This is a genomic window from Oceaniglobus sp. K40-3, assembly GCF_055808395.1.
In genome coordinates this window covers 55,732-104,148 of sequence record NZ_JBVVRW010000006.1, presented here as the reverse complement: position 1 = coordinate 104,148, position 48,417 = coordinate 55,732, and the positions used below count along the sequence as shown (strand labels likewise).

Here is a 48,417-nt window from a genome sequence, read left to right as displayed (position 1 = left end):
AGGTGACGCAGGCTATATCCAGGAAATCTGGGGGGTGAACATCATCCCCTTCATGTATCTCGGCGCCAAACACATGGTCACGGGATACGATCACATCCTGTTCCTGCTCGGCGTCGTCTTCTTCCTCTACAAGATGAAGGATGTAGGCATCTATGTCAGCCTCTTCGCCCTCGGGCACTCGACCACGATGCTGGCCGGTGTCTGGTTCGGCTGGGGCATCAACGCCTACATCATCGACGCGATCATCGGCCTTTCGGTCGTCTACAAGGCGCTCGACAATCTCGGGGCTTATCAGCGCTGGTTTGGGTTCCAGCCGAACACCAAGGCCGCAACGCTGATCTTCGGCTTCTTCCACGGCACGGGCCTGGCCACGAAGATCCTAGACTACGAGATCGCGTCAGAGGGCCTACTGGCCAATCTTCTGGCGTTCAACGTGGGCGTCGAGCTTGGCCAGATCATGGCGCTTGCCGTGATCCTCATCGTCATGGGCTTCTGGCGGAAATCCCCAAGCTTCTTCCGCCAAGCCTACACCGCCAACGTCGTCATGATGTCCATGGGATTCATCCTCATGGGCCTGCAAATCACCGGCTACTTCGTAGCCACCTGAGAATTTAGGAGACCAAAATGTTTAACGCAAAAAAACCGAGCCTTGATGAGCTTCCCAGCTCCGCGCAGCTTATCCGTTCCACTGCCATTGCGGCGGCCAGCGCCGTTGCGATCCTTGTGACCGTCGTGCTGCCTGCCGAATACAACATCGACCCGACCGGGATCGGCGGGGTTCTCGGGCTGAGCGAGATGGGTGAGATCAAAGCCCAGCTTGCGGAGGAGGCCGAAGCCGACAGGCTGTTGGAGATCGAAGCCGAAGAGCAGTCGAGCCTTATGAACGATATCTTTGGACTTTTTGTCGGCACGGCATATGCACAGGAGGCCGAAATCTGGCGTGACGAAACCACCTTTACGCTTGCACCCGGCGACAGTGCCGAGTGGAAGCTGGTCATGGAAGAGGGCCAGACGGTGGAATACCGAATGCTGGTCGATGGCGGTCGGGTGAATTTTGACATGCACGGCCACGGCGGCGGCAATTCGGTGACCTATGAAAAGGGCCGCGGTTCGACGGGCGACGAGGGCGAGATCATCGCGGCATTCGACGGCGAACACGGATGGTTCTGGCGGAATCGGGACAGCCAGCCCGCAACCGTGACTGTCCAGGTGCGCGGCGAATACACCGAATTCAAAGACGCAAGTTGACACAAGGGCAGCCACCCGCATGAAAAGATGCGGGTGGTTGCCTGGCTCCGAAACAGACCTTGGATGAGTCCGCAGTCTCGCCTCAGATTTTCCCCCGAAACCAACCTCGGGCATCTTTTGGCCAATCAGTGAGTACCCGCGTGGCAATGTCACGCCTATGTTACGGGATACTTCTTGACCTCCCCCTACTGGAAGCTTGCATAAGGATCGCATGATCTGCGTTTTCCGCCTCATTTTGATTCTTGCATTGAGCTTCGGTGCTGTGGTTGCGCCGGATGTATCGGCAGCGAATGCGGCTGAGGCAGCAATGGCTCAGATGGTGGGCGCTGAAAGCGGGGACGACCATTGCGGCGGATGCGATCCGATCGGATTTGCTGACGGGATAACCTGCGAGGGTGGGTGTACAGTCCCTTGTGGCGCGGGAACTACGGCCGGTATCGTAGCTCGTACGTCAGCGATGACGCTTGAGATGGCCTTCGGTGTTGTCATCCCGGTCGCGGGACCTGTGATCCCGATTGGCGCGGTTCCCTCCCTTGATCCATTTCCTCCCAAGCTGCCTGTCTGAACCTGATAGCGGCCTCGCTTGTTGCGGGGCCTGACCGTTGCCTTGGCCGAAGCTGGCTGAGTGCGACCCTTTCAGATCAAGGCAGAAGTAATGACCCTCAACAGACTGATTTCACGACGGCACGTGCTGCGCACCGGTGCCGCTTTCACGGCCATATCCACTCTGTCACCGGCACGAGTAGCGATGGCAGGTCCGACAGAGGACCCATTCTTGCTACGCGCTGCGGCCGGACAAGCCGCCCTGCGACCGGCACCCTACGGCCCTACCGACGTCTGGAGCTACAACGGATCCCTCCCCGGCCCCGAGATCCGGGTGCGGCAGGGAGACCGAATTCGGGTTCTGGCCCGGAACGGGCTAAATGAAGGGACGACGGTCCACTGGCATGGCATTCGCACACCCAATGCGATGGACGGTGTGCCGTTCCTGACACAGGACCCGATCCCGGTCGGTGGCGAGTTTCTCTACGAATTCGATGCGCTGGACGCAGGTACATTCTGGTATCACCCGCACCAGCGCAGTTCGGAACAGGTCGGACGCGGCCTTTACGGGCCGCTGATCGTCGAGGAGGCGGACCCGATCCGCGTGGATCGCGATTTGACCTGGATGCTCGATGACTGGCGGATGACCGGCGACGGACAGATTGCGACAGATTTCGGAAGCCGGCACGACACGATGCACGGCGGTCGTATCGGCAATTCCGTGACGATCAACGGCCAGATCCCTGACCGTATCGCGGTGCGATCCGGGGAACGCATCCGCCTTCGGCTGGTCAATGCAGCGAACGCGCGGATATTCGGGCTGGATTTCGGGGGGCTTGCGCCGGTCGTGGTCGCTCTGGACGGTCAACCCGTGTCACCTCATGTACCAGACGATGACATCGTGGTGGTCGGTCCGGCCATGCGTGTCGATTTGGTGATTGATATGACCGGCAAGCCCGGAGAGAGCCTGACCATCACCGATGTCTTCTACAGGGATCTGGAATACCGTCTGGTCGATCTCGCCTACGGGCCGGATCGGTTACGGGACGCGGTCCCGGACTGGTCGATGGAACTGCCACCCAACCCGCTGGCCGAACCCGATATGCAAGCTGCCACGCGGCATCAGATCATCTTTAATGGCGGCATGATGGGGCAGATGATGATGGGCGGCGGCATGGGGTCCATGATGGAGCAGATGCGCGAAGGCAACATGTGGTTCATCAACGGCAAAGCAGCAACGGGGCACATGATGGATCCATTGCTGGTCCTGCCGCAGGGCACGTCGCATGTGCTGCAGATGGACAATCGCACCGCGTGGCATCACCCGATGCATCTTCATGGACATTCGTTCCGTGTGATCACACGGAGCGGGCAACCGACACGGCATCGCGAATGGCAGGACACCGTCCTGATGGCACCGGAGGAACGGGTCGAGATCGCCTTCGTGGCGGACAATCCGGGAGACTGGATGTTCCATTGTCACATCCTGGAACACCAGGCGGCCGGCATGATGGGCATCATACGTGTCGATCCTGGCACGACCAAAACCTGAAACAATCTCACGTAACGATCACCACGAAAGGAAAGAACTGATGAAGAAACTAATTGGACTTGCCAGTCTTGGCACCGCAGGTGCTGCCGCTGTCCTTGCAATGAGCCTGAATGCCGCGCCTGCAGCAGCGCAAGAGGCCACGCTCTACAAGAACCCGCAATGCGGATGCTGCGAGAGCTATGCGGACTACCTGCGCGAGAATGGCTTCACGGTCGAGGTAAAGCCGACCCATGATCTGGCTCAGATCAGCCGTGATGCAGGTATCCCGGACGATTTCCAGGGCTGCCATACGACCTTTCTGGGTGACTACGTCGTCAGCGGTCATGTGCCAATTGATGTCGTCAACAAGTTGCTTGATGAGCGCCTGGACATTGCCGGTCTGACACTTCCCGGCATGCCGTTGGGATCGCCGGGTATGGGGGGCGCGAAGCAGGAACCGTTCAAGATTTACACCGTCGAAGAAGGTGTGAACCCGACCGTCTATGCGGTCGAATGATTAATTGCGCGGACTGGTGCGATCCCGTGCCTGACCGGTTTCAAGGGAAAACAAAGGATGAAGTGCATGATGATGGATGGTGGAATGATGGGTGGCGGCATGATGATCGCGATGGGACTGGTTTGGTTACTCATCGTGGCGGTGCTGGTGCTCGCGGCAATCGCCTTGGTCAAATACATCCGCTCGGACAGCGGAAAATAGAAATGCGCCAAGATGCGGAATGAGGGCGACAGCAACGGCGACGGCCTGTTGTCGATGGGGATTGGTCTGGGGGCGTGCGTCCTGCTTGTCGTGGCATCGATAGTCGCACTCTCGTTGTATTTGGATAGCCAGAAGAAGGCACAAGCGACATGAAAAACACCATTAGGCTCGCCGCGGTCTTGCTCGCCACAACGGTCTCTCCCGTTTCGGCGGAGAGCGACTTGCGCATGGGCGAGCGTCTCTATCAGGAGAATTGTGCCAGTTGTCATGGCGCAAACCTGGAGGGGCAGCCTGATTGGCGCACCCGATTGCCGAACGGCAGATTGCCTGCCCCGCCGCATGATGCGTCGGGTCATACCTGGCATCATACGGACCGCGTATTGTTCGACATCGTGAAACGCGGACCGGCGGCGATTGTCGGGGCCGGTTATGAAAGCGACATGCCCGGATATGAGGGCGTACTGACAGATGACGAAATCACGTCGATCGCCGACTACATCAAGAGCACCTGGCCCGACAAAGAACGTGCCTTTCAGAGTGAGCGGACCCGCGAGGACCAGCAAGCACAGCCATGACCAGCTATCGTGACAATATGACTGTTCCCACGCCCCGCCGGAGAAATCTCGGCTTTGTGCTGGTGCCCGTCGTGGCTTTGGCCCTTATGGTCCTGTTTGGCTGGGGGCTTTTCAGCGAGGGCGATGATCTGCCGTCCGCGCTTATCGACAAGCCTGTACCGGAGTTTGCACTCGCTCCGGTGCTCGGCCGCGAGGAAGGTCTTTCGACGCAGGACCTGATCGGCCATGTTTCGCTGGTGAACGTCTTTGCCTCGTGGTGTGTGCCCTGCCGCGCCGAACATCCGCTATTCATGGAATTGAGCGCCACGGGCGAAGTGCCGCTCTACGGGATCAACTACAAGGATCCGCCCGAACAGGCGCGCGCCTGGCTAGACGAACTGGGTGATCCCTACACCCGCATCGGGGCCGACATAAACGGACGTGCGGGAATCGAGTGGGGTGTTTACGGCGTGCCTGAAACCTATGTCATCACTTCCGACGGCACCATTGCCTACCGCCATGTCGGCCCCATCACGCGAGCGATTCTGGAGGAAACCCTTTTGCCGATCGTCCGTGATCTGAAAACCCAAGCCGGCAAGGAGCCAACGCCATGAAATATCTCAAAACGGCGCTGCTCGTCTGGGCATTGTCCGTCGGCACGGCGTTTGCCGGGCCGCAAGGCTTCGCACTGCACGACACGCCGCAGCCGGTGATCAATGTGCGCTACGAGACCGAGGACGGCAGCCGTGGGGACATGGAGGATTTTCGTGGCAAGGTGATCCTCGTGAACGTTTGGGCAACCTGGTGCGTCCCCTGCCGGGAAGAGATGCCGACGCTGGATGCACTTCAGGCGGAACTTGGCGGCGACCGTTTCGAGGTTGTCGCCCTGTCCATCGACAGGGCCGGGTCGCCCGTCGTGCGGCGGTTCTACGACGAGATCGGTGTCAACAATCTCAAGATGTATGTCGACAAGACCATGCTGTCGATGACCGCGCTGCGCACCGTCGGTCTGCCGACAACGATCCTGATCGACGCGCAGGGGCGGGAGCTTGGGAGACTGGTCGGCCCGGCCGAATGGGATGATCCCGAGATGGTCTCCTTCTTGCGAGGCTTTATCGAATAAGCGCCCCTGAAAGAGCGCCGCCCGCCCTTGACCGCCCAGTTATCAGAATGACCAGTACTCAAACTTCAGAAGGATTTTCCGGATGACCGACATATCATCTTCCAACGATGCGGGTGCCGCCGACATCGAAAGCGCAGGCAACTGGCCCCGGTGGTTGACGCGCAGACGACTGCTGTTCGTCGGTGCGGCAACCGTTATGGGCGGCGGCATGGCGCTGAACTGGGGATGGCTCACCGCGATCGGTCTCGCGCCTGTCTTGGTTTCGCTGGCACCCTGTGCCGCGATGTGCGGGCTCGGTCTGTGCATGAAGGGCGGGTCCGGCGGGAAATGCGACGATGCGGGTGGTGGCAAGCCCGATCAATCCGAAAGGTGATGCAGTTGATTGTCTATCTGACCCGGCGCGCCGCCTTGGCGACATTTGCGGCCACGATCGCCTTTCCGGCCTCCGCCGATCATCCGGGTGAAAATCTGGATGCCCGGATGTTCGAGATGGAGCCATACTTCCAGGCCATCGACGCGGCACAGGCCCCGGATTTCGAGTTGCTGAATGCGGAGGGCAATCCTGTGCGCTTGGCGGATTTCAGCGAAAGGGTCGTCATCCTGCATTTCATCTACGCCAACTGCCCGGATATCTGCCCGCTCCATGCGGAAAAGATCGCGGCGGTCCAGGCTTCGATCAACGACGGGCCGATGAGGGATCTGGTGCAATTCATCTCGATCACAACCGATCCCGTGAATGACACGCCGGACGTTCTGCGCGACTACGCGGACCGGCATGGGCTCGATCCGAGCAACTGGGTCATTCTGACCAAACGGCCCGATCAGAGCGACGACGCGACGCGCCTTGTGGCGCGGGACTATGGGCTCGAGTTCACCACGACCGCCGACAGCGACATGATGATGCACGGTGCGGTCACCCATGTCGTGGATATCGGCGGGCGGTTCGCCGCAAAGTTCCATGGCATGGATTTCAAGAATGTGAACCTGATCCTCTATGTCAGCGAGTTGATCAACAATGCCCAGCATCGACGCCGGGAACGCAGTTGGTGGGACCGGGTGACAGGGGTGTTTCAATGAGTGTCACCGCGACTGGCGTCATGCCATCTTCGGCGGATGGAATATCCCTGACAGCGCTACGTCGGTATTTTTCGGTAATCATCCCGGCCAATCTGATCTGGGAGTTCGCCCATATGCCGCTCTACACGATCTGGAACGAGGGCACCTGGGGTGAGATCGTCTTCGCCGCGGTTCATTGCACGGGTGGCGACATCCTGATTGCCATGAGCGCGCTGGTGCTTGCCTTGATGCTGACCGGCCGTGGCTGGCCCTTCGTGGCTCCGACGCGACGCTCGGTAACCGTCCTGACGGTGGTGTTCGGGTTGGGATATACGCTGTTCAGCGAATGGCTCAACATCGTGATCCGCGCGGCTTGGGCCTATTCGGACCTGATGCCGATCATTCCGGTCCTCGATGCAGGGCTGTCGCCCGTGCTGCAATGGATCGTAATCCCGCTGATTGCCTTCTGGTGGGCGGCGCGACCCTTCAGCGCCGAGCATAAAGCATGATGGATATTTCCGGCATCGGCATCTTCGCGGCCTTTCTGGCGGGGGCCATTTCCTTCCTGTCACCCTGCGTCCTGCCACTGGTTCCGGGCTATGTTTCCTACATCGCAGGCCAGCCGGATTTGCGCACGACGCGATCGGTCGGCCTGCGGGCACGCGCCGGGGCACTTGGCCTAAGCACCTGCTTCGTTCTGGGGTTCTCCACGGTCTTTGTCGCGTTGGGGGCCGGGGCCAGCGCGCTCGGGTCGTTGCTGCTGACTTGGCGCACTGAGCTCAACTATCTGGGCGGGGCGATCATCATCCTGTTCGGACTGGTCATGCTGGGTGCCTTCCGTCTGGAAGCGTTCTCGCGTGACACCCGCTTCACACTCGACATTCCGGGGGTCGCCCGCTTGGAGCCTACGTCCTGGGCTTGGCCTTCGCCTTTGGATGGACGCCCTGCATCGGGCCGATCCTCGGCGCAATCCTGACGCTCAGTTCGACATCCGGCGGTATGTCGGACGGCATCTGGCTGTTGTCGATCTATTCCGCAGGGCTGGGCGTGCCGTTCCTGCTGGCCGCGCTGTTCACCGACGCCATCGCCGCACGGGTCAGACAGATCGGCAAAGCCGGTCGCTGGCTCTACAAGGGCGCGGGCGTCGCCATGATCATCATGGGCGTTGCCATCATGACCGGCCAATTGTCCCGGTTTGCCTACTGGCTTCTGGGAACCTTCCCATTCTTGGCCTCAATCGGTTAGTCTTCCTCGGCATTCCTGATGTGAAGCCAGATCAGTGCTGACCCGATGACAAGAAAGATCAGGTTGAGGAAGAACGTGTAATCGATGCTGAACCGGACCATTTCCTGAAGCGAAGGCCGCTCGGTCGGGATCATCCCTACGAGAGCGAACAGGTAATGCACCGTAATTCCCGCAGCGACCATGCACAGGTACAGCAAGCCTGAAAGATAGAGCGCATACTGCCAGCCGTAATATTTTGCGTGCACCCATATCACCGTGGCAGCAACAAGATCGGCTCCGAGAAAGGCGATCACGCCTCCGAACGACGCATCACGCGACCAGAGCATCGCAGCCAGGGGGACATTGCCCATCGACCCGATGAAGGTGAAGAAGGCCACGACCGGTGCCACCAGCGCGTTTTCAAGAACGATCAGGAAGCCCGGCGCGTCCTGCGCACCGCCATCTCCGACCAGAAAGATCGCGTTCCAGAAGCTCTGCGGCACAAAGACGGAAATGAAACCCGCGACCGTGAAGCCGAAGAGGATCTCCTTCCAGACCATCTTCCATTCCATGAAGAAAGCGCGGGCGATCCGGTCCCATCCTTCGCGGGACAGCAGTTTGTCGCGGAACGAACCCTTCATGGTCTGGTCCCTGTCCATACCTTCGTCGGACTGGGCCTTCTCCGCATGCTCTTTTGCGCTTTCGACAAACGACCTTGGAAGCCATATCAGGGTGAGGGCATAGGCGTAGATCGTCATCAGGATGCCAAGCATGAAATTTGCCACCATGAATTTCCAGCCCAGCAGGACCAGAAGGACGATTCCAAGCTCGATCACCAGATTTGTCGATGAAATCAGGAAGGCGATCGAATTGACCGGATGCGCACCCTTCACGAGGATCGAACGCGACGCGGCAAGAGCCGCGAAGGAACAGGACGATGACACAAACCCAAAGAAGCCGGCAATGCCTGCCTTCCTGGCACCACGGTCGCCAAGAACACGCGCCATCTGATCCCGTGTCACGAAAATCTGGATGCCTGCGGAGATGATATACCCGAAGATGAGCGCCCAGAGCGCCTTCCAGAGCATGCCCGCCCCGGTCGTGAATGCTTCGATTATCTGGTCCATTCAGCTTGACCCTTTTTCGCAGTGCTGTCCGACTTGCGCATCTATCGGGAGAACGAGTCCGAGGGATATGAAAACGGCACCCGCCTTTCAGCCGATCAGATAGACTCTGATCGGCATCCAGATCCCCATGACCATCATCATCAGGTTCTCTGTGAGCGAGACAAAGCCGAGCGGTACGTTGCTGTCGCCGCCGACGCAGGCGCACTTCAATTCACGCTTGTCGATATAGACCGCCTTGAAAACCGATACTGCGCCAACAGTGCCGATGAACAAGGCCACCGGTGCCGAAAGCCAGGTCAGCGCCCCGGCGACCATGAGGATACCTGCGAAAGCCTCTCCAAACGGATAGATCTTGCCATAACGCACCCACCGACGCGCCAGCAGGTCGTAGTTCAGGAACATGGTCGAGAAGCTCTCGACATCCTGAAGTTTTTGTACCGCCAGAAAGCACATCGAGATCGAAATGAACCATTCCAGCCCGCGCAGGGTGAAAATGTTCTCGAAGCTGTACCACGACAAACCGAGCGCCATCAGGAACGCGACGGCAAAGATCGTGATCACCGGCTGGTAGGACGTGTCCGAGCGTTCGTCTTCCGGCGCATCGATGCCGAAATGGACCCGAAGGTCGTCATATCCGCCTATCCGCTCGTCCCCGATCCAGGTTTGCGGGGTGGTTTCGACGCCGTGCTCTTCCATGAACGCGTCGGTTTCCTCACGCGTGGTCAAAGGGTGATCCTCGACTTCGAAACCCTTGCGCTCCAGCAGGTCCTTGGATTTGAGCCCATAGGGACAGAGGTGGTCGGGCATCACCATCCGGTAAAGCTTGGCTGTCTGGGTTGTGTCTCTTGGCATGTCATATCCTCCGTTTCAGGGTTCAGGCGTCGCAGCCATAATAGCCGCGATAGCCTGCCCGCAGGCCGGCATCGAGTTCGAGCACGAGGTTGGCGTCCTGCACTTCACCACTGTTTTCCAGCGCCGCAGCCCCGTCCGGCGCACTGAGGCTTACGGACATTCCTTCGGTGCTCAGGGTGCCGGTTGCGTCGGTTGAACCAAGACGCACCAGGTCGCCGCTGATCTTTGCCAGCGCCGCCGGGGCACCGTCGATCTGTCCTGTGGCAAGCACAGGTTTGCTGGTCGTCGTATACTTGAAGGTGCAGATGGCCCCATCCGGGAAAAGCTGCGCGATCTCATCGCCAGTCAGGAATTCCAGATCAAGGATGGCGATTTCGGCGGATGAGAGTGCCTCGTTCAGATCGACGATGCGGGCTGAACCATCCAGACCCTCATCAGCCGCGTCACCATTCGTGTCGATGTCATTCACCAGATACCGCATTTCGGCGATTTCTTTGTCTTGGGCAAAGATGATCTCGTCAGCCAGTTTGCGCACCCGAGGGTCAGAAATGTTGGCGCGGCTCGATGTCATGATCGCGATCGAATGGTGCGGGATCATTGCCTTCATGTAGCTGGTATCGCCCACGGTCACCTGGCTCCGGACCAGCCAGAGGGATCCGGCAAACACCACGGCGCCGCCAATAAAGATGGCAGCGTTGATCGCCTTGCTGGAGTACATTGACAGCATGAAGCCCAGCATGATGATCGCCATTATGGCCCCCATCAGCACGGCCATATAGGCGCGTGTTTCGGACCAGAAGATATGGCTCAGCAGATAGGTGTTGAGATACATCAGGATGAACATCACCACCGTGGATGTGGCGATCATCGCGAAAAAGCGTAGGTATGTCATTGGCGACCTCCAGTCTCGAAAAATTGATGTCCTATAGAAGGAACAACATTGCTGCGCTGGAATGTTCCGTAGTTTTCGGGAAAGTTCGGCTTTTGCAGACGTCAGAGCTACCCGGACGCCTTGCTGATACTGCCCGCCTTTTGTTCCATCGCCAGATCGGCCAAGATGGGGCAATCGGGGCGGTGATCACCCGCGCATGCATCCACAAGATGCGACAGCGTCGCGCGCATTTCGGTCAGTTCGGCGATCTTGCTGTCAATCCGATCAAGATGCTCTTCGGCAATCTGCTTTACCTCGGCACTGGCGCGGTCAGTATCGGCATAAAGCTTCAGCAGGCTCCGGCAATCCTCGATGGTGAATCCAAGGGCCCGTGCCCGGCCGAGAAAGGCCAGCTTGTGCACGTCGCTTTGCCGAAAGCTGCGATAGCCATTTGAACTGCGCAGCGGTTCGACAAGACCGATGTCTTCGTAGTAGCGGATCGTTTTGGCGGGAAGGCCGGAAAGGTCGGCCACATCTCCGATGTTCATAATCGTTTCCTCCTTGAGTTCATTCAGCTGGAATCGGGGATGCCGAGGCTTCGGAGACGGGGCGCGCCGTTTCGTCCATCGCCGGGCGCACGCGGCGCAGCCGCAGCGCATTCGTCAGCACGAAGACAGAGCTGAGAGCCATCGCACCTGCTGCCAGAACGGGTGAGAGCAGAAGTCCTGACACCGGATAAAGCACGCCCGCCGCAACCGGGATCAGGGCGACGTTGTATCCAAATGCCCAGAAAAGGTTCTGACGGATGTTGCGCATGGTGCTCCGCGACACCTCGAGGGCGTTCACGACGCCGCGCAGATCGCCGGACATCAGCACCACATCTGCGGATTCGATGGCCACGTCTGTACCGGTGCCGATGGCGATACCCACGTCCGAATGGGCAAGCGCGGGTGCGTCGTTGATCCCGTCGCCAACGAACGCGATGCGCTTGCCCGCGCCGCGCAGATCGTCGAGCGCCGCCACCTTACCGTCGGGCAGAACGCCAGCGATCACATGGTCGATGCCGATTTCGCGGGCGATAGCCTCTGCCGTTTCGCGCTTGTCACCGGTGATCATGGCGACCTTCAGTCCCTGTGCGTGCAAGGCGCGGATTGCAGCGGCGCTGGACGGCTTCACCGGATCGGACACCGCGATGACGGCGGCGACACGACCGTCGATCGCCGCGAAAAGTGCGGTGCGGCCCTGTTCGGCCAGCCGACGCTCCTCGTCGGCCAGATCGCTGATTGTCAGCCCCTCGCGGGTCATCAGGCGGTCGGCCCCGACAAGCACCTCGCGGCCCGCCACTTTTGCCCGCACGCCGTGGCCGGTGATGGATTCAAAATCCTTAGCGTCATGCCGCGCGACGCCCTCGACCTTTGCCGCGCGCACAATCGCCTCGGCGATCGGGTGTTCCGATTGCGCCTCGACAGCGGCGACAAGCGTCAGCACCTCGGTGCGGTCAAAGCTGTGCACAAGCACGAGATCGGTCAGTTCCGGGCGGCCCTGGGTCACCGTTCCGGTCTTGTCCAGCGCCACCACATCCACGCTGGATAGCTGTTGCAACGCGTCGCCCTTGCGGAAGAGCACGCCCATCTCGGCGGCACGTCCCGTGCCGACCATGATCGACGTTGGCGTGGCAAGACCCATCGCGCAGGGGCAGGCGATGATCAGCACGGATACGCCAGCCACCAGCGCAAATGACAGCGCGGGCGAAGGACCGACCAACAGCCAGACAATCACCGTCAACAGCGCCAATGCCATGACCGCGGGCACGAACCACAGGGTGATCCGGTCCACCAGCCCTTGGATCGGCAGCTTGGCGCCCTGCGCCTCTTCGACCATCCGGATGATCTGGGCCAGCGTCGTGTCGGCACCCACACGCGTCGCGCTAAACCGGAAGGCACCGCTGCCGTTGACGGTGCCGCCGGTGACGGGATCGCCCACGGATTTGGCGACCGGCACCGGTTCGCCGGTGATCATACTCTCATCCACACGGGCACTGCCTTCGGTCAGCTCACCATCCACTGCGATCCGCTCGCCAGGGCGCACGATTAGAATGTCGCCAGCGACGATGCGGTCGATGGCCACATCCTGCGGCTCCCCGTCAACCAGCATACGGGCCGTCTTTGCCTGAAGGCCCAGCAGCTTCTGGATCGCAGCCCCGGTCCGGCCCTTTGCGCGGGCCTCCAGCCAGCGGCCCAGAAGGATCAGCACCACGATGACGGCCGCTGCCTCGAAATAGACCGCGCGCGATCCCGCGGGCAGCAGCGTCGGTGCGAAAAGCGCCACAAGTGAATAGATGTAGGCCGCCGATGTGCCAACCGCGACAAGGCTGTTCATGTCCGGCGCGCCTTTCAACAGTGCCGGGAAACCGCGTGTGTAGAAAGCACGTCCTGGCCAGAGCAGGACTGCCGTGGTCAACACGAACTGGATCATCCAGCTGGCCCGATGGCCGATGGTGTCGCCGATGAGACCGTGCATCCCGGGGATCAGATGTGCGCCCATCTCGAGCAAAAATACGGGCAGGGCGAGGGTCGTCGCCACGACAGTCCGGCGAGCCAGAACCCGTGCCTCTTCGTTCTTGCGGGCTCCTGCGTCTTCCGATGAACTGTCTTCGGCCCGCGTGGCGGGGTAACCCGCGTCGCTGGCCGCCTTGATAAGGTCGGCAACCGCGACTGCGCCCTCCAGATAGCTGACAGTAGCGGTTTCCGAGGCCAGGTTGACGTTCACGTCCAGCACGCCCGGCAGCACTGCCAGTGCCTTGTCCACCCGACCGACGCACGAGGCACAGGACATAGATGAAATGTTCAGACGTACGCTCCGGCTCCGGGCCGGATAGCCGATCTCCTGAAGGGTCGTGGCGATTTCGGCGATGCGCTCCGGTGCGTCGATCTGCGCCTGGGCGGTCTCTCTGGCGAGATTGACACGGACATCGCTGACCCCCGGCAGAGCCGTGAGGCCACGTTCCACGCGCCCGACGCAGGAAGCGCAGGACATGTTTTGCAGGGAAAGCCGAAGGGTGCGCGGATCCGACATGAGAATCTCCTTGTTCTGATACTCCTGCAGATAGGGCCTCCAGTTACTGGAAGGTCAACAGGCATGTAGAATAAAATTCTGGCCATTGACCTTCCCGCGCCGGAACGCCTTACATGCATGTCGTCAAAGGAGATTGCGATGTTCAAATTCAGCGTACCGAACATGAGTTGCGGCCATTGTACCGCTTCCATCCAAAAGGCCATTATGGCGGCCGACCCAGATGCAACGGTTTCGTGCGATCTGACTGCACGTATCGTCGACGTCGACAGCACTCTGGATGAAACTGCATTGGCCGCAGCGATCAGCGATGCGGGCTACAGGTCTGAGAAGCTGGCAGAGGTTCAGTAGCCAAGATGCGTCAGCAACGCTCCGCTGGACGGAGATAGTGGCTCTCTCTCTATGTCGCTGATATGCAGCACTCTCTGACAGCAGCGGCCAAAACTCGCCTGTTTCAAAAAAAGCGACAAACCTTCCTGCGCAGGACGGATTGACTGTACTGCACAGGTCTCCGATGTTCGCGGCATGAGCTTTCGAGTTTTCATATCAAGCTGGTCAAGGGTGTTTACGTGCATTGCGTTTGCGCTGGCATTGGTATTGTCACCACCTTCTGCCGCTCACGCGGCATCCGGCATGCATGACGGACATCAAGCCAAGTCTGTTGGTGTCGTTGGTGCTGCCATGACTCATGACACCGGAAGCGATGCGCATCACGCGCATGAGACGCTTAGGGTCGCAAGCGACATTGACATCGCAGCGTCCGACAAGGATGGCAAAGAGCAACAATCTCAAGAGTGTTGCAACGGCATCTGTATTTCTGTCGTCTTCATCGAAGACACTAGGATCAGAGCAGAGCCGGTTGGTACAAGTGAATATGTCATTCTGGACGGTCAAACGTATTCGGTAGAAACAGCAGGGTTTCTTCGGCCCCCTCGATTCTTGATCTGAACCGGCGCCCAAATCGGGTGTGAGCCTTGCGCAGATTCTGCGTGAGACAACGTTCACCAATCAGGTTACTTTCATGAAAATTCATATACTTATGGGGGCTTCGGCCCTCGGGCTTGGCGCATGCGCCTATGAGCCCACCCCGTTGCCGTCCGTCGCGACCCAACAGGCCGTCGTCAACACGGCAGTTTCATCGCCGATCAGCTATCAGGACCCCTTGGCGGGCTACACCTATCGCGGCCCTACAGGTCCCCGCGACTGGCGTTCCGTCAATCAAGAACAGACGGAGGGCAACTGATGCGGGTATCGAAGTTTCCGCTGGTTTTCGGCTTTCCGCTAATCTTGGGTGCCTGTGCTGCAGCTGTACCGGGCATCTACACGGAACCAAAAGCTGGCTTTGCCAACATTTCCAGCCAGGTCACACCAGCCATCGGCAAACGGACAGCCTTCGCCGAAACCCAGGCCGAAAACGAGGCCTTGAAGAAGCAGGTGCACGCAATGGTGTACCGCAAGACCATTTCGGCGGACACCGCCGTTCAGGTCGCGCTTCTGAACAACAAAGGGTTGCAGGCGTCCTATGCGAACGTTGGCCTATCGGCCGCAGAGGCCTGGCAGCAATCGACGCCGGAAAACCCGATCGTGTCGATTGGTATACTGGGCATCGGTGCGCCCGAACTGGGTGCCTACAGGGCGATCGAGGGACTGATCCGGTCGAACGTGCTCGATGCCACCACTCGCAAGCAGCGTACGGCCATTGCAGACGCAAACTTCCGGCAGGCTCAACTGAGCGCCGTGAACGACACACTCGCACTGGCCAATCAGACGCGGAAGGCATGGGTCGATGCCGTAGCCGCCTTCGAGGCTGTGAGTTATCTCCGCCGTGCGAAGGCGACGTCTGACGCCGGATCGGAATTGGCTATGAGGCTGGGTGAGACCGGCGCACTCAACAAAGCTGGACAGGCCCGCGAGCAGGCATTCAATGCCGAACTCGCTGGACAACTTGCCCAGGCACGATTGAGTGCTACCCGGTCCAAGGAGGCTTTGACCAGGCTCATGGGGCTGTGGGGCACCGAAGTCGACTATTATGTGCCCGATGCCCTTCCTGCGCTGCCGCGTTCCGTCGGCCGTGTGACTGACATCGAAGCGAAAGCATTGCGAAATCGGGTTGATCTGCGCGTTGCCAAACTTGGCCTGGAAGCACAGGCCAAGGCGTTTGGTCTGACTGATCAGACTCGCATTATCAGCGATCTCGAATTCATTGCCGGGTTCGAAGCGGAGCGGGAAATTGAGGACGGAGAAACGGAGACCGTGACCACCCCTCAGGTGGAGGTGGAGTTCGCAATCCCGATTTACGACACCGGGAAGGCACGGATGCGCAAGGCGGAATTGTCGTACCTGCAAGCAGCTAACGTGCTGGCAGAAAGAGCCGTCAACGTGCGGTCCGAAGCGCGTGGTGCTGAAGCCTCCTATCACGCCGCGTATAAGATCGCCCGCCACTATCGCGACGTTCTGGTGCCGCTACGCACGACCGTCGAAGAAGAGGGGCTGCTGTCTTATAACGGCATGATCACCAACACTTTCGAGCTGCTGACAGACGTGCGCGAGAAACTGGGCGCATCACTGGAAGCGGCAAACGCAAAACGCGAATTCTACATGGCACAGGCTGATCTGACCGCTGCGATCTATGGCGGCGGCGAAGGCGGTGGCGGTGCTGGTGGAGAAGGCGCGACACTTGCCGCCGGTGGCGGCGCAGGACACTGAAAGGAACTGACATGCTAAATAGACGTCAATTACTCGGAGCCGGCGCGGCAGGTGCAACGCTGGTATCTTCGAAAGCCTGGGGTCAAACCCTGAACATGGGCCTGCCCGAAGCTGCCCAAATGGATAGCGCAGCAACGGCGATCACGGCGCGTCCCAATTCCGGGCCGGACTACACACCTGTGGTCACATTGAACGGGTGGACCCTGCCGCACCGGATGAACAACGGGGTGAAAGAATTTCACCTCGTGGCCGAACCGGTAGAACGCGAGCTTGCCGACGGCATGATCGCGCATTTGTGGGGCTACAACGGCCAATCCACCGGCCCGGCGATCGAAGCAGTCGAAGGCGACCGGGTGCGCATCTACGTCACCAATAAGCTGCCGGAAGGCACAACGGTGCACTGGCACGGGCTCATTCTTCCTTCAGGCATGGATGGGGTCTCCGGATTGAGCCATCCAAGCATCCCGCCGGGCAAAACCTTCGTCTACGAATTCGACTTGGTGAAGTCCGGAACGTTCATGTACCACCCCCACGGCGATGAAATGACCCAGATGGCGATGGGGATGATGGGCATGTTCGTGGTCCACCCCAAGGATCCCACATTCATGCCGGTGGATCGTGATTTCCTGATCATGCTGAATGCTTTCGACATCGATCCGGGTACCTATGTACCCCGCATCATGACGATGACGGATTTCAACCTTTGGACCTGGAACAGCCGGATCTTCCCCGACATTGATCCGCTGGTCGTGAACAAGGGCGACCGGGTGCGAGTACGGGTTGGGAACCTTACGATGACGAACCACCCGATCCATATGCACGGCTATGACTTCAAGGTCACCTGCACGGATGGCGGCTGGGTGCCGCCTGAAGCACAGTGGCCGGAGGTCAGCATCGACATTCCCGTAGGTGCGATGCGCGCCTACGAATTCGTCGCCGATCATCTGGGAGATTGGGCGATCCATTGCCACAAATCGCACCATACGATGAACGCCATGGGCCATGACGTGCCGACGTTCATCGGGGTGAACAAGAAGCCGCTGACCCAGAAGATCCGTCAATTCCAGCCGGAATACATGCCGATGGGCATGTCCGGCATGGGGGACATGGCAAAAATGGAAATGCCGCTACCCGACAATACCATCCCGATGATGACGGGTTGGGGCCCGTACGGACCCATCGAGATGGGCGGCATGTTTTCGGTCGTGAAGGTGCGGGACGGCATCGACGCGGACGATTACTCCGATCCCGGCTGGTACGAGAATCCTCCGGGCGAGATGGCCTACGAATGGACCGGCGAATTACCCGAATTTGCCTCCAACAACAGCCCCAAGACCATTCTCACACCGAAACCAACCTCGAAGGGCTGAGCGGCCCTTCGTCATCTCCAACCTAACCAACCTACAGGACAATAAAATGCAAAAGATACTTCTCAGCACGGCCATCACTCTCACACTTGCCACGGGCGCTTATGCATCTCCCGGGCATACCAGCAAAGCTGAAACGGCGGCACCGCAGATGGACATCGGTGTCCCTGGTGACGCCGCCAAGGTGGACCGCACAATCGACGTCACTTTGCTCGAAAACGATGAGGGCCAGATGCTGATCGAGAGTGAGCCGATGGATATCAAGGAGGGCGAAACCATCCGCTTCAACATCACCAACAAGGGTGAGCTGGAGCATGAATTCGTCCTCGACACGGTAGAGCGGAATGCCGAGCACAAGATCGAAATGGCCAAGATGGATATGGAACACGACGATCCGAACCGTATCCGTCTCGATGCGGGCGCGTCGGGTGAGGTTGTCTGGACTTTCGCGAATTCTGGTACGTTCGAAGCGGCGTGCCTGATCCCTGGCCACTACGAATCCGGCATGCACCGTGAGGTCGCAGTCGGTGACCAGATGGCCCAAGCTGACGTGGAATACACGAGCGGGACCATCAAGAAAATCGACGCCAAGGCCGGCAAGGTCACAATCATCCACGGCCCTCTGGTCAACCTCGATATGCCCGCGATGACTATGGTGTTTCGCGCCGACGAAGCAATGATGGCCAAGATGGCGGAAGGTCAGGGCATCGAATTCGTCGCTGACCGGGTCAAGGGTAAACTGACCGTCACGCAGATGAAGTAACTACAAACAATGGGGTCGGGGGTAAACACTCCGGCCCCATCGCCTTGATCGCTTGGCCCGAGCAAGCAAGAAGATCCCATAAAATCAAGCGCTACGGAGGTAGCCGAGCATGAAGAATTTCCTGAGAACCTGCACCATCGCCCTTGCGCTCGTCCTTCCGGCTTTTTCAGTAGGCGCTTCCAGTGGGAAGGGCCAGCAGCCTCACGCCCGAGCCTTCGAAATGCTTGGCCATGATCCGATCGGGAAACCCGGTGATGGCTCCTCGATCGACAGGACGATTGAATTGTCCATCAGGGAGACAGAAAGCGGCTACATGCTTTTCGAGCCGGACGCGATCCAGATTGAAAGGGGGTCGGTCATCCGGTTTTCGATCGGCAATGCCGGCAGACTGGATCACGAGTTCTTTCTTGGCTCCTTTGACGAGGTTGCAGAACACCAGCAGTGGATGCGCGAACATCCCGATATGCAACATGACAACGCCAATTCAGTTTCGATCCCTAGTGGACAAAATGCCGAGTTGATCTGGGAGTTCTCCGATATGGCCAACCTGGAGTTCGTATGCTTGATCCCCGGCCACCGGGAAGCGGGCATGTGGGGCGTCATCATCGTGCACGACCACCTTGCGCCGAAATCCAAGGGCTAGACTTTTCAATGTCACTCTTGGACAGGTATCACCTGCTTGTACACGACGTAGCTGCCGCCTTTGGGTACGACTACAACGATGCCACGCCAGACTGGGTGCATCCGTTCATTCATCTCATACTGGTTTTGGCCCCCGCGCTGCTGATCACCGTTGGCTCATATCTTGCTATTCGCGGCATTCTGAAGCTTTGGAAGTACCGCAGCACGCCGGCGTTACACACAGAGCCCATACGAGGGCTTGAAAAAAGTCTTTTCAAGACTGTCTTGCGCTACTCCAGAAGTCAGCAGGCATTGATGATATTGGTTAGCCTCATCGCAATGCCTATACTCTATCTGACTTTAGAACTGCCAAAACAGATCGTAAACAACGCTCTGGATTCAGGCCGTTTCCCGATTGCCATTTTGGGACAAGACCTCGATCAGGTCGTTTTCCTCATGCTGCTTTGCGGTCTTTACCTTCTGGCGATCATCCTGAACGGGCTAAACAAATATGGCCTTAATGTTTTCAAAGGGTATGTCGCTGAGCGTTTTCTGCGGCGCTTCCGCCTGCTGGTCTATCGGCACTGGCGCAGCGATCCAGACGCTCGAAACCAGAGCGAAATCATCCCTATTCTCGCACAGGAAGTTGAGCCCATAGGTGGCTTTGCTGCAGATGTCCTTGCGCTACCAATCCTGCAAGGCGGTACGCTTCTGACGATCCTGTCTTTCATGTTCGTTCAGGACCCTGTGTTGGGTGCCGCCGCACTGACGGTGCTGCCAATTCAACTCGTGCTGCTGCCCAAGCTACAACGCCGGGTCAACGCCCTTTCACGCACAAGGATCAGGGAAGTCCGACAACTTGGCAGGCAGCTCAGCGATCAGTTGCGCGAACGACAGGTCAATCCGGCCGGGCTGCTGCCAGTGAGTACAAGTTTTAGAGAGCTTGAGCGCGTGCGCAGGAAGATTTTCCGTCTGAAGTTCTTCATCAAGGCCCTCAACAATTTTCTGACCGCGCTGACGCCCTTCCTGTTCTACTCTTTGGGTGGATATTTTGTCATCGAAGGTCGCATTACACTCGGCGCGCTGGTGGCCGTCCTGGCAGCACACAAGGACTTCTCGGCACCGCTGAAAGAGCTCTTCAATTACTATCAGACGCTGGAAGACACGCGGATCCGGTATCAGGAAATCATGGCCTTTTTAAACAAATCGATTCAGCCATTGGGGCATGCTCAGCCAGACAACACTGCGCCACAAGAGGCTGGCCAATTCGAGCGATCCAAGCAGAGATACCCAGCTCTGTCTTTGGTAGGGCAGGGGGCCATAGCAACATCATGAAGGAGTTTGATGGGATGAAATGGGCAGCGATATTCTTTGCTTTGATCGCCGTTGCTTCAGCAGGCTGGTACATCATGCAGCCGGATTACTCTCAAACGGGTACGCAGACGGATGAGGGCGTCGCGCTTCCCGCAGGCGCGCTTGTAACTGTCACGCTACCAGCAAGTTTTACAGAGCAGGAGCAAATCGGCGCAGGCGCTTATGATGCGGTCTGTGCCGTGTGCCACGGCCTGAACGGGCAAGGCCGGGATGGCGTTGCTCCACCGCTTGTTCACAAGATTTACGAACCGAGCCATCACAGCGACATGGCGTTTGTCCTCGCGGCGCAAAATGGAGTGCGGGCGCATCATTGGAAATTTGGAAACATGCCAGCGGTTGAAGGCGTGACGCGATCAGAGATCCTTGCTATCGTGACGTATATTCGAGCATTGCAGCGTGCCAATGGGATCAATTAAGCCGTTTCGACAGATAAGAGGGTGGAGTTTGGTTCGCGGTCAACGACTACTAGGTTCGCCGCGACATGGCCACAACTGGCGGAAGAACGTTTTCATGAGTAAATGTCTTTATGCGTCCATATTGAGTATTGGTGCATTTTTCAGTTCTTTCACCGCAACATATGCCGAGGAAACCGACCTCTTCAGATTGACCGACCGCGCAGCCCCGGTCGGCATCGGTGCCCGTGAGCCATCACTTGCAACCTTGCCGGATGGCCGGGTCGTATTGAGTTGGACAGAAGAAAACGGAGCCGAAGCGGAAGTTCGCATGGCCATCCTTGATGGCAGCGAGTGGTCGGACGCTCGCACAATTCATAAATCGTCAAAGATTTACATCAACTGGGCCGATTTTCCATCGGTAGCGGTGCTGGCTGATGGCGGCCTGGCGGCACAATGGCTTAAACTGAATGGGGAGGGTGATTACCAATATGACGTCAATATCGCTTTTTCTAAAGATGAAGGCAGAAGCTGGACGGAACCGCTTATTCCCCATGATGACAGATCACAACGCGAGCACGGTTTTGTTTCGTTGGTTCCCGATCAGTTTGGCGGGTTGACGGCGCTGTGGCTGGATGGCCGGGAGTATGACAGTCAAACAGAAGGCGAAAACTTCGAGAATGCGATGCAGCTGCGCGCACGACAGATCAACTCTGACGGAACGATGAAGCCAGAAAGCCTGTTGGACGCGCGCGCTTGTACTTGTTGTCAGACGTCCGCAGCGCGGACCGCTTCGGACGATATCGTGGCGGTCTATCGTGATCGAACCGCCGATGAAATCCGCGACATTTCGATTATTCGATCTACCGGAGGGGACTGGACGCAACCCCTCACTGTTCACGACGACGGATGGGAAATTGCCGGCTGCCCCGTAAATGGCCCAGCCGTTGATACGATGGACGACAAGGTGTCCGTTATCTGGTTCACTGCAGCTGAGAATAAACCGGAGGTTTATATCGCGTTTTCGGCCGATGGCGGCGCGCAGTTTGACGAACCGCTCCGCATTGACCTCGGCACAGCCGCGGGACGGGTGGATGTTCTGCAAATGCCGGATGGAAGCGCATTGGCGCTCTGGATTGAATATGTGGGAGGCGGTGAAGCGATCGTCATGTGCCACATATCGCGAAGTACCGGATGCGCAGCGCCTCAGGCGCTCCATATCAATCGGGGCGGCGGATCGATCGGTTTTCCCCGAATGGCGCGCGGAGACGCCGGTACGTTTGTGGCCTGGACGCAGCCGACCGGCGGCGGGGACGGGGACACTACAATCCGCATGGTCGAAGTCGCGGTGACTCCATAGGTTTCGAGCATACATCTCAATATCCTATTGCTTGCTTGACGCCGTTGCCCTTATTCTGCGGCCCGCCCAAGGGCCAAATCAGGCACTGTACCGGCTTGCTTCTGGCTCCACCCTTTGATGATGGCATAAACCGCCGGAATGACGATCAGGGTCAGCAAGGTTGACGACACCATTCCCCCGATCATGGGCACTGCGATGCGCTGCATGATCTCGGACCCGGTGCCATGCGCCCAAAGGATCGGCATCAGGCCGGCCATGATTGCGACAACTGTCATCATCTTGGGGCGCACGCGGTCTACTGCACCCACCATGATCGCGGCGTGGAGCTCGTCGCGGGTCAGGTCCCTGTCGCCCGCGCGGGCACGCGCTTCATTCAAAGCCTGATCGAGATAGATCAACATGATCACTCCGGTTTCAGCCGCCACCCCGGCCAGCGCGATAAACCCGACGGCCACCGCAACCGACATGTTGAAGCCCATGAACCACATGAGCCAAATGCCACCGACCAGAGCGAAAGGCAGCGACAGCATCACGATCAAGGTTTCCGTCAGGCGGCGGAAGTTTAGGTAAAGCAGCAGAAAGATCAGCGCCAGCGTCAGCGGCACAACAGTGGCCAGCCGCTGTTTCGCGCGTTCAAGGTATTCGAACTGACCGCTCCAGCCCAAAGAATAGCCGGGTGGCAGAGTGACGGAGGCCGCGACCGCCGCCTGAGCTTCGGCCACATAGCCGCCAAGATCGCGTCCGACGATATCGACAAAGATATATACGGCAAGCTGTCCGTTCTCGGTGCGGATCGACGTAGCTCCGCGGGTGCGTTCAATGGTGGCCACGTCCCCCAGCGGAATGGTGCCACCGCCCGGCAGTGCAACCTGAACCTCGCGCCCAATCGTCTCCGGATCAGACCGCAGTGTCGCCGGATAGCGCACTGCGACGTCGTAGCGCTCGCGCCCCTCGACGGTCTGCGTGATGGCCTTGGCCCCCAACGCCATGCCGATTACCTCTTGCACATCCTGCACCGACAGACCGTAGCGGCCAAGCACTGTACGGTCTGGGGTGATGTCGAGGTAATAGCCGCCGATCACCCGTTCGGCATAGGCGCTGGTCGTTCCCGGCACCGTGCGTACCACGGCTTCGACCTCACGAGCCACTTTCTCCATCTCGGTCAGACTCGTGCCATAAACCTTGATACCGACCGGCGTGCGGATACCGGTGGACAGCATGTCGATCCGGGCGCGGATCGGCATAGTCCAAGCGTTCGATACGCCGGGAAATTGCAGGGCGGCATCCATTTCCTGCCGCAGGCTTTCGGTCGTCACACCGGGCCGCCATTCGTCTTCCGGGCGGAGCTGGATGATCGTCTCAAACATCTCGGTCGGCGCGGGATCGGTCGCGGTCAGGGCGCGGCCCGCCTTGCCGAAGACGGTCAGGACCTCGGGAAAGGTCTTGATGATGCGGTCTTGCGTCTGCATCAACTCGGCGGCCTTGGTGACTGACAGACCGGGCAAAGTGGTCGGCATATACATCAGCGTGCCCTCGTTCAGGACGGGCATGAACTCTGACCCCAACTGCCGCGCGGGCCAGATCGTGACCACCAGTGCGGCGAGAGCCACTATGATCGTGAGACTTTTGGCCTTCAGCACGGCGCGGATGATTGGGCGGTAAACGGCGATGAGTGCCCGATTCACCGGATTCCTGTGTTCAGGCATGATCCGGCCGCGCACGAAGACCACCATCAGCGCAGGCACCAGCGTCACCGACAGGAACGCCGCCGCCGCCATCGAAAACGTCTTGGTATAGGCCAGCGGGCCGAACATGCGTCCCTCCTGTCCTTCCAGTGCAAAGATCGGCAGGAACGATACGGTGATGATCAGCAGGCTGAAGAACAGTGCCGGGCCGACCTCGCTTGCGGCTTCGATCAGCACCTCGATGCGGGGCTTGTCGGGGGCAGCACGTTCCAGATGCTTGTGCGCGTTCTCGATCATCACGATGGCGGCGTCGATCATTGCGCCGATGGCGATGGCAATGCCGCCGAGGCTCATGATATTGGCCCCGATCCCGAGGAATTTCATCGCGGTGAAAGCCATGAGCAATCCGATAGGCAGCATGATGATCGCTACGAGGGCCGACCGGACGTGCAACAGAAAAATGATCGTGACCCCGGCCACAACGAGACTTTCTTCGAGAAGCGTTGTTTTCAGCGTCTCTATTGCCGACAGGATCAGGTTGGACCTGTCATAGACCGGCACGATGTCGACCCCGTCCGGCAGGCTTTGAGCAACCACATCCAGTTCTGACTTGGCGTTTTCGATCACGTCCAGTGCATTGGCGCCCACCCGTTGCAGCACGATGCCGCTGGCCACCTCGCCCTCACCGTTCAACTCGGCGATGCCGCGGCGTTCATTGGGGACGATTTCGACCCGCGCCACGTCGCGCAGGCTGATCGGGACGCCGCCGATACTGCGCAGGGTGATGTTGCCGATATCCTCGGTCCCCGACAGATAGCCCCGTCCGCGTACCATGAATTCGAACTCGGAAAGCTCTACCGTGCGCCCGCCGGTGTCCATGTTGCTTTCAGAGATGGCCTTGCCGATGTCGGACAGCGTGAACCCCTGCGCCCGCATCCGCACCGGATCCACCGTGACCGAGTATTGCTTGACGAAGCCGCCGACGCTGGCCACTTCGGACACGCCCTCGGCACGGCTTGCACCAAAGCGGACGACCCAATCCTGCAACGACCGCAATTCGGCCAGCGACAGATTTTCTCCGGTGATCGCGTATTGGTAAACCCATCCGACCCCGGTCGCATCGGGACCGAGCGTGGGCGTCACGCCGTCCGGCAGGCGGGCTGCCGCGGCGTTCAGGTATTCCAGAACGCGAGACCGTGCCCAATAGGGGTCTACGCCGTCCTCGAAGATAATGTAGACAAAGGAAATGCCGAAGAACGAAAACCCCCGCACGACGCGGGATCGCGGCACCGTCAGCATCGCCGAAGTCAGCGGATAGGTGACCTGATCCTCGACGACCTGCGGAGCCTGGCCCGGATAATCGGTCAGCACGATCACCTGCACGTCAGACAGGTCGGGAATAGCGTCGATCGGCAAGTTGCGCAGTGACCAGACCCCTGCGGCGATGATCAGGGCCGTGGCAAAGAACACCAGAACAAGGTTGCGGGCGGACCATTCGATGACACGCGCGATCATTCGACTGCCTCCGGGGCGGTCAGCGCAGCCAGGGCTGCGTTCAGGTTGCTCTCCGCGTCGATCAGAAAGGTCGAGGTGGTGACGATCCGGTCGCCCTCGGCAATACCTTCGCGGACTTCCACCATCCCGGCGGCCTGCCGCCCCAGCACCACATCCTGCGGCACAAATTTCCCCTCTCCCATATCGCGGATCACCACCTGGCGATCGCCGGTGTCGATCACCGCCGTTTCCGGGACCTGCACCACGGGCGCACCGTCGCCCGTCGCCAAAACCACATCCGCGAACATGTTGACCAGCAAGCGACCCTCGGGGTTGGACAGATCGATGCGGACGCGTGCAGTCCGGGTCTGCATATCGACTTCAGGGTATATCTTGTCGATCAAGCCGCTGAAGGTCTCGCCCGGCAGGCCTGGGAAGGTGATCGTCGCAGCGTTTCCATCCGAAAGGCCCGCGAGCCGCAGATTCCGGCACGTCCGCCATGACCCAGACAACCGATGTATCGGCAATACGAAACAGCGTTTCTCCAGCCTCTGACATCATGCCTTCGACGGCCATCCGTTCGAGTACCACGCCCGACCGCGGTGCCATCAGAGTGATTTGCACCGGCGTACGCCTTTCCGCCGCGATCTTGTCGATGACGGCTGCTGGGACGCCCAGATTTGCCAGCCTTTGGCGGCTGCCTTCGACCCTCCCTTCACCGCCCCGAAGGTCGGAAACATATTGCGCCGCAGCGGCGACGACCTCTGGGGAATAGAGCATCGCCAGCGGTTCGCCCGCTTCAACGATTGATCCGGTCGTTACATCCTCAACTTCTTCGATGAACGCATCCGCACGCAATGAAATGACGCTGACTCTACGGTCGTCCAGCGCGACGATCCCCGGCGCACGCACTGTTGTTGCCATGGGATCAAACACTGCAATTGACGTACGCACGCCCGTGCGTTGCAGCTTGCCGGGCGATACGGTCACTGATCCGGCATCGCTTACCTCGTCGGCATAGACGGGCAGGTAGTCCATCCCCATGGAATCCAGCTTTGGCACCGGCGACGTATCAGGCAGGCCCATCGGGTGGCGGTAGTAGAGTAGGGTTCGTTCGCCACTCTCTGCCTCTAGAGGCGTGATCGCCTCTGGATCAAACGATACGTCTTCGTTCGCCAGGACCGGCAAAAAGGACTTTCCATCGGCAGTCTCGGTCGACGCGGCGGACCATTCGGCGAGACCGTCAGGGTGTCGGTAGTAGATGACCGGGCCTGTCGGCGTTCGGGTTGCGGCTGGCATTGCTTCAGCTTGCCGTCCCATCAGCGCGGTGAATTGCGTCTGCGCCACATTTGCCAGCATAGCAGGCGTCCAACCCTTGACGCCTGCCGCGAGGCCCGCCCATCCAGCCGCGCCGCCAACCACGCCGATAAGCACCAATTTGCCAAAGACGCTCATGGCAGCACCTCGAGCACGATTTGCGCCTGAACAGTTTCAGGTTCGCCCTGCACCTTGGCCGCAACGGAAAACCGCCAGTTTCCGTCCATCGTCAGATCGGCGGAAAAGCGATAGAGACCCGGCTCTTCGCCGGGCAACGCCAAGACCGTCGAAGTCATCGTCTCCATGCCGTCCGGCTCCATATCCAGCCTTGTGGCAAAGATGACGGCGCCTTCGACGGGCGCATTGGTGCGGGTATCAATCAGACGAAGCTCCAGAACCGCGCCGTCTCCGAAGGGATAGGTCGTTTCGACGAGAACAAGGTTGTAATCAGATGCAGCCGCCTGTGCTATCGGCACGGAGAGCTGGGTCGCAACCACGAGGGTCGCAAGAAAGGTGGGGATATAACGGAGCATGATACGCCTATTTTGACGGGCAACGGGAACGCCAGCCATCGTATCAACCCTGAGTCTATACGTTACATCGGCGCGTGGATTTTGGTGCGAAAGACACCTGACCCGTCATGCCTTTGGCGGTCTTTGAAGCTCAATGTCCGCATGTTGTCGGTGCGCTGCCGCCTCGGCCCGTGAGAACTCTGCGTTTCCGGGGCTCGGCAAGGCTCGCTAGAGTTGCTCGTTCCAGCCCCAGCACAATCGGGGCTACCCGAAATTGCATCGTCGAAATGCAAGCAGCATCGCATTCCGGCATGTCCGGGCAGTCATCTGGACAGCAATCGCTTTGCATGACCATCGAAGACCCTGAATCCACGCTTGAAATGGACGCATGACTGATTTGCGCCAGAACAACGCCAATCAAAAGAGTAAGCACAAAAAGGCGCGTTTTGAGTATCATCGGTCAGCTATGTTGGATTTCTGACAGACCAGCAATACACGTTTTGCTGAAATGGATAATTGACCTACTTCACGTTCAAAACGCGGACCCGCTAAAGCTTCAATCGCCTCAGCCTGAGAGCGTTTGCGATGACCGAGACTGAAGAAAGGCTCATCGCGGCTGCGGCGATCATTGGTGACATTAATAGGCCGAAGACCGGGTAGAGGACCCCTGCCGCGATTGGAACACCGAGCGTGTTATAGGCAAACGCCCAGAACAGGTTCTGGCGAATGTTGCGGATCGTCGCCACCGCCAGTGTCCGCGCCTTGACGATGCCGTTCAGATCCCCGCGCAACAGCGTGATGCCCGCACTTTCAACCGCCACGTCCGCGCCCGTACCCATGGCAAGGCCGACGTCCGCTGCGGCCAGGGCTGGCGCGTCGTTGACACCATCACCCGCCATCGCGACCTTTCTGCCTTCGGCGTGCAGCTCGTCGACCAGCGCCTTCTTATCTTCCGGCAGAACGCCGGCCCGAACCTCGTCGATTCCAAGCCGCTGCGCCACGGCGCTGGCGGTGCGTTCGTTGTCACCTGTCGCCATGATGATCCGCAGACCTGCCTCGTGCAGTACCTTGATGGCTTCGGCAGTCGACTCCTTGATCGGGTCGGCCACTGCGACGATGCCGGACAGCTTACCTTCAATGGCTACGAACATGGCGGTCTTACCCTCGGCCCGTAGAACATCTGCCGCTTCCTCCGCCGTAGATGTGTCGAGAGACATGTCGCGCATCATTGCGGTATTTCCAAGTGCGACAGCCCGCCCCAAGACAGTTCCGCGCACGCCTTTTCCGGTCACCGCCTCGAAGTTTTCGGCATTGCCGACCTTGATGCCCTTCTCCATCGCACCCTCCACGATGGCCTCCGCCAACGGGTGCTCCGAGCTTTTTTCCAGGGCGGCAGCTAGGGTTAGAATGGTTTCCTCGCTTTCGTCGCCCAGAGCGGCCACATCGGTCAGCTTCGGCTTCCCCTCGGTCAGGGTACCCGTCTTGTCCACGATCAGCGTATCGACCTTGGCCATGCGTTCCAGAGCTTCGGCGTCCTTGATCAGCACACCCGCCTGTGCACCGCGCCCCGCGGCCGTCGTGATCGAAATCGGGGTCGCCAGACCCAGAGCACAGGGGCAGGCGATGATCAGCACCGACACCGCCGAGGCAATGGCAAAGACCAGAGCAGGTTCGGGTCCGAAGCTCAGCCACGCGACGAATGCGAGCAGCGCGATCAGGACAACGGTCGGCACGAAGTAGGATGAGACCTTGTCGGCAAGACCCTGAATCGGCGCGCGGGACCTACGCGCGTTCGAAACCATCTCGACGATCTGGCTCAGCATCGTGTCGGCACCCACGCGCGCGGCCTCGATGACAAGGGATCCCTTCTTGTTGATCGTGCCGCCGGTGACGGTATCGCCGGGACCTTTTTCGACCGGCAGGGGTTCGCCGGTGATCATGCTCTCGTCGATGGACGACGTACCGTCCATGACCGTGGCGTCGACGGGGATCGCGTCGCCTGGGCGGACCCGCAGACGATCCCCCTCAACGATGTTTTCCAGCGGCGCGTCATACTCTGTGCCGTCGGGCAGGATACGTCGCGCAGTTTTCGGGGCCAGGTCGAGTAGTGCCCGAATGGCATCGCCGGTCCGTTCCCGCGCCCTCAGCTCCAGAACCTGCCCAACAAAAATCAGGGTGATGATGACAACGGCGGCCTCAAAGTAGGTGCCGACCCCCGCGCCCATCCGGTAGACCTCCGGAAACACGCCCGGAAGGAACGTAGCCACCAGCGAATAGATGTAGGCCGCACCGACACCGATGGAGATCAGTGTCCACATGTTGGGCGAGCCGGTTCACGATCGACGCCCATCCCCGCTCGAAGAAGGGTTTCGCCGCCCATAGGACGATTGGTGTCGCCAACGCGAACTCGACATAGGTCGCCAGTTGATGCCCGATCCAGTCTCGGACGGGCAGACCGACCAACTCACCCATGGTTAGGATGACCAGGGGAACGGCCGCGGCGGCACTGATCCACATGCGGCGGGTGAAGTCGGTCAGTTCCTCACTGGGTTCATCCGACGGTAACATCGGTTCAAGCGCCATGCCACAGATCGGGCAAGATCCGGGTTCATCACGTACGATTTCAGGGTGCATCGGGCATGTATACTGCGCGCCTGCTTGTGAGGTCATGCGACGATCCGATGCCTTGCCAGAGGCGTAGTAAACTGGATCAGCCTTGAACTTGGTGTGGCACCTGTCGGAGCAGAAATAGAAAATTTCACCGTCATAGTCTGCACGGCGTGCGTCCGGAGAAATTGTGACGGACATGCCGCACACCGGATCCACGGCATGATCCGACGACCGCTCTGACGCATCCTTGCCTACTATCTGATCCATTTCCCAGCCTTTCAAAAACTACACTGGGTCCGCAAATAGTGCTTCCCGTAGATGGAAGGTCAAGTCCAATCGCCTCGCTGTCGCGCCCGAACAGTTCAGAGGAGGTACAGTGCTGATTGTGATGGCCTTAAGCACAGAACATCCCAAGAAACTTCTTGAACCTCTAGCAACTGAAGCTCCTATCTTTGGCTCAACGCTTATTCTCAGAGGTTTCCCATGTCCCACCACGGTCCAGACACGCATCCGCACGGTCATCAGGATGATCGCAAAGACACAAAGGCTTGCTGCGGCCAGACGGCCGAAGACACCGCGCAGGTGGCAGCACCTCCACCATCCTCCGGACGCAGTTTTCGCGTTAACGGGCTGGATTGTGCGGAAGAGGTCGCGATCCTGAACAAGGTCGTCGGGCCGGAAGTCGGCGGCAGCGAGCATCTGGCCTTCGATGTGATCAACGGGCGCATGACCATCCTCAAAAGCGCCAAACCGCTCAGCGACGATAAGATCATCAAGATCGTCGGGTCGACTGGGATGAGCGCGAAGATGTGGGATGCTGAAAGCGCCGAAGCGGACCAGGCGGCCCATTTCGCACGTCAACGCCTCTTCACCGGGCTCAGCGGCGGCTTCTGGGCCGCGGGGTTCCTTTACCACATCGTCGAGACGGGGGCGGGCGGCGCGCTGCGGCTCTTCTCCGGTCATGGCGAGACGTCTATGCCTCTGGTCGAGATGGGGCTGTTCATGCTGGCGGTGGTGTTCGGAGCCTGGCTGGTCGCCCCCAAAGCATGGTCCGCCGCGCGTAGATTTTCGCCTGACATGAATTTGCTGATGATCGTCGCCGTGGCCGGGGCGATCGGTCTGGGCGAGTTTTTCGAGGCGGCAACGGTCGCATTCTTCTTTGCTCTGTCCCTCGCTCTCGAATCCTGGAGCGTGGGGCGTGCGCGCAACGCGGTCTCGGCCCTGTTGGACCTAGCACCACCCACGGCGCGCGTCATTCGTGACGACGGATCGGAGACCGATGTTCCTGCGGCTCAGGTTGCGATCGGTGACCGCTTCGTGGTGCGCGGCGGAGACCGTATCCCGCTCGACGGAGAGGTGACCGAGGGTCGCGGCGATGTTGATCAGGCTCCGATTACCGGGGAAAGTGCTCTTGTGGCAAAGGAAACTGGCGATGAAGTGTATGCCGGAACGATCAACGGCGACGGCACACTGACGGTCAGGGCCACCAAGGCCGCAGGCGATACCGTGCTCTCGAAAATCATCCGTATGGTAGGCGACGCTCATTCGCGCCGCGCCGAGGTTGAACAGTGGGTCACAAAGTTCGCCCGCATCTACACGCCTATTGTCATGGTGCTGGCGGTTCTAATCGCCGTCGTTCCACCGCTGCTGTTCGCGGGGGCATGGAATTATTGGTTCTACAATGCACTGGTTCTCCTGGTAATCGCTTGCCCCTGTGCGCTCGTGATTTCTACGCCGGTCTCCATCGTCGCTTCGGCTCGCGGCCTCGGCACGCAATGGCGTGCTGATCAAGGGCGGTGCCTATGTGGAGGCGCCGTCACGCCTGACAGCTCTGGCAATGGACAAGACCGGGACGATCACCATGGGAGAACCGGAGGTCGCGGGTCTGCATCCCTTGGGCGGCACGGCCGAGCGCGACCTTCTGAGCGCCGCTGTCGCGCTGGAAGCCCGCTCTTCGCATCCTCTCGCGCGGGCCATCCTGGTGCGCGGCGAACGCGATGGGCTGAAGCAGTCGGCGGCTACCGACACCCAAACGGTGCCGGGCCGCGGTGTCGAGGGAACCTGGGAGGGTCAGCCCGTCTGGCTCGGTTCGGATCGATTTGCGACCGAGAAGGGGCTTGGCGAAGCGATCCCCCGCGACCTGCTGGAACGGATCGAAGGGGCTGGCAGCACACTCGTGGCCGTAGGCTCCGGAAGCCGCCTGCTGGGCCTGATCGAACTGCGCGACCGTATCCGCCCGGATGCGAAGGGGGTCGTGGCGCGTCTGCATGCCCAAGGCGTGCAAAAGATCATCATGCTGACCGGCGACAATGAACGCACGGCGCGCGCCGTGGCGGCGGAAGTCGGCATCGATGAGGTTCGCGCAGAACTGCTGCCAGAAGACAAGGTGGCGGCAATCGAAGAACTGGTTGCCAGTTACGATGTCGTGGCAATGATCGGAGATGGTGTGAATGACGCACCTGCCATGGCGCGGGCGCATTTCGCCATCGCCATGGGTGCGGTCGGATCGGACGCCGCTATTGAGACAGCCGATATCGCGTTGATGACGGACGATATCGCCAAGGTGCCATGGCTGATCGGGCATTCACGCCGGACCATGGGCATCATTCATCAGAATATAGGCATCGCACTGGCGACCAAGGCACTGTTCGTCGGGCTGACGGCGTTCGGCATGGCGACTATGTGGGGGGCCATCGCTGCGGATGTTGGCGTTTCGCTGCTGGTCGTCGCCAACGCGCTCAGGCTGCTCCGGGCCACGACGGATCGGCCAGACCCGTCAGGGGGTGAGAAAATCGGGGAAAAGATGGCGCAGGGAGCCCTGGCACACGGCCATTGATTGATCAGGCATGCCGACACCGATATGAATGGGCACATAGAAAGATAGAGCGGACGACATGATGAAAACGACACGTAGAACTGCGCTATTGGGTGGACTGGCACTCGGCCTTGCGGGATGCGCCAGCAAGTTCCGGACCTACGACGGGCCCGCAGTCACCCGGTTGCAGATGTTCAAAAGTGACCGGAACCTGTTCCTGTTCAACAATACCTCGGTCCTGAAAGCCTACCGGATCGATCTCGGTTTTGCGGCGGAGGGGCCCAAGCAATTCGAGGGTGATGGAAAAACGCCCGAGGGAACCTATACAGTCGACCGCCGCAATCCCGACAGTCTGTTCCATCTCTCCATCGGCATCTCCTATCCGAACGAGGCCGATATCGCCTATGCCGCTGCACAGGGACAAGAGCCGGGCGGCGACATTTTCATCCATGGCGGGCCACGACCCGGTATCGACGCGATCAAACCAGACTGGACGGCGGGTTGCATCGCGGTGTCGGACCGCGAGATTGAGGATATCTACGCGATGGTGCGGGACGGGACGCCAATCGACATATTCGCATAGCATAGCATCGTACCGGCCTTGGCTGGCGGTTCATAGAACCCGTGCGAGAAAGATCGAGGCGAACAACGCCAGGAGTCCGAATGCGATCGCGGAACTCGTCGCGTATTGGGCGATGTCCAGCCTGTTGCCGCCACGCTTCTTGGCGAGATATCCGCCCCATGCGGCGCCGACCAATGCTCCGAAGATCACGATCATGGTGCCTTTTCCTTTCCAATAGTCAACCCAATGGCACCCGCGATGCACGCTGCCAAAACGAGCAGGAACATCATCTGCCCGTATTTCGCGAATGGCGTGGCCGGGAGCGCAACTGGCAAGCGGGCGTCCAGCACGCCGGTCTCATCGAGCCCGAGGCGGGCGACGATCCGGCCGTACCCATCGATAACTGCTGAAATGCCCGTGTTGGCCGCGCGAACCAAGGGCAGCCCCTCTTCGACCGCGCGCATCCTGGCAGAGGCCAGATGTTGCCGGGGACCGAGAGACGCACCGAACCAAGCGTCATTGGTGGCGTTGAATATCCAGTCCGGACGCGAAGCGGCGTCTACGACACGTCCCGGAAAAATGGCCTCGTAGCAGATCGAAAGGCCGACCGGAGATAAACCGGGTAGCTCAACGGTCTGGGGGCCGGGACCGGGCGTGAAGTCCCCAAGCCCTGCGGTCAGTCGCTGGATCGGAAGAAAACTCCGCAGGGGAACGTATTCCCCGAACGGCACGAGGTGATGCTTGGCGTATCGCGTGACGATCTGTCCGGTCTGATCGACTGCGAGGATCGAATTTCTGTAGCGTGTGCCAGTGCCGTCCGACTCGCGCGTCTGTGCACCGGTCAGAAGAACGCGGCCCTCAGGCAGACGTTCTGCAATTCGACCCAACATTTCAGGATTCTCATCAAGATAACCGGGAAATGCACTTTCAGGCCAGAGAAGGACGTCGAAGCTGCCAGACTGCGCAGACAGGTCCAGATAGCGGGATATGTTCCGTTCGCGGAACGCGGGGTCCCATTTCTCCGTCTGAGGAATGTTTCCCTGAACGATCCTGACGGTTGTGTCTGTTGGCGGTGTGGTGGCCATAAGGCGAACCGTACCGAGGGTTCCGGCACCCCCCACCACCGACATGAAAACAAATGCGGCGAACGCATTTTGCCGACGATTCCGCATGAGGAGCGTTACGGGCAGGACCGACAGCAGAACTGTGACGAGGCCAAGTCCGTAGCTGCCAACCCATGCGGCCATTTGGCGTGGAATATCGTAGTCGGCCCATGCATAGGCGATCAGGTTCCAGGGAAAGCCTGTCAGCATGGTGCCGCGCAGCCATTCCGAAACCGACCAGCAGACCGCGAAGATCAATGCGCCGGAGACACCTTTCGTCCTGCTCCATGCGAACGCTGCCATTGCCGCCGCCGGAAACAGCGCAAGGCCGGCGGCCAGTCCAGCCACCGCAGGAACGGCCATCCAGCCGAACCGCTCCGCGTCGACGAAAAAGCTCTCCGCGATCCAGGACAATCCGAACAGGAAGAAGCCAACGCCGAACGCCCATCCGGCAAGTCCGGCCCGCATGCGGCTCTCTCCGACCGTAAGGAGATACAGCGCGCCAAACGCGACGGGCAAAAGCACCGGCATCGAGAATGGTGGCAGAGCGAAAACTGCCAAAGCGCCGAGGCCGAATGCACAGAATGTGAGGATGATACCTGACATTCCGGAAATGCGGAGAACAGTGATGCCGATTGAAATCACCGAGATCTATCTTGAGGTTTCGGACGCAGCGACCTTTTCGCGCCCCGAGAAGATCAGCAAAATCCCGACGCCGCAGACCACGAAGACATCCGCGAGGTTGAACGCTGGCCAATGCACCGTTCCGAGATAGAAATCCAGAAAATCGGTCACCCCTTCAAAGCGAAGACGATCGACGATATTCCCAAGAGCGCCGCCGATCACCATGCCGTAGGCAACCGCCTCGGCTGCCTGCGTTGCCCGGATCAGTGAAACGACGAGGAACAGAACGACGGCGGTGGCGACCAATGCAAGGACCCACCACGGCACATTTTGAAAGAACCCAAAGGTCACCCCGTAGTTGCGGTGGAAGATCAGGTTGAAGCCGGGGAATACAGCGACGCCGGTGGCGAGCGCTTCTGCGTTCGCAAGCACGAACGCCTTCGATGCCTGATCGGCGGCGAGCGCCGCGACAGCTGTACAAATGCCGATGGAACGAGTTGCCATGGATCACCCCAACCAGACATCGAGGAACAGCATGACGACGAGCCCGATCAGCGAGCCCGGTCGTCGCCTGCTTCTGGTGGCCGCTGCGATGGGTTTCCGGGATGATCTCGTGGCTGATGACGTAAAGCATCGCGCCCGCCGCAAAAGCCAGACCCCAGGGCAAGAGAGGCTGCGCCACGACGATCATCGCGGCACCAAGAAAGCCCGTGACGGGTTCGACCAAACCAGTCAGTGCTGCGATGCCGAACGCACGGCCCGCCGAGTATCGCTCGCCCAGTAGGGCGACTGCAACGGCCAGCCCTTCAGGCGCATTCTGCAATCCGATCCCGAGAGCGACGGGAAATCCGCCTGTAAAACCGTCGGCACCGAACGCAACGCCGACGGCCAAACCCTCCGGCGCATTGTGGATCGTGATGGCGATGATGAAGAGCCAGACACGGCGCAGCGAGACCGCCTCTGGGCCTTCGCGCCCGCTGCTGAAATGCTCATGCGGGATCATTTCGTTCATCATGGCGACCGCGCCCATGCCCATCAGGATCGCAGCACAGACGATCAGCGCCGGTATCGCGCCATCCCCGTATCGGCCCTCCGCTGCGTCGAGTGCCGGTATAATGAGAGAAAAGAAAGACGCGGCAAGCATGACCCCGGCGGCAAAGCCGAGCGAAATATCGCGCCATTTGCGTGACGGGGTCTTGCCGAGAAGCACGGGCGTCGCCCCGACGGCGGTCATGAGACCGGCGGCCAGGCTGCCTAGAAAGCCCAGTGCGACTGGTGAGAGTGTTGTGATTTGCTCCACTTTAACTCGCCGGATAGGACGAAAAGATCTCAGTGGAGCCGTCGGATTTCACCAGAAAGACATCGTAGGCTTCGGCATCGTCGCCGAAATCCATGCCGGGCGAGCCGATGGGCATGCCGGGCACGGCCAGGCCTATGGCATCGGGACGTTCTTCAAGCAGTCGAGTAATATCGGCTGGCGGAACGTGACCCTCGATGGTGTAGCCTTCGACGGTCGCCGTGTGACAGGAGAACATATCGACGGGAATACCGCGATCCATTTTCAGACGGATCAACGCCCCGCCCATATTCTCACCTTCAGGAGCGAACCCGGCATCGGACAGCTTTTCCATCCAGGCAAGGCAACAACCGCAGCCGCGCGTCTTTCCGACGTGGATAGCGGTCTGGGCGGTTACTGCCGTCGCGGCACCAATCATGAGGGTCGCAGCGGCCAAGGTTTGAAACCTGTTTTTCATCGGAATTCCTTTCAAATCAGTCATGTGTCTTCGCGAAGAAAGGTCGCGAACCGTGTGCGCGTCTCTTCAAGGATTTCAGTGGCATCCGCAGTGTCGAAATTTTCCGCAGAGGCGAGCAATTCCTCCCCGAGCGGATCGATAGGTCGGCCGTCCACGCGCACTTCGTAGTGAAGGTTCGGAGCTGTCGCCGTGCCTGTCTCACCGACCTGGCCAATCGTTTCGCCCGCGACCACGCGGTTTCCGACGGCCAGACCCTCCGGCACAGCGCTGAGGTGCGCATAGCGGGTCATTGTGTCTGACCCGTGCGCGATCTCGACCACCCGGCCATACCCGCTCCGCCATCCGATGAAGGAGACCCGTCCGGGTGCGGTCGCTGCAATCGGTGTCCCCGCAGCGGCGGCATAATCGACACCTGTGTGCATCCGCATATTGCCGTAGATCGGATGCTTGCGCTGCCCGAAGACCGACGACAGTCGTGCGCCTTCCACCGGCGGCGCGACCGTCCGCAGGATTTCACCATTCAAATAGACCGTTGCCCGCCCGCTGTCTTCGGCTGACCAGAGGATTTCGAAGCGGTCGTCGGCCAGATCGAGGGCCGCATAGGAGATTGACGGTTGACCGACCTCTGAACCATCGCGAAGGACGGTCTGACCCCAAAGGATATTCAGGGTCTCTCCGCCTTGAAGATCCCTGCGAAAGTCGACCGTTTCCCCGAGGATTTGTGCGAGATCGACGGCAAAACGGGCCGGGACGCCTGCTCGATCCAGCGAAGCGTAGATCGACCCGTTCACCAGCAACTGGCTCGCACGCTCGACTGTCAACGCGCTCGGCGTTACCGTCCGGGCTCGCAATGGTGTCGTCCAGGGTGACTTCGATCCGCACACCGTCATCGACAGCCAACGTCACAACGAATGGCGTGCCGTCCGGGCGAAAGTCGACGCTGAGACGATGGCCCGGTCGAAGGCGGCGCAGGTCGTATTCAACCGTCAGTGCCAGTGCGACTTCGGTCCGTGTTTGCGCATCCATGTCCGCGAGAGAGAGAAGCACGTCCAATGTGTCACCCGCCTCGACCGTCGCCTCCCAAGGCGGCGTGGCGAGGGCCTGAACAAGCGCCATCAGATTATCTGGCTCGGCCCGTTCGAGTGCGGGAAACTCAGGCGGCTGAAAAGCGGCCGGAAGCATATTCGGCATCGTCTCGCCAGATGCGTTGACGCCTGGTCCATCGAGAGGTTCGGGTGGACTGTCCAAGGCTTCCGGAGCCTCGGAAAAGATGTACTCGGGCGGCGCCTCCAGGATCAAAGCCCGGCTCGCTATCGTGCTGACCGCTGCCGCGGCCATTGTCGTTCCCAGAACGATATGTCTCAGTTTCAAGATTCTGCCCTCTCGGTTCTGTTCTGCATCGCGCGCCTTATCTTCGGCACGGCGAATTCGCGTGGTTCGTGATAGTCGATGGTGGTGACGAAGCGACCTGTTGCATCGAACAGGAAAACACCCGCCGTGTGGTTCATCGTATATTCGCCGTTTTCCCCCTCAACCTTCTCATAGGTGGCACGGAAACCATCGGCGATGGCCGCGATCTGGTCTGGCAAGCCCGTCCATCCTTGTATCTGCGGATGGAAATACGAGACATACTCGGCCATGGTCTCGACCGTGTCGCGGTCCGGATCTACGGTGATGAAAACGGTATTCAGGTCTTCGGCATCCGGCCCAATCTCGTCGAGCCATCCGGAAATGTCCGAGAGGGTCGTCGGGCAAACGTCGGGGCAATAGGTGAATCCGAAGAAGACCAGACTCGGGCTCGCCGATGAGGGTTTCCGGGCCGACATCCCGACCATCCTGATCCGTCAGGCTGAATTCCATAGCAGTCAGCGGTAGAGACCGCTTGCCCGGCGCGGAGTCAGCGCCAGGCCCATCTACCTGCCACCAGCCGACAAACAGGGCGGCAAAGACCGCCGCCGCTCCGATCGCTGCGATTTTGGCCACCCTCATCATCAGCCGGATCAGCCTTCGGGGCCGCGTGCGCCGATGCCAAGGACCGGGACGGTGATTTCAAGCTCTGTTCCATCGGAAAAGAGCAGGGTCAGCGGAAAGGTCTCCCCCTCGACGAGCGGAGATTGCAGTTGCATCAGCATGGCGTGATATCCGCCGGGTTCAAGGGCGAACATACCCCCGGGCGGGATCACGATATCGTCCGCCGGAGCCATGCTGCTGACGCCGTCAGAATTGGTTCTGGTTTCGTGGATCGAAGCCATGCCGGAGATCTCCGCGCGAAGACCGATAAGGGAGATCGGGTCGCTGCCCTCGTTCCGAACGGTCAGATAGGCCCCGCCGGGCCGCGACGTTCCAAGGCTCGAACGCGCCCAAGGGTTCTCGACCACAATAGATGCGTTGTCTGACATCTGCTGCGCTGAGGATGCCATTGGCAAGCCCATCAGAAGTGCGACAGACAGGCTCTGGATTGCCTTTGCGAAGGTTTTGAACACGTTGATTCTCCTGTTCGTTCTAATTGGTTGCCAAAGCCTCGACTTCGGCTTGGACGAGCGACAAAAGCTGCTCCGCACCGAACTCTGGCAAAGGCTTACCGTTGACGAAGAACGTCGGTGTGCCCTGGATTCCGACAGCTTCGACGTCGGCCCGGTCCTGATTGAGGACGCCGACGATGCTGGGTGACCTGATCTGGTCCGCCGCCGCCGCAGTATCCAGACCCGCCGCTCCGGCGATCTCCATGATCCGCTCTGCCGCAGGCGCGCCATGGGAGGCCCAGGCAGGCTGATTTTCAAGCAGCGCTTCCAGCACGGGAACAAAAACGTCCTGCAACCGGGCCGCTTCCAGCACCTTGATTGCCAGCTCGGACCCCTCGCCGTGGAACGGAGTGTAGCGCATGACGACGCGCACATCGTCGGGGTATTGCGTCAGTATCTGCTTCACGATGGGATGGAAGGCGCGGCAGGCCTCGCAGGCTGGGTCGAAGAACTCCACGATGGTCACTGGCGCATCCTCACGCCCGAGTATGGGAGAATAGGACCGAACAAGACGATCCTGTTGTTCCAGCGGAGCGGCTGTCGCCACCGGGGTCGGATCGGGGCGCGATACGAACCAGGCACCAGCCACGAAAACGGCCAGTACCAGAGTGAGTATCGCGAGCAGAAGTGTCTTTCGGTTCATATTGATATCCGTCGAAGTTGAATGAGAAGGACAAGGATTGCCCCGAACGTCAGCAGGGAGAGCAGAGGGATTGGCAGGCCAAGGATCAGCATCGCGTCATCGGTGCAGGATGGCCCGGACGCCGTGCAGGGGACGATCGGCGCCGGCACGATCCCTGCGTAAAGCAGGGAATGGTAAAGGGCGACGGCACCACCCAGAACCGCGAGCGGCGCGGCATAGCGCCAGATCGAGAGGTCGGCGCGCCACGCCGCCACCCCGAGGATGATCGCGAGCGGAAACATGAAGGCACGCTGGAACCAGCACAGATTGCAGGGGGTCTGCCCCAGAACCTCTCCGATGAAGAGCACGGCAAGCGACGCGGACAAGGCGACGAACCATGCCGCGAAGAGGAAAGCCACCGGGCTCGCGGCGCTTGGCGTTGCGTCTGGGCTAGCTGTCACGCGCCGATCCTTTCGCGAAGATCAGTAACGATCAGTCCGGGTTCCTCGTCGTATTCGTAGATGCGGACAAATTCGCCTTCCGGATCGAAGAGAAGGAAGGACGACGTATGCCCCATCGTATAGCCGTCGGGCGCCGAGGCTTCCTCGATCTTCTGGTAGTAGATCTTGAAGGTCTCGGCAGTGCGTTCGATTTGGTCCGGCGGTCCGCTCAACCCAAGGATTCCCTGACCAAACTGGGGAACGTAGTTGGCCAGAGCGCTTGGCGTATCCCTTTCAGGGTCGACCGTGATGAACAGGGGCTGGACGGCGGAACCTTGGGTGCCGAGCTCGTCCATGACCTGCGCGATGGTTGCGAGCCCCATGGGACACACGTCGGGGCAGTTCGCAAATCCGAAAAAGACGAGCATCCAGCGTCCCCGGAAATCCTCGTCGGTCTGCACCATACCGGTATGGTCCGTCAGCTCAAAATCCGCAGTGAAACTCTCGGCCTCAGGATCAACACGCGCGGCGACCGGTCCCTGATTGCGTTCAGTCATCCAAAGCGTGGCTGACACCGCCGCAGTGACAACCACTGCCGACCAGAGAACTATCCGGACCTTCTTCATTGCTTGCGCTACCCACCTGTTCAGTTCGTCTGTGCGCGGGATACAAGCTACAGCAGATAGAGGTTCAAGCGAAAAGTTACTTTTTGTTGTCCGAAGTCACGCTGATGTGAAACCTTTGTCTTTTCAATGGAGTTGGCTCTTCAGTAAGCTACAGTCTTTGTAGATTGAAGGATCGCACATGCTGGCAATTGGAACACTCTCGCGGAGAACCGGAACCAAGGTTCAGACGATCCGCTACTACGAACAAATCGGTTTGATGAACGAGGCCGGAAGGACCGCAGGCGGCCAGCGCCGGTACTTTGAAAAGGACCTCGACCGGCTGGCTTTCATCCGGCACTCACGCCAGCTCGGATTTTCGCTCGACTCCATCCGGGAGCTGCTGGACCTCTCGGACAACCCGTCCCAATCCTGCGCGGAGGCGGATTCGATCGCGCGTCGGCAACTCCACCAAGTCGAACAGCGGATCAAGCGTCTGCAAGCGCTTAAGAAGGAATTGAAACGCATGGTCGCCGAGTGCGACGGTGACAGCGTTGCGGAGTGCAAGGTTCTGGAGGTCCTTCGAGACCATGCGGAATGTCTCACCGAGCACGACGAGATTGGGGCTTGAACGCCGCAATTGCCTATCCGCTGGCTGCTGTCGCGGAGATCAGCGGGTGTTTCGCCATCTGGGCGTGGTGGCGTCTTGGGGCATCACCGCTCTGGCTCGCACCCGGCATAATCGCGCTCGCGCTTTTCGGCTGGTTGCTGGCGCAGGTCGAAACCAGCGCAGCGGGCCGCGCTTTCGCAGCCTATGGCGGCATCTACATCGGGGCCTCCATGCTCTGGATGTGGTTCGTCGAGGGCGAGCGACCTGACAGATGGGACTTCATAGGGACGTCCATCTGTTTGATCGGTGCCGCGATTATTCTTTCGGTGCCCAGAGGGACGTAAATAAGCTATTTTGGATCTATAGTCGCTAGAGGTTCTATATATCTTTTTGACAGCTTCATCCGAAGAGGGCGTTTCTGCCCCCTTTCTTAGAAATCGGAAGGTTTGCCAGTTCGATGGTCGAAAGCGAATTCAGCGGGAAGAATGAAAAAGAGCGCCAGACGCTCTGGATTGTTCTCGGTCTCAATCTCGCAATCGCTGCGGGGTTCTTCGCCACGGGAGCTATCGGCGATTCCAGCGCCCTGATCGCCAATGGTCTCGACAACACATCCGACAGCCTCGTCTATGGCATCAGCCTTCTGGCCTTGTCCCGGTCGTCGAAGTGGAAGCGGGGTGCCGCGAACGTATCCGGCGGATTGCTTCTGATCTTTGCGGTTGGCATTCTGATTGACGCTTGGCGGCGCTATGTCGGCGGTTCCGAACCGCTCGGAACTCTGATGATCGCAATGTCGCTGATCGCTGCGGTCGTCAACCTCGCCTGCATCTGGCTGCTCGGGCGACTGAAGGAACCGGACGTGAACATCCGGGCCGCCAACACCTTCAGCCTCAACGATTTCGCATCGAACGGCGGCATCCTGATCGCGGGCGGTCTCGTTTGGTGGTTGGGCAGCAACTGGCCCGACCTCGTTGTCGGGGTCGCGGTGGCTGGCATCGCGGCGTGGGGCGGCATAGGCATCCTGCGGGACGCGCATGACGAGCATCACAAGGCAGTTCACAATCACCAACCAGAATAGTCTCTCGCGTCGCCACAAGATAAAGGTTGAAGCTACAGTGACTGTAGAAACTATCATCTTTGTATAGTTGATTCTAGGAAACGCTCATGACCCCTGTTGACCCGCTGCTTTCGTCGACGCCACTCTTGGATGTCAGGCATCCTTCACTTGCCGCTCTGATCGCCGACCGGGGGTGGGGAACCTTGCCGTTGCATGATCGAATTGGTGCAATCTACGACTTCGTGCGAAACGAGATCGACTTTGGCTATAACCGCGCCGACGACATTCCTGCCTCCGAAGTACTCAATGACAGGTATGGACAATGCAACACGAAGGGAACGCTGCTGATGGCGCTTCTACGCGCTGTCGGCGTAAGATGCCGCTTGCACGGGTTCACAATCCACAAAGCGTTGCAACGGGGCGTCGTGCCTGAACTGATCTATCCGATCGCACCCGCAGAAATCCTCCACTCATGGATCGAGGTCGAGACCGAGGCAGAATGGGTCGATCTTGAGGGCTTCATCCTCGACACATCCTTCCTGTTGGCCTTGCAGCGGTCGTTTTCCGAGACTCAGTCCCTATGCGGCTACGGTGCCGGGACCGACTGCTTGAGCGCACCGCCAGTCGGATGGACGGGGAGAGTACATATATCCAGAAGACCGGCATCGCCCGCGATTTTGGAACATTCGATAATCCTGACATGTTTTATGAGCACCATCGTCAGGCGTTAGGCCCGCTGCGCGACTGGATCTATCGGCACCTCATTCGCCATTGGATGAATGCCCGCGTCAGGGCGATCCGCGCTGGTCGTTTGCCAAGCGTTCCAGGGCTCAGCCGGCCAAACCACGGCCATGAGGAGGCTTCTCGTGCCGCATGATCATGCCCATATGGAGCCTAAAGAAGGCGACCGGCGGGTTGCCATTGCCATCTGGGCAAACGGCCTCCTGACGGTCGCGCAGATTGTCGGCGGGATACTATCCGGCAGCCTCGCGCTGATCGCGGATGCCATCCACAACTTCTCCGACATGGCGTCGCTCGTCATCGCATTCGGCGCGCGCAAGATCGCGCGCCGCCCGGCCGATGCGAAAATGACCTTCGGATATGGCAGGGTCGAGATCGTCGCCGCGCTTATCAATTATACCTCGCTGATCATCATCGGCCTTTATCTGGTCTATGAGGGCGCGATGCGGTTTGTTGATCCGCCCGAAGTCGCGGGTTGGACCGTGGTCATCCTGGGCAGTGTGGCGCTGTTCATCGATACCCTCACCGCGTGGCTGACCTATTCGATGCAGAAAGGCAGCGTGAACATCCGGGCGCTGTTCCTCCACAACCTCAGCGATGCGCTGGCGTCTGTGGCCGTGATCGTCGGTGGCGTTCTAATCCTTCTCTACGATGTCCGCTGGGTTGATCCGGCGATCACCATCGGGATTGCCGCCTATATCCTCTGGCTCGCCTTCAGCGAGATCGGTGGCCCAATCCGCACCCTGATGTTGGGAAGCCCGCCCGATATCGACACGGACAAGGTTATCGCGGCCGTGGAGGACGTGGACGGAGTCGAGGAAGTTCATCACGCACATTTCTGGCAGATGCAGGAGCATCGTGCGGCGCTCGATACCCACGTCGTAATCGCCGAGGACCGCTGGGATGACCTCGAAAACATCAAGACGGCAATCAAGACCCGCCTCGACGAGGAATTCGGGATCGACCACTCAACGCTGGAGTTTGAACGCTCAGCAACCAAACATCGGGACGCCGACAGGTATGGTCATGGGTGACCTCAAAACCGTGGTTCTCGTGCTGGGTTGTGCGGCCAATCTGTTGCTGATCGCGGGTATACTCTGGTCCATGTTCCAACCGGAGCGACGTGTCTGGCCGCCGATTCACTCTACAGGAGCCCACAAGATTGTCGTCTGGGGACTTACGTGCGTCGGCTTCGGATCTGCCATCGTTTTGGGTCTGCTAGAATGGGGTGAGCTCGACTTCCCATGGATCATACGTTGGGGTCTAGGGCTTTGTCTGATCGTTCTGGGCAATGCCGTTGTCTGGTCCGGTGTGATGCAACTTGGAATAGCGGTGACGAGTGGTGATGAAGGCGTTCTGCGGACCCGTGGCCTTTACCGCTTCTCCCGCAATCCTCAATATGTGGCTGACATGGCGATCCTCATCGGGATCGGATTGCTCTCCGCCTCAATCCTCGCGTGGCCGGTGATTATCACCGGCGTCGCGGCATTGATCCTTGCGACCTTCGCCGAAGAGCGCTGGTTGATTGATCGCTATGGGGATGCTTACCGAACCTACCTCCAAAAAACCCGCAGATTTCTTTGATGCCATGACCGAGTTCAATCTCACGGGTTTGTGAGCAGAAACATATTGAAGCTCTAGCGGGTGTAGGTCTTAGAACCGGGAAAAATAACGAGACCAGAGGTTTTCTTGATGAGACGAGCTAACGACAGACCGTTCACACGCCGGACTGCACTCTTTGGTGCAGCAGCAAGTGGGTTGGTTCTCGCGACCAGTAGGGCCATGGCACAGACAAGCGAGGGTCTGGCGGCACCGGCGGTGCGAAGCAATATTTCCGGGTTTAGGGTTGCGTCCTGGCAAGATCATTTTGACAACCTGCGGAATGGCGCGATTCTCTGCGACATTGACTCCCGCGCGGTGCAGTTCTGGTCGGAAGACGAAAACGTCTACAAGCTTTACCCCTCCAGCGTCCCTCTTACGGAGGAGTTGACGCGGCGCGGTTACACCGAAATCGTTCGCAAGGTGGATGGCCCGAGCTGGCGACCTACGCCGTCGATGAAGGAGCGCAATCCCGAATGGCCGGATTTCGTTGGCCCTGGCCCCGACAATCCCCTTGGAACACACGCCCTTTATCTGTCATGGCAGTACTACCGCGTTCACGGCACAGGTGACACGCGCAAGATCGGTCGACAATCGTCGAACGGCTGCATCGGCCTCTACAACGAACATATCGAAGAGTTGTTTGGATTAGCCGAGGTTGGTACTCAGGTTAAGTTGTTCTAAGGGCGGAAATTTTAAATATGCGAATTCATCTTGGCTTACTTCTCCCAGCAGCGTTTTTGTTGGGAGCGTGTTCCGCTTCTATTCCTGGCGGGCCCGACACTGCACAAAACAGACCACTGCCGGAGGCAGTCGTCGCTATGGCCGCAACAGGTCAGGATCTTCAGTCCGCGCGCCTTTTGCCGGAAGACGGCTGCTACTGGTATCTGCACAACGGTCCCGTGGAAGTTACCCTGGTGCCGCTCCGAACACCTCGCGGAAATCCGATTTGTACCGCGCCGGCGGCCTAGCGGGGTTCAGTAATCCGAAGTGCTCCCCGGCTAGGATAAACTCCCGTCACTTTCCCTGACCGATGGTGCTTTGGTACACGGCCTCAGCTTCCCGCAGTGACACTGTCCTCGGCCGAGTAGAGGAAAGCCGTCGAACCAATATCGACGTTGGGATAAAGCTCGTTTATGTGCGCCATGACCATTCTGACGCAGCCGGAACTTGCACGACCGCCAATGCTTCTCGGCTGTGGCGTACCGTGAATGCGGAGATAAGTGTCCCGGTCGCCGAGAAAGAGATAGAGAGCTCGCGACCCAAGCGCATTCTTAGGTCCGGGCTCCATACCGTCGGCGATATCAGCGTAGAGTTCTGGGTCGCGGTCGATCATGTTCTGCGTCGGCTGCCAATGCGGCCATCTGACTTTACGCTTGATCGTGTATGTACCTGGTTCGTATAGATCACCACGAGCAATGGCGACGCCATAGCGCATGGCAGTCCCGCCCTCCTCGATGTGATAAAGGTAGCGCGCAACCGCATCGACATGAATGTCGCCCGGTGTCAGCCCGTCTTTCGCGGCCACCCGGGTCGGGAGAAACCGCGGATGTAAGCCCCAGGGGTTCGAGGTTGCCGGGTCAAAGCCGGGCGGCGTCACCTGTGCGTCCCAGGCAACCTTCTGCGATTCGGTCGGCCAGGTATTTGCCAGCACCGGGCTGGCAACCGGGGCAGAAAAGAGGGCGGCGGTGGTCATCACGAAATGTCGTCTAGTCAGCATACTATACTCTTCCAGCTTTGTCTGGCGAATGCCGTGACACGAGAAACGGCGTTTAATGTACCATAGAACCTCTACCAACTAGAGCTTCAAGGAGTTTCTTTTGACACAGATTGATTGCTCGGCTTCTACATCTTGTCGCGTGGTCGATGGCGATTATTCGAGCACTTAATGTAAATTACAGTCGTGTTTTTACATAACCTGTATTATGGGTGCAATATACTTAGTGTGGCGCGCGCTAGCTTCAAGTGCGACTCTTGTTAGAAAACAGTAGTTTATCTAACGGGAGGAATCGGTATGGGAGCCGTTTACGATCAACTGAGTATCACAGAACGACGCAAGATAGAACGCTGGAGACACGCGAAGGTCCCAGTTGACGAGATGGCGCGCGTTCTGAAGCGCTGCAGATCAACGATATTTCGCGAGCTAAAGCGCAACCATTTCTCGGACGAGAGCATGCCGGGATGCGATGGCTATTACGGTGCTGCTGCCCACCTGATGCAAGCGGAACGTCGTGCTCGAGAGCGCAAGCTGATTAAACATCCTGAGCTGTGTAAACGTGTGATAGAGCGCATCAGGAACGGTTGGACACCCGAGCAGATCAGTAACCGCATGATCCACGAGGGTGCTCCGCTTAGGGTCTGCCAAGAAACCATCTATCGTTACATCTATTCCACAGAAGGTCAGCGCGAAGACCTGTGGTGGTATCTACCGACCCATCGTGTCGCCCGCAGACCACGTCGCACCAGAAGGCGCAGAGAACCCAAATTCCACCGCGATGTCAGCATTCTGTTCCGACCCGATGATGTCGCTCATCGCCGTCAGTTTGGCCATTGGGAAGCTGATTTGATGCTGTTCAAACAAAAGCTTGGCCAGTCCAACGTTACCTCATTGGTTGAGCGCGTCAGCCGCTTCACCGTGATCCTGAAGAACCCGAATAAGCGCACCAAACCGGTCATGGGAAAGATCATGAAGTCTCTCAAAGACCTCCCCCTCGTCGCCCGTCGATCCATTACTTTTGACCGCGGAACCGAGTTTGTCAGTTGGCCGCACCTCCAAGCCGAGATCGGAACCCAGACGTGGTTTTGCGACCCCTCCAGCCCCTGGCAGAAAGGCACAGTCGAGAACACAAACCGACGCCTTCGAAGGTGGCTGCCCCGCAAACGCGACATCCGGCAATGCACAGATCACGATATGAAGGTGATCTGTGATCGCCTCAACAACACGCCGCGCAAGTGCCTTGGATGGAAAACGCCAGCCGAGGTCTTTCGCGAAAAGATGTTGGAGGAAATGCGATGACACCCCTACCCTGAGCTCGACAAGAGTCGCGGTTCAGGTATCGCTCACAGTTGCGTTAGTATATTATTGAAGGTACGATGGTGTCCGACAAAGGGGCCCCTACCATGCGCTTTCAACTCAAGAGACTGTCGCTATGCCTAACCGCAGCAATCACTTTAGCGGCTGGTTGGCTGCCGAGCATCACAAAGGCTCAAACCTACCCAATCGACTGCGCAATCCTCCTCTGTCTGTCC

The 48,417-nt window shown here is 59.3% G+C and carries 47 protein-coding genes and 7 pseudogenes (1 of these 54 only partly in view); 32 read left to right on the top strand and 22 right to left on the bottom strand.

Features of this window, described 5'->3' with window-relative positions:
• The 12 genes and pseudogenes from AC0L7P_RS23245 to AC0L7P_RS23190 all read left to right on the top strand — a co-directional run.
• The coding region (locus tag AC0L7P_RS23245) for a HupE/UreJ family protein (protein ID WP_473436404.1) at positions 1-607 on the top strand (607 nt) is incomplete at its 5' end.
• Between the two features lie 17 nt (positions 608-624).
• Positions 625-1,248: a hypothetical protein gene (locus AC0L7P_RS23240; protein WP_007121517.1), complete on the top strand. Its 624-nt coding sequence runs from the start codon at positions 625-627 to the stop codon at positions 1,246-1,248.
• A 655-nt stretch (positions 1,249-1,903) separates the two neighbouring features.
• Complete coding sequence (locus tag AC0L7P_RS23235) at positions 1,904-3,343, top strand: multicopper oxidase family protein (RefSeq protein ID WP_243254689.1); 1,440 nt, start codon at positions 1,904-1,906, stop codon at positions 3,341-3,343.
• 40 nt (positions 3,344-3,383) lie between these two features.
• Positions 3,384-3,839, top strand: a complete 456-nt coding sequence (locus tag AC0L7P_RS23230; protein ID WP_007121581.1) for a DUF411 domain-containing protein — start codon at positions 3,384-3,386, stop codon at positions 3,837-3,839.
• Between the two features lie 66 nt (positions 3,840-3,905).
• On the top strand, positions 3,906-4,040 hold the full coding sequence (locus tag AC0L7P_RS23225) for a hypothetical protein (RefSeq protein WP_007121580.1): 135 nt from the start codon (positions 3,906-3,908) through the stop codon (positions 4,038-4,040).
• A gap of 149 nt (positions 4,041-4,189) precedes the next feature.
• A complete protein-coding gene (locus AC0L7P_RS23220; protein WP_473436403.1) occupies positions 4,190-4,615 on the top strand; it encodes a c-type cytochrome in 426 nt (141 codons plus the stop codon).
• On the top strand, positions 4,612-5,208 hold the full coding sequence (locus AC0L7P_RS23215) for a DsbE family thiol:disulfide interchange protein (RefSeq protein WP_009820201.1): 597 nt from the start codon (positions 4,612-4,614) through the stop codon (positions 5,206-5,208). Before AC0L7P_RS23220 ends, AC0L7P_RS23215 begins: the two co-directional genes overlap by 4 nt.
• Positions 5,205-5,717 carry a TlpA family protein disulfide reductase gene (locus AC0L7P_RS23210; RefSeq protein ID WP_007121403.1) on the top strand — a complete coding sequence of 171 codons (513 nt, stop codon included), beginning with the start codon at positions 5,205-5,207 and terminating at the stop codon, positions 5,715-5,717. The genes AC0L7P_RS23215 and AC0L7P_RS23210 overlap by 4 nt, the downstream gene beginning before the upstream one ends.
• Positions 5,718-5,799: 82 nt before the next feature.
• Positions 5,800-6,090 carry a hypothetical protein gene (locus AC0L7P_RS23205; protein ID WP_007121402.1) on the top strand — a complete coding sequence of 97 codons (291 nt, stop codon included), beginning with the start codon at positions 5,800-5,802 and terminating at the stop codon, positions 6,088-6,090.
• On the top strand, positions 6,090-6,794 hold the full coding sequence (locus AC0L7P_RS23200) for an SCO family protein (protein ID WP_007121401.1): 705 nt from the start codon (positions 6,090-6,092) through the stop codon (positions 6,792-6,794). Before AC0L7P_RS23205 ends, AC0L7P_RS23200 begins: the two co-directional genes overlap by 1 nt.
• Positions 6,791-7,282: a hypothetical protein gene (locus AC0L7P_RS23195; RefSeq protein WP_007121400.1), complete on the top strand. Its 492-nt coding sequence runs from the start codon at positions 6,791-6,793 to the stop codon at positions 7,280-7,282. The genes AC0L7P_RS23200 and AC0L7P_RS23195 overlap by 4 nt, the downstream gene beginning before the upstream one ends.
• Positions 7,279-8,018, top strand: a pseudogene (locus AC0L7P_RS23190) (cytochrome c biogenesis CcdA family protein). Before AC0L7P_RS23195 ends, AC0L7P_RS23190 begins: the two are co-directional and overlap by 4 nt.
• Here the strand turns inward: AC0L7P_RS23190 and AC0L7P_RS23185 are convergent.
• The 5 genes from AC0L7P_RS23185 to AC0L7P_RS23165 form a co-directional block, all read right to left on the bottom strand.
• Positions 8,015-9,124, bottom strand: a complete 1,110-nt coding sequence (locus AC0L7P_RS23185; RefSeq protein WP_007121398.1) for a permease — start codon at positions 9,122-9,124, stop codon at positions 8,015-8,017. The pseudogene AC0L7P_RS23190 and the gene AC0L7P_RS23185 overlap by 4 nt on opposite strands.
• A gap of 87 nt (positions 9,125-9,211) precedes the next feature.
• Entirely contained in the window at positions 9,212-9,976 is a 765-nt protein-coding gene (locus tag AC0L7P_RS23180) for a MauE/DoxX family redox-associated membrane protein (RefSeq protein ID WP_197089315.1), read from the bottom strand.
• A gap of 22 nt (positions 9,977-9,998) precedes the next feature.
• On the bottom strand, positions 9,999-10,868 hold the full coding sequence (locus AC0L7P_RS23175) for a DUF305 domain-containing protein (RefSeq protein WP_237280026.1): 870 nt from the start codon (positions 10,866-10,868) through the stop codon (positions 9,999-10,001).
• 107 nt (positions 10,869-10,975) lie between these two features.
• A complete protein-coding gene (gene cueR, locus AC0L7P_RS23170) occupies positions 10,976-11,395 on the bottom strand; it encodes a Cu(I)-responsive transcriptional regulator (RefSeq protein WP_007120891.1) in 420 nt (139 codons plus the stop codon).
• A gap of 19 nt (positions 11,396-11,414) precedes the next feature.
• Positions 11,415-13,922 carry a heavy metal translocating P-type ATPase gene (locus AC0L7P_RS23165; protein WP_007120890.1) on the bottom strand — a complete coding sequence of 836 codons (2,508 nt, stop codon included), beginning with the start codon at positions 13,920-13,922 and terminating at the stop codon, positions 11,415-11,417.
• 138 nt (positions 13,923-14,060) lie between these two features.
• On the opposite strand from AC0L7P_RS23165, the gene AC0L7P_RS23160 reads away from it, so the two are divergent.
• From AC0L7P_RS23160 to AC0L7P_RS23120, 9 genes are all read left to right on the top strand, one after another.
• Positions 14,061-14,270 (top strand): heavy-metal-associated domain-containing protein, encoded by a 210-nt coding sequence (locus AC0L7P_RS23160; protein WP_007120889.1) that lies wholly within the window; start codon positions 14,061-14,063, stop codon positions 14,268-14,270.
• A 174-nt stretch (positions 14,271-14,444) separates the two neighbouring features.
• The gene (locus AC0L7P_RS23155; RefSeq protein ID WP_237280027.1) at positions 14,445-14,867 is read left to right on the top strand and encodes a hypothetical protein; all 423 of its coding nucleotides are present in this window, start codon (positions 14,445-14,447) and stop codon (positions 14,865-14,867) included.
• A 294-nt stretch (positions 14,868-15,161) separates the two neighbouring features.
• Positions 15,162-16,625, top strand: coding sequence for a TolC family protein (locus AC0L7P_RS23150; RefSeq protein ID WP_007120887.1), 1,464 nt, complete (start codon positions 15,162-15,164; stop codon positions 16,623-16,625).
• 11 nt (positions 16,626-16,636) lie between these two features.
• A complete protein-coding gene (locus AC0L7P_RS23145; RefSeq protein WP_473436402.1) occupies positions 16,637-17,995 on the top strand; it encodes a multicopper oxidase family protein in 1,359 nt (452 codons plus the stop codon).
• Between the two features lie 46 nt (positions 17,996-18,041).
• Positions 18,042-18,755 carry a copper-binding protein gene (locus AC0L7P_RS23140; RefSeq protein ID WP_007120885.1) on the top strand — a complete coding sequence of 238 codons (714 nt, stop codon included), beginning with the start codon at positions 18,042-18,044 and terminating at the stop codon, positions 18,753-18,755.
• A 109-nt stretch (positions 18,756-18,864) separates the two neighbouring features.
• Entirely contained in the window at positions 18,865-19,398 is a 534-nt protein-coding gene (locus AC0L7P_RS23135) for a cupredoxin domain-containing protein (RefSeq protein ID WP_007120884.1), read from the top strand.
• Positions 19,399-19,406: 8 nt separating this feature from the next.
• Positions 19,407-20,711 (top strand): ABC transporter transmembrane domain-containing protein, encoded by a 1,305-nt coding sequence (locus AC0L7P_RS23130; protein ID WP_007120883.1) that lies wholly within the window; start codon positions 19,407-19,409, stop codon positions 20,709-20,711.
• Positions 20,708-21,166 (top strand): c-type cytochrome, encoded by a 459-nt coding sequence (locus AC0L7P_RS23125; protein ID WP_008282869.1) that lies wholly within the window; start codon positions 20,708-20,710, stop codon positions 21,164-21,166. The genes AC0L7P_RS23130 and AC0L7P_RS23125 overlap by 4 nt, the downstream gene beginning before the upstream one ends.
• Positions 21,167-21,260: 94 nt before the next feature.
• The gene (locus AC0L7P_RS23120) at positions 21,261-22,502 is read left to right on the top strand and encodes a sialidase family protein (protein ID WP_007120881.1); all 1,242 of its coding nucleotides are present in this window, start codon (positions 21,261-21,263) and stop codon (positions 22,500-22,502) included.
• 50 nt (positions 22,503-22,552) lie between these two features.
• Here the strand turns inward: AC0L7P_RS23120 and AC0L7P_RS23115 are convergent, their stop codons facing one another.
• The 5 genes and pseudogenes from AC0L7P_RS23115 to AC0L7P_RS23095 all read right to left on the bottom strand — a co-directional run bounded on the left by AC0L7P_RS23115 (position 22,553) and on the right by AC0L7P_RS23095 (position 30,387).
• Entirely contained in the window at positions 22,553-25,702 is a 3,150-nt protein-coding gene (locus AC0L7P_RS23115) for an efflux RND transporter permease subunit (protein WP_007120880.1), read from the bottom strand.
• A complete protein-coding gene (locus AC0L7P_RS23110; protein ID WP_473436407.1) occupies positions 25,699-26,109 on the bottom strand; it encodes an efflux RND transporter periplasmic adaptor subunit in 411 nt (136 codons plus the stop codon). The genes AC0L7P_RS23115 and AC0L7P_RS23110 overlap by 4 nt, the downstream gene beginning before the upstream one ends.
• A complete protein-coding gene (locus tag AC0L7P_RS23105; RefSeq protein ID WP_473436401.1) occupies positions 26,063-27,136 on the bottom strand; it encodes a hypothetical protein in 1,074 nt (357 codons plus the stop codon). The genes AC0L7P_RS23110 and AC0L7P_RS23105 overlap by 47 nt, the downstream gene beginning before the upstream one ends.
• Positions 27,133-27,570, bottom strand: a complete 438-nt coding sequence (locus AC0L7P_RS23100) for a FixH family protein (protein WP_205589693.1) — start codon at positions 27,568-27,570, stop codon at positions 27,133-27,135. Before AC0L7P_RS23100 ends, AC0L7P_RS23105 begins: the two co-directional genes overlap by 4 nt.
• A 488-nt stretch (positions 27,571-28,058) precedes the next feature.
• Positions 28,059-30,387: pseudogene (locus AC0L7P_RS23095) on the bottom strand (heavy metal translocating P-type ATPase).
• A 216-nt stretch (positions 30,388-30,603) separates the two neighbouring features.
• On the opposite strand from AC0L7P_RS23095, the pseudogene AC0L7P_RS23090 reads away from it, so the two are divergent.
• Both AC0L7P_RS23090 and AC0L7P_RS23085 read left to right on the top strand, forming a co-directional pair.
• Positions 30,604-32,956: pseudogene (locus AC0L7P_RS23090) on the top strand (heavy metal translocating P-type ATPase).
• A gap of 61 nt (positions 32,957-33,017) precedes the next feature.
• A complete protein-coding gene (locus AC0L7P_RS23085; protein ID WP_040701851.1) occupies positions 33,018-33,518 on the top strand; it encodes a L,D-transpeptidase family protein in 501 nt (166 codons plus the stop codon).
• A gap of 30 nt (positions 33,519-33,548) precedes the next feature.
• Here the strand turns inward: AC0L7P_RS23085 and AC0L7P_RS23080 are convergent, their stop codons facing one another.
• The 11 genes and pseudogenes from AC0L7P_RS23080 to AC0L7P_RS23030 form a co-directional block, all read right to left on the bottom strand.
• A complete protein-coding gene (locus tag AC0L7P_RS23080) occupies positions 33,549-33,713 on the bottom strand; it encodes a hypothetical protein (protein WP_007120874.1) in 165 nt (54 codons plus the stop codon).
• Positions 33,710-35,245 (bottom strand): apolipoprotein N-acyltransferase, encoded by a 1,536-nt coding sequence (gene lnt, locus AC0L7P_RS23075; RefSeq protein ID WP_007120873.1) that lies wholly within the window; start codon positions 35,243-35,245, stop codon positions 33,710-33,712. Before lnt ends, AC0L7P_RS23080 begins: the two co-directional genes overlap by 4 nt.
• 6 nt (positions 35,246-35,251) lie before the next feature.
• Positions 35,252-35,728 (bottom strand): signal peptidase II, encoded by a 477-nt coding sequence (gene lspA / locus AC0L7P_RS23070; protein ID WP_007120872.1) that lies wholly within the window; start codon positions 35,726-35,728, stop codon positions 35,252-35,254.
• 3 nt (positions 35,729-35,731) lie between these two features.
• Positions 35,732-36,515: pseudogene (locus AC0L7P_RS23065) on the bottom strand (ZIP family metal transporter).
• A 10-nt stretch (positions 36,516-36,525) separates the two neighbouring features.
• Complete coding sequence (locus tag AC0L7P_RS23060; RefSeq protein WP_007120870.1) at positions 36,526-36,978, bottom strand: DUF411 domain-containing protein; 453 nt, start codon at positions 36,976-36,978, stop codon at positions 36,526-36,528.
• A gap of 20 nt (positions 36,979-36,998) precedes the next feature.
• Positions 36,999-37,799 (bottom strand): M23 family metallopeptidase, encoded by an 801-nt coding sequence (locus AC0L7P_RS23055; protein ID WP_473436400.1) that lies wholly within the window; start codon positions 37,797-37,799, stop codon positions 36,999-37,001.
• Positions 37,800-38,345: 546 nt separating this feature from the next.
• A pseudogene (locus AC0L7P_RS23050) lies at positions 38,346-38,970 on the bottom strand (SCO family protein).
• An 8-nt stretch (positions 38,971-38,978) separates the two neighbouring features.
• Positions 38,979-39,410 (bottom strand): copper chaperone PCu(A)C, encoded by a 432-nt coding sequence (locus AC0L7P_RS23045; protein WP_050770452.1) that lies wholly within the window; start codon positions 39,408-39,410, stop codon positions 38,979-38,981.
• Positions 39,411-39,480: 70 nt separating this feature from the next.
• Positions 39,481-40,143 carry a DsbA family protein gene (locus AC0L7P_RS23040; protein WP_007120865.1) on the bottom strand — a complete coding sequence of 221 codons (663 nt, stop codon included), beginning with the start codon at positions 40,141-40,143 and terminating at the stop codon, positions 39,481-39,483.
• On the bottom strand, positions 40,140-40,583 hold the full coding sequence (locus tag AC0L7P_RS23035) for a disulfide bond formation protein B (protein ID WP_007120864.1): 444 nt from the start codon (positions 40,581-40,583) through the stop codon (positions 40,140-40,142). Before AC0L7P_RS23035 ends, AC0L7P_RS23040 begins: the two co-directional genes overlap by 4 nt.
• Positions 40,580-41,188 (bottom strand): SCO family protein, encoded by a 609-nt coding sequence (locus AC0L7P_RS23030; protein ID WP_040701839.1) that lies wholly within the window; start codon positions 41,186-41,188, stop codon positions 40,580-40,582. The genes AC0L7P_RS23035 and AC0L7P_RS23030 overlap by 4 nt, the downstream gene beginning before the upstream one ends.
• A gap of 178 nt (positions 41,189-41,366) precedes the next feature.
• Between AC0L7P_RS23030 and AC0L7P_RS23025 the strand changes: the two genes are divergently transcribed.
• From AC0L7P_RS23025 to AC0L7P_RS22995, 7 genes and pseudogenes are all read left to right on the top strand, one after another.
• Positions 41,367-41,795, top strand: a complete 429-nt coding sequence (locus AC0L7P_RS23025) for a MerR family transcriptional regulator (protein ID WP_243254686.1) — start codon at positions 41,367-41,369, stop codon at positions 41,793-41,795.
• Positions 41,792-42,118 (top strand): YnfA family protein, encoded by a 327-nt coding sequence (locus tag AC0L7P_RS23020; protein WP_090270124.1) that lies wholly within the window; start codon positions 41,792-41,794, stop codon positions 42,116-42,118. The genes AC0L7P_RS23025 and AC0L7P_RS23020 overlap by 4 nt, the downstream gene beginning before the upstream one ends.
• Positions 42,119-42,231: 113 nt before the next feature.
• Positions 42,232-42,849 carry a cation efflux transmembrane domain-containing protein gene (locus AC0L7P_RS23015; protein ID WP_024099354.1) on the top strand — a complete coding sequence of 206 codons (618 nt, stop codon included), beginning with the start codon at positions 42,232-42,234 and terminating at the stop codon, positions 42,847-42,849.
• A gap of 86 nt (positions 42,850-42,935) precedes the next feature.
• Positions 42,936-43,705, top strand: a pseudogene (locus AC0L7P_RS23010) (transglutaminase-like domain-containing protein).
• Positions 43,695-44,603, top strand: coding sequence for a cation diffusion facilitator family transporter (locus AC0L7P_RS23005; protein WP_007121394.1), 909 nt, complete (start codon positions 43,695-43,697; stop codon positions 44,601-44,603). The pseudogene AC0L7P_RS23010 and the gene AC0L7P_RS23005 overlap by 11 nt, the downstream one beginning before the upstream one ends.
• Positions 44,596-45,153 (top strand): methyltransferase family protein, encoded by a 558-nt coding sequence (locus tag AC0L7P_RS23000; RefSeq protein WP_007121393.1) that lies wholly within the window; start codon positions 44,596-44,598, stop codon positions 45,151-45,153. The genes AC0L7P_RS23005 and AC0L7P_RS23000 overlap by 8 nt, the downstream gene beginning before the upstream one ends.
• A 198-nt stretch (positions 45,154-45,351) precedes the next feature.
• Positions 45,352-45,852 carry a L,D-transpeptidase gene (locus AC0L7P_RS22995; protein ID WP_007121392.1) on the top strand — a complete coding sequence of 167 codons (501 nt, stop codon included), beginning with the start codon at positions 45,352-45,354 and terminating at the stop codon, positions 45,850-45,852.
• Between the two features lie 370 nt (positions 45,853-46,222).
• On the opposite strand, the gene AC0L7P_RS22990 is transcribed toward AC0L7P_RS22995, so the two are convergent.
• Entirely contained in the window at positions 46,223-46,888 is a 666-nt protein-coding gene (locus tag AC0L7P_RS22990; protein WP_040652264.1) for a L,D-transpeptidase, read from the bottom strand.
• Between the two features lie 294 nt (positions 46,889-47,182).
• Here AC0L7P_RS22990 and AC0L7P_RS22985 point away from each other — a divergent pair, with 294 nt between their 5' ends.
• Entirely contained in the window at positions 47,183-48,184 is a 1,002-nt protein-coding gene (locus AC0L7P_RS22985) for an IS30 family transposase (RefSeq protein WP_243254694.1), read from the top strand.
• A 104-nt stretch (positions 48,185-48,288) separates the two neighbouring features.
• Positions 48,289-48,417: pseudogene (locus tag AC0L7P_RS22980) on the top strand (hypothetical protein); it runs 626 nt beyond the window's last position.

Excerpts from the sequence above, each read along its gene's own strand:
- AC0L7P_RS23125 (WP_008282869.1), top strand. The coding sequence starts at position 20,708 with ATGAAGGAGTTTGATGGGATGAAATGGGCAGCGATATTCTTTGCTTTG.
- AC0L7P_RS23060 (WP_007120870.1), bottom strand. The coding sequence starts at position 36,978 with ATGAAAAACAGGTTTCAAACCTTGGCCGCTGCGACCCTCATGATTGGT.
- AC0L7P_RS22990 (WP_040652264.1), bottom strand. The coding sequence starts at position 46,888 with ATGCTGACTAGACGACATTTCGTGATGACCACCGCCGCCCTCTTTTCT.
- AC0L7P_RS23145 (WP_473436402.1), top strand. The coding sequence starts at position 16,637 with ATGCTAAATAGACGTCAATTACTCGGAGCCGGCGCGGCAGGTGCAACG.
- AC0L7P_RS23240 (WP_007121517.1), top strand. The coding sequence starts at position 625 with ATGTTTAACGCAAAAAAACCGAGCCTTGATGAGCTTCCCAGCTCCGCG.
- AC0L7P_RS23100 (WP_205589693.1), bottom strand. The coding sequence starts at position 27,570 with ATGGCTGGCGTTCCCGTTGCCCGTCAAAATAGGCGTATCATGCTCCGT.
- AC0L7P_RS22995 (WP_007121392.1), top strand. The coding sequence starts at position 45,352 with ATGGCACAGACAAGCGAGGGTCTGGCGGCACCGGCGGTGCGAAGCAAT.
- AC0L7P_RS23195 (WP_007121400.1), top strand. The coding sequence starts at position 6,791 with ATGAGTGTCACCGCGACTGGCGTCATGCCATCTTCGGCGGATGGAATA.
- AC0L7P_RS23115 (WP_007120880.1), bottom strand. The coding sequence starts at position 25,702 with ATGATCGCGCGTGTCATCGAATGGTCCGCCCGCAACCTTGTTCTGGTG.
- AC0L7P_RS23220 (WP_473436403.1), top strand. The coding sequence starts at position 4,190 with ATGAAAAACACCATTAGGCTCGCCGCGGTCTTGCTCGCCACAACGGTC.
- AC0L7P_RS23000 (WP_007121393.1), top strand. The coding sequence starts at position 44,596 with ATGGGTGACCTCAAAACCGTGGTTCTCGTGCTGGGTTGTGCGGCCAAT.
- AC0L7P_RS23085 (WP_040701851.1), top strand. The coding sequence starts at position 33,018 with ATGAAAACGACACGTAGAACTGCGCTATTGGGTGGACTGGCACTCGGC.
- AC0L7P_RS23200 (WP_007121401.1), top strand. The coding sequence starts at position 6,090 with ATGCAGTTGATTGTCTATCTGACCCGGCGCGCCGCCTTGGCGACATTT.
- AC0L7P_RS23230 (WP_007121581.1), top strand. The coding sequence starts at position 3,384 with ATGAAGAAACTAATTGGACTTGCCAGTCTTGGCACCGCAGGTGCTGCC.
- AC0L7P_RS23130 (WP_007120883.1), top strand. The coding sequence starts at position 19,407 with ATGTCACTCTTGGACAGGTATCACCTGCTTGTACACGACGTAGCTGCC.
- AC0L7P_RS23210 (WP_007121403.1), top strand. The coding sequence starts at position 5,205 with ATGAAATATCTCAAAACGGCGCTGCTCGTCTGGGCATTGTCCGTCGGC.
- AC0L7P_RS23015 (WP_024099354.1), top strand. The coding sequence starts at position 42,232 with ATGGTCGAAAGCGAATTCAGCGGGAAGAATGAAAAAGAGCGCCAGACG.
- AC0L7P_RS23080 (WP_007120874.1), bottom strand. The coding sequence starts at position 33,713 with ATGATCGTGATCTTCGGAGCATTGGTCGGCGCCGCATGGGGCGGATAT.
- AC0L7P_RS23105 (WP_473436401.1), bottom strand. The coding sequence starts at position 27,136 with ATGAGCGTCTTTGGCAAATTGGTGCTTATCGGCGTGGTTGGCGGCGCG.
- AC0L7P_RS23140 (WP_007120885.1), top strand. The coding sequence starts at position 18,042 with ATGCAAAAGATACTTCTCAGCACGGCCATCACTCTCACACTTGCCACG.
- AC0L7P_RS23205 (WP_007121402.1), top strand. The coding sequence starts at position 5,800 with ATGACCGACATATCATCTTCCAACGATGCGGGTGCCGCCGACATCGAA.
- AC0L7P_RS23235 (WP_243254689.1), top strand. The coding sequence starts at position 1,904 with ATGACCCTCAACAGACTGATTTCACGACGGCACGTGCTGCGCACCGGT.
- AC0L7P_RS23135 (WP_007120884.1), top strand. The coding sequence starts at position 18,865 with ATGAAGAATTTCCTGAGAACCTGCACCATCGCCCTTGCGCTCGTCCTT.
- AC0L7P_RS23120 (WP_007120881.1), top strand. The coding sequence starts at position 21,261 with ATGAGTAAATGTCTTTATGCGTCCATATTGAGTATTGGTGCATTTTTC.
- AC0L7P_RS23175 (WP_237280026.1), bottom strand. The coding sequence starts at position 10,868 with ATGACATACCTACGCTTTTTCGCGATGATCGCCACATCCACGGTGGTG.
- AC0L7P_RS23225 (WP_007121580.1), top strand. The coding sequence starts at position 3,906 with ATGATGATGGATGGTGGAATGATGGGTGGCGGCATGATGATCGCGATG.
- AC0L7P_RS23165 (WP_007120890.1), bottom strand. The coding sequence starts at position 13,922 with ATGTCGGATCCGCGCACCCTTCGGCTTTCCCTGCAAAACATGTCCTGC.
- AC0L7P_RS23025 (WP_243254686.1), top strand. The coding sequence starts at position 41,367 with ATGCTGGCAATTGGAACACTCTCGCGGAGAACCGGAACCAAGGTTCAG.
- AC0L7P_RS23045 (WP_050770452.1), bottom strand. The coding sequence starts at position 39,410 with ATGGGCTTGCCAATGGCATCCTCAGCGCAGCAGATGTCAGACAACGCA.
- lspA (WP_007120872.1), bottom strand. The coding sequence starts at position 35,728 with ATGGCAACTCGTTCCATCGGCATTTGTACAGCTGTCGCGGCGCTCGCC.
- AC0L7P_RS23185 (WP_007121398.1), bottom strand. The coding sequence starts at position 9,124 with ATGGACCAGATAATCGAAGCATTCACGACCGGGGCGGGCATGCTCTGG.
- AC0L7P_RS23180 (WP_197089315.1), bottom strand. The coding sequence starts at position 9,976 with ATGCCAAGAGACACAACCCAGACAGCCAAGCTTTACCGGATGGTGATG.
- AC0L7P_RS23040 (WP_007120865.1), bottom strand. The coding sequence starts at position 40,143 with ATGAACCGAAAGACACTTCTGCTCGCGATACTCACTCTGGTACTGGCC.
- AC0L7P_RS23155 (WP_237280027.1), top strand. The coding sequence starts at position 14,445 with ATGAGCTTTCGAGTTTTCATATCAAGCTGGTCAAGGGTGTTTACGTGC.
- AC0L7P_RS22985 (WP_243254694.1), top strand. The coding sequence starts at position 47,183 with ATGGGAGCCGTTTACGATCAACTGAGTATCACAGAACGACGCAAGATA.
- AC0L7P_RS23150 (WP_007120887.1), top strand. The coding sequence starts at position 15,162 with ATGCGGGTATCGAAGTTTCCGCTGGTTTTCGGCTTTCCGCTAATCTTG.
- AC0L7P_RS23030 (WP_040701839.1), bottom strand. The coding sequence starts at position 41,188 with ATGAAGAAGGTCCGGATAGTTCTCTGGTCGGCAGTGGTTGTCACTGCG.
- AC0L7P_RS23215 (WP_009820201.1), top strand. The coding sequence starts at position 4,612 with ATGACCAGCTATCGTGACAATATGACTGTTCCCACGCCCCGCCGGAGA.
- cueR (WP_007120891.1), bottom strand. The coding sequence starts at position 11,395 with ATGAACATCGGAGATGTGGCCGACCTTTCCGGCCTTCCCGCCAAAACG.
- AC0L7P_RS23160 (WP_007120889.1), top strand. The coding sequence starts at position 14,061 with ATGTTCAAATTCAGCGTACCGAACATGAGTTGCGGCCATTGTACCGCT.